The sequence below is a fragment of the Nocardia anaemiae NBRC 100462 genome (assembly GCF_001612725.1).
Classification (GTDB): domain Bacteria; phylum Actinomycetota; class Actinomycetes; order Mycobacteriales; family Mycobacteriaceae; genus Nocardia; species Nocardia anaemiae.
On the sequence record NZ_BDAZ01000018.1, the window covers coordinates 57,672 to 114,456 of the forward strand.

Here is a 56,785-nt window from a genome sequence, read left to right on the forward strand (position 1 = left end):
AGAAGCCGCTGAACATCCCGTAGGACGTGCCGCCGAGCAGGACGGTATCGGCATTGCGGATGTGCTCCAGATTGGTGCGGTCGAATGATTCGTCCATCGGCAGGGCCATGACATTGCCGCCCTCGCCTTCGAAGTAGCCGTCCAGCGACATGATGTTGACGACGATGAGCTTGCGCATTTCGATCCTTTCGAGTCAGCACGCCTCGGTGGCGTGTACCGGTGGGTCGGAACGGGGCTCGGTGATTCGACCCGAATCGGTCACGGTTCGATAACGCCGCACGGGGGCTCAGCGAGTCTGCGGGCGAATCCGCCGAACCGACCGGACCGTAGCTAGCGGGATATTCGCCAATGGGTTGCTATGGTCGTCGCGCGTCGATCGGGCGCTCTTGTCTACATGCTGCGTACCAGTCGAGAAGGGATCACGAGTTGTCGGGGCATGGAGTGGCACCTGCGCTTATGCGTTGGATTCGACTGGCGACCGTTGTCGTCGCCGTGGTGGCACTCGCTTCGAGTGGCGGTGGATCCGCGACCGCCGAGCAAAGCATCAACACCGCCCTCGGTGAGCGGTGGACGGCTATGCACGACGGTCCGCAGGAGTACCCCGATGTGCATATCGACTGGGATGTCCCGATTCGCATGAGCGACGGCGTCATACTCAAGGCGAATGTGTATCGGCCCGTCGATGCGACGAACACGGTGGTCAGCAAGCCGTTGCCGACGATCGTGAACCTCACGCCGTACACCAAACTCATGAGCAATCTGGTCGAGTCGGCATTCGCCGCGCCCGGACTGCGGCCGTTCACCATGGATATGGTCCGGCGCCTGAATCTGTCCGGCACGCCGATCAGCGGATTCGGCGAGCTGATGCACGCACTCGACGGCGGCATGATCCAGACCGTGCTCGGCATCGACCGGAATCTCATCCGCAGCGGCTACACGTTGGTGGTCGCGGACGTCCGCGGCACCGGCTTCTCGCAGGGCACCTGGAACACCCTCGGCAAGCGTGAACAATTGGACACCCGCGAGGTGATCGATTGGGCGGCCAAGCAGCCGTGGTCCAACGGCACTGTCGGTATGAGCGGCGGCTCCTATGCGGGCATCAATCAACTCCGTGCGGCCGAAAACGCCCCTGCCGCACTGAAAGCCATCTTCCCGGTGGAGGCGGGCAGTGATTTGATGCGTGATGTCGTCGCCCCCGGTGGCGGTATCGGCACGACCTTCCTGCCACTGTGGTTGAGCAATGTGAACCAGTCGAAGCTGATTCCCGACGTGCAGTCGATGCTCAACGGCACTTTCGACTGGAAATGGCTGCAGTCCAGGATGGCCGATCCGACAACCAATTCCGAACTGCTGGCCCAGGCGCTGCTCACTCCGTCGCTGGACCGGGTACCGACGGCACTGGCCGCCGCGCTCGACGACAGCAGTGAATTCCGGCAGGGGATTCTGGGGCATCCGGAGCGAATCACGGTGCCCACCTTCATGTATGGCGGCTGGCATGACATCTTCGCCAATAGCGCGTCCAAACTGTACAACGTCATCCCGCTGCCGCAGGCCGAGAAGCAGTTGCTGATCGGCGATACCTACCATGCGAATCCGGGTGCCGGTACCGGTGGGCCCGGTGCGCCGCCGCGGCTGGACGTGCTGCAGCGGGTGTGGTTCGACAAGTGGCTCAAAGGGATCGACAACGGCATCGGCGACTTCGGCCCGATCACGCTGTGGGAGCAGGGCTCGGGCTGGAAAACTCTGGGGCAGTTCCCGGAACGCGGTGTCACACATCGCCGGGTCTACCTGTCCTCGGCGTCGAGCGATACCGCCGAGCATGCGGTGCACGACGGATCACTGTCCTCGGCCAAGCCGAAGGAGCGCATCGCCCTGCAGGTGTCACCCGGGGTGACCATGGCGTGCTCACGTGATGCCGCACAGGGCTCCGCCGGTCTCGCCGCGCCATTAGATATCTGCGCCAAGGATTCTCGCGTCGCCGAAGGCAATGGGCTGACCTTCACCAGCGCCGAGATGAGTGCGCCGACGGTGCTGTCCGGGCCGATCAATGTGCACCTCAATGTGGTGCACGACGCGGCGGACGGCTATTGGGATGTCACCGTCAACGATGTCGCGCCCGACGGCACGTCCACCGTATTGACCACCGGCCAGCTCACCGCGTCGCTGCGCGCGGTGGACGAAGCACGCAGCATGCGTTCGGCGAGCGGCGATTACACCGCGCCGTACAACCCGATCACCGTGGAGAGCATGCTGCCCGTCGTGCCGGGAAAGCCCGTGACGCTGGATATCGCGGTCATCCCGACGCAGGCCCTCTTGCTGCCCGGCCACCGGCTGCGGGTGGATGTGTTCGCCGGAAATGTGCCGAAGGCGTTGGCTTTTCGGCCGATGCTCAACGCCACCGAACTCAAGCCGCAATACCTGCAGCTGGATCCGGGTGCGCCGAGCTTCGTCAATCTGCCGACGAACCGGCCGATCGCCTGAAATGTGCCGAAGAGCTTGACGTAGGCGGCATCCGCAAGTTATTCTATAAATGGGAAGCAATTCAGCGCGGGCTTGACGTGGCTCAAAAACATTGACTCCTATTCTGATTCCGCTCTCGACATTCCGCGAGTGCGCGTGTAATTTTGGACGTTGCGCTGGTTGCCTCCCGTCCACCTCACGAACCAATCGTTGTAAACATCATCCGCTGTGGTGATGTTTCCTTCGTGGTGCGCGAGTTTCGTTCGGGTGCGTTGCCGGGGCGGAATTCTCAGTAGACAAGCGATGTTCGTGCATTGCGTGAGGGGAAGGACGCACCTTGTCAGAATCGAGCCGGACGGTCGGTGCACCGAAGCGGATTTCTTTCGCAAGGATCCGGGAGCCACTGGAGGTCCCCGGCCTGCTCGACGTGCAGATCGATTCATTTGCCTGGTTGATCGGCGGCCCGGCATGGGAGGCCCGCGCCGCCGAGCTAGGCGTGGGTGATTCGACGGGCGGACTGCAGGAGGTACTCGAGGAGCTCTCGCCGATCGAGGACTTCTCCGGGTCGATGTCCCTTTCTTTCTCGGATCCTCGTTTCGAGGAGGTCAAGGCCTCCATCGACGAGTGCAAAGACAAGGACATGACCTACGCGGCGCCGTTGTTCGTGACCGCCGAGTTCATCAACAACAACACCGGTGAGATCAAGAGCCAGACGGTCTTCATGGGTGATTTCCCGATGATGACCGACAAGGGCACGTTCATCATCAACGGCACCGAGCGCGTGGTTGTTTCGCAGCTGGTGCGTTCGCCGGGTGTCTATTTCGATCACACGGTCGACAAGAGCACCGAGAAGGATCTGCACGGGGTGCGGGTCATCCCTTCGCGGGGTGCCTGGCTGGAGTTCGATATCGATAAGCGCGACACCGTCGGTGTGCGCATCGACCGCAAGCGCCGTCAACCCGTGACGGTCTTCCTCAAGGCGCTCGGCTGGAGTTCCGAGCAGATCACGCAGCGTTTCGGTTTCTCCGAGGTGATGATGTCGACCCTGGAGAAGGACCATACGGTCGGCGCCGACGACGCGTTGCTCGATATCTATCGCAAGCTGCGTCCGGGCGAGCCGCCGACCAAGGAGTCCGCGCAAGCGCTGCTGGAGAACCTGTTCTTCAAGGAGAAGCGCTATGACCTGGCGCGCGTCGGTCGCTACAAGGTGAACAAGAAGCTCGGCATCAGCACCACGACGGACCAGGTGCTGACCGAGGAGGATCTCATCGCGATCATCGAGTACCTGGTACGGCTGCACGCGGGCGAAAAGACCATGACGGCGCCCGGTGGTGTCGAAGTTCGGGTCGAGATCGATGACATCGACCATTTCGGTAACCGTCGCCTGCGCCGTGTCGGCGAGCTGATCCAGAACCAGATCCGGGTCGGCATGTCGCGGATGGAGCGGGTGGTCCGCGAGCGGATGACCACCCAGGACGTCGAGGCCATCACCCCGCAGACGCTGATCAATATCCGTCCGGTCACCGCGTCTATCAGGGAGTTCTTCGGCACTTCGCAGTTGTCGGTGTTCATGGACCAGAACAACCCGCTGTCGGGTCTGACCAACAAACGGCGGCTCTCTGCGCTGGGCCCGGGTGGTCTGTCCCGTGAACGCGCCAGCCTGGAATTGCGCGATGTGCACCACAGTCACTACGGCCGGATGTGTCCGATCGAGACCCCGGAGGGCCCGAATATCGGCCTGATCGGCTACATGTCGGTGTACGCGCGGGTCAATCCGTTCGGTTTCATCGAGACGCCGTACCGCAAGGTGGTCGACGGCCGGGTCACCGATGAGGTCGAGTACCTCACCGCGGACGAAGAGGAACGGTATGTGCGTGCCCAGGCCAATTCGCTGATCGACGCGGACGGATATCTGCTGGAGGACAAGGTCCTGGCCCGCCGCCTCGGCGAGGAGGTCGAATCGGTACCCGCCGATGCGGTCGACTACATGGATGTCTCACCGCGCCAGATGGTTTCGGTCGCGACCGCGATGATTCCGTTCCTCGAGCACGACGACGCCAACCGGGCCCTCATGGGTGCGAACATGCAGCGCCAGGCCGTGCCGCTGATCCGTTCCGAGGCGCCGATCGTCGGTACCGGTATGGAGTTTCGGGCCGCCGTCGATTCGGGCGATATGGTCGTCAATGCGAAAGCCGGTGTGGTCGAGGAGGTCTCGGGCGACTTCATCACCGTCATGGCCGACGACGGCACCCGCAAGAGCTACCGGTTACGCAAGTTCGCTCGCTCGAATCAAGGCAATTGCGTCAATCAACGTCCGATCGTCGACGAGGGGCAGCGCGTCGAGTCCGGTCAGGTGCTCGCCGATGGCCCGTGCACCGAGAACGGTGAGATGGCCCTCGGCAAGAACCTGCTCGTGGCGATCATGCCGTGGGAGGGCCACAACTACGAGGACGCGATCATCCTGTCGCAGCGCATCGTCGAACAGGATGTGCTCACCTCGATCCACATCGAGGAGCACGAGGTCGATGCTCGCGATACGAAACTCGGTGCCGAGGAGATCACCCGGGACATCCCGAATGTCTCCGACGAAGTGCTCGCCGATCTCGATGAGCGCGGCATCATCCGCGTCGGCGCGGAGGTGCGACACGGCGACATCCTGGTCGGCAAGGTCACGCCCAAGGGTGAGACCGAGTTGACGCCGGAGGAACGATTGCTGCGGGCGATCTTCGGTGAGAAGGCGCGCGAAGTGCGCGACACCTCGCTGAAGGTGCCCCATGGTCAATCGGGCAAAGTGATCGGTATTCGGGTGTTCTCGCGCGAGGACGACGACGATCTGCCGCCCGGCGTCAATGAACTGGTGCGCGTCTATGTTGCGCAGCAGCGCAAGATCCAGGACGGTGACAAGCTCGCCGGTCGTCACGGCAACAAGGGTGTCATCGGCAAGATCCTCCCGACCGAGGACATGCCGTTCCTGCCCGATGGCACTCCGGTGGACATCATCCTGAACAGTCACGGTGTGCCGCGTCGTATGAACATCGGCCAGATCCTGGAGACCCACCTCGGCTGGATCGGCAAGGCGGGCTGGCAGATTCAGGGCACACCCGACTGGGCGAGTTCGCTGCCGGAGGAGATGCGCGCCGCGCCCGCCGACAGCAATCTCGCCACCCCGGTGTTCGACGGAGCCCGTGAGGAAGAGCTCAGCGGGCTGCTCGGCTGCACACTGCCCAACCGCGACGGCGAGGTGATGGTCGGCGCGGACGGCAAGGCGACATTGTTCGACGGACGTTCCGGTGAGCCCTTCCCGTACCCGGTGGCCGTCGGCTACATGTACATCCTGAAGCTGCACCACTTGGTCGACGACAAGATCCACGCCCGTTCGACCGGTCCGTACTCGATGATCACCCAGCAGCCGCTCGGTGGTAAGGCGCAGTTCGGTGGTCAGCGCTTCGGTGAGATGGAGTGCTGGGCCATGCAGGCCTACGGCGCCGCATACACGCTGCAGGAACTGCTCACCATCAAATCCGACGATATCGCGGGCCGGGTCAAGGTGTACGAGGCGATCGTCAAGGGTGAGAACATTCCGGAGCCGGGCGTTCCGGAGTCGTTCAAGGTGCTCCTCAAGGAGCTCCAGTCGCTGTGCCTCAACGTCGAGGTGCTGTCCTCAGACGGCGCCGCCATCGAAATGGGCGGCACCGACGAGGACGATATCGACCGGGCGGCGGCGAATCTGGGCATCAACCTGTCCCGCAACGAATCCGCTACCGTAGACGATCTACAGCTGTGACATAACCTGGGCCGCAATGAGTTCCAGATGCGCCAGATCGTCGAGATCGAGGATCTGGAGATAGAGACGGGTAGCGCCGATTTCGGCGTAGCGGGCGATCTTGTCGACGACCTCGGCGGGGGACCCCGCGAGCCCGTTGGTCTTCAGTTCCTCGACCTCACGGCCGATCGCGGCGGCCCTGCGCGCCACCTCGGCATCGGAGGCACCGACACAGGCCACCAGGGCATTGGAGTAGATCAGATCGTCGGGGCGGCGGCCGCGAGCCTGCGCGGCGGCGCGCACACGATCGAATTGACGGGCACTGTCCTCGAGCGAGCCGAAGGGCATATTGAATTCGGTCGCGTAGGTGGCGGCCAGGCGCGGGGTGCGCGTCGCACCGTGCCCGCCGATCAGCACCGGCAGCGGATTCTGCACCGGCTTCGGCAGGGCGGGGGAGTCCGTGATCGCGTAATGTGCACCGTCGAAGCTGAACTTATCGCCGACCTTTGTCGCCCACAGGCCGGTGATGATGGCCAGCTGCTCCTCGAACCTGGTGAACTTGTCCTGCGGAAACGGGATGCCATAGGCGGCATGTTCCTCGGCGAACCAGCCACTGCCCAGTCCGAATTCGACCCGGCCGCCGGACATCTGATCCACCTGGGCGACCTGGATGGCCAGCGGTCCGGGCAGCCGGAAGGTGGCGGCCGTTACCAGGGTGCCGAGCCGAATGCGCTTGGTCTCCCTGGCCAGCCCGGCCAGGGTAATCCAGGCATCGGTCGGGCCGGGCAGGCCATCGAGGCCGCCCATCGCCAGATAGTGGTCAGAGCGGAAGAATGCGTCGAAACCCAGATCCTCGGTGGCTTTGGCGACGGTCAGCAGCGTGTCGAAGCTCGCACCCTGCTGCGGTTCGGTGAAGATGCGTAGATCCATGCCGACCATGGTGCCCGAAACTGATCTTGTGGGTCGGGTCTGATTCGCCGCCGCTTATCATTGGCCCGTGGTTGGCGCGGTCGAATCGGAATCCGATCTACGCAGGGGTGTTTCGCCGAGATCGGTATTCGCCCAACGTCTGATGAGCCTGTTCGATGCCGCGGGCAATCCGAAACTGCGGCAGGTGGCCAGCGCCGCCGAGGCACGGATGAAGGCCACCCGCGGACCGACCAAGGGCAGTACCGCATCGTTGCAGCGGATCAGCGACTGGCGCTCGGGTCGCAATGTCCCCGCGCAATTCGAGACGCTGCTGCCGATCGTGCTCACCTTGATCGATCTGGCCAAGAAGTCGGCCGCGCCGATGCAGCGCGAACTGGTCGATCTACAGGAATGGCGGCGGCTGTGGCAGGCGGCCGTCACTTGGAAACCCGAGAACGATCCGGCCACCGCCGTATGTCCCTATCGGGGGCTGACGTCATATCAATCCGCCGATGCCGCATGGTTTTTCGGGCGCAGCCGTGCCACCACCGAGTTCACCGAACTGGTGCTCGGCACCCTCGATGAGCCAGGGGGCGGCATGGTCGCTCTGGTCGGCGCATCGGGGGCGGGTAAATCCTCAATGCTGCACGCGGGGTTGATCCCGGCGGTTCGGAAGGTCGAAAGGGATTGGCGGATAACGACTGTCACCCCCGGTGCGCAACCACGGACCGCGCTGGCCGAAGCCGTTGATGACGACTGGGCGATCGGCAAATACGGATTGTTGATCGTGGATCAGTTCGAGGAATTGTTCACCGCCTGCCAGGACGAGCAGGAGCGCGAGGATTTCCTCACCGCGTTGGCGGATCTGGCCGCACCACACGAAAAGCGCTGGGTTACTGTGCTATTGGCGGTGCGCGCCGACTTCTACGCACCATGCCTCGACTTTCCGATCCTCGAAGAAGTACTGAACAATCGGGGTTATGTCCTCGGCCCGATGCGCTTGAGCGAACTGTCCGAGGCCATTGCCGGCCCGGCCGCGGCGGCGGGACTCGAACTCGAACCAGGCCTGGTCGAACTGGTGGTCACCGAACTCTGTGGCCTCGGCGACCACCAGCACCGGCGCAGCTATGATCCCGGCGCACTGCCGCTGCTATCCCATGTCATGGCGGCGACCTGGGAACATCGGGAACGATTACGCCTGACCGTCGCGGGTTATCGCAAGGCGGGCGGGGTTACGGGTTCGGTCGCGGCAACGGCCGAACAGGCCTGGGACGAACTCACCGTCACCCAGCGGATCGAGGCGAAACCGCTGCTGCTGAGCCTGGTCAGCGTCGGCCGCGACGGTCACGACACCAGACGTCGCGCCGTGCGCGCTGAATTGATCACCCGCGCAGTGGATTCCGAGGCTGCCGACGCGGTGCTGGAAACGCTGGTCCGGGCCAGACTGGTCACCTCCGATGCCGACAGCGCGTACTTCACCCACGAAATCGTGCTGCGCGCCTGGCCCCGACTCCGGGCCTGGATCGAGGAGGATCGCGTCGGCTATCTGTTGCGCCAACGGCTGGAAGCCGATGCGGCGGACTGGTCCTCCTCGGGAAATGATCCGGCCCTGCTCTACCGCGGCACTCGGTTGGCGACCGCGAAAGAAGCCACCGACCGGCATCCGGCCACCGAAACGGTGACCGAATTCCTCACCGCGGCAGAGACTTCCCGAACGAAGTCACGCCGCTGGGCCGCCGCCACGCGTGCGGTACTGGCTCTGCTCGGCGTCGGTGTGCTCGTCCTCGGCATCGCCGCCTACGGCCAGGTCAGGCTGAAGGACGAACAACGCGACAATGCCCTGCTTTCGGCGGTGCTCGCTGAGTCGGAGAGCCTGCGCTCGACCGATCCCACCCTGTCGGCCCAACTCGCCCTGGTCGCCCATCGCCTCGAGCCCGATGACCCGGACGTGAATTCGCGACTGCTGAGCACCCAGAATCTGCCGCTGGCCACCCCGCTGTCCGGCCATATCGGCGCGGTCGACCAGGTTGTGTATCAACCGGGCGGCGCCATGCTGGCCTCGGCGGGCGAGGACCATACGATCCGGCTGTGGGATCTCACCGATCGTGCGCGTCCACAGCCCATGGGCACGCCATTGAACTGTGACACCCCGGCGACCTCGGTTTCGTTCAGCCCCGACGGCAAGCTCCTTGCGGGGGCCTGTGGCAAGGCACTACGGCTGTGGAATGTCGAGGATCCGCGACATCCGGCCCCGGCGGCGGCCGCGATCGCCGGGGACGTATCGCGGGTGGTCTTCAGTCCGAACGGACGGGTGCTCGCCGCGGCCGACAACAATCGCACCGTCACGCTGTGGAATCTGCAGAACCCGGCGACGCCGACGAAAATCGGTGCCGCGCTGCCGATTCCGCAACCGACTCGATCGATATCGTTCCATCCCAAGGGATCCTGGCTCGCCGTCGCCTACGACGATGCGATCCAACTCTGGACCATCGGGGATGCCCCGACACCGCTGGGTGCGCCGATCCCGATTCCGGTGCGGCCGGTGCGGGCGGTGGCGGTCGGCCCGGACGGTGCGACCCTTGCGGTCGGCAGTGGCGGCGATTCGCCGTGGGCGGAGAATACCGGCGATGCCACCGTCGGACTGTGGGATATCGCCGATCCGGTCCGGCCGGTCTATCGGGGTTCGCTGCTCGCGGCCGCGAACTCGGCGGTGCGCTCGCTCGCGTTCAGCCCGGACGGCGACGCCCTTGCCGCAGGCAACCGCAATGGCGTCACGGTGTGGAATATCGCCGACCGCGCCAATCCGAGGCCGCTCGGCGAACCGCTGCTGGCATCGTCGTCACCGTGTCCCGAGGTCAGCACCATGCTGGTCTGTCAGGACGCGCAGAACTCGCTGGCCTTCGGTCCGGACGGCCATTCCGTCGCGGCCGCGGGCGCGCTCGGGGTGGTCCGGATCTGGTCGCTGGCGCCCGCCGTGCTGCCCGGGCGGCTCGGGTGGTTGCCGGTGCCGCCCGCATTCAGCACCGAGGGCACCATGGTGACCGGCGCGATCAACGGCCGGGTCGCGCTGTGGGATGTGCGTGATCGCGCCGAATTGCGCAAACTCGCCGACCTCGGCCCCGGTCCCACCGAGCTGTACGCGGCGGGAGCCGCGCTGAGCCGAGACGGACGCACGGCCGCCTCGACGGTCGGCTCGCCGCCGCGCGTGCTCCTGCACGACCTCAGCGATCCAGCGCATGCGCACACGATCGCGGAACTGCCCGTGATCTTCGCCGCCATGTTCAGTCCGGGCGGTCGCTATCTGTGGACCATCGCCGACGATGTGGCCTGGTCCTTCCAGGTATGGGATCTGGTCGACCGGGCCCATCCGGTGCCGCTCGGTCGCCGGATGCCGCTGGCCACCGGCGGCGGCGCATTCGCCATGTACAGCGTCGGGGACGAGCTGATGGCCACCATGTCCTTGGATCGGACCGAGACCGGCCAGGATCGATACGTCATCCGGCTCTGGGATCTGTCGAATCCGGCCGAACCCCATGTGCTGAGCGAGATTCCGAGCGAGCCGACCAAACCGTTCGGCTGGATCGGCGTCACACCGGACAATCGGACGCTGGTCAGTCTCGCGGCCGACACCCTGCAGACCTGGGATATCTCCGATCCCGCCGAGGTGCGCAAATTGGGCGAGCCGATAGCGACGCACGGATTGAATATCCTGTCCGTCGATTTCAGTCCCGACAGCGCGACCATGGCGACCTCGAGCGCGGATTCGACCGTGCGGATCTGGGATTTCCGTGACCGCGCGCATCCGAAACCGCTCGGACATTCGATCACCGTGCCGAGCACGACGAGCTGGCAGCTGGCCTTCGATCCGGCGGGCCGCTATCTGGTCGGCACCGGCAACGGCGTGATGAGCATGTGGGATCTGGATCCGCAGCACGCGATCGCGCGGATCTGCGATGTCGGTCGCGCGGTATTGACCCGCGAGGTGTGGCAGGCGCATGTGCCGCGAATGGCCTATCGCCCGCCCTGCTGATCAGAGCGGATGGCAGTCGGCGGAGCTTGCGGAGTCGGCGGGGTGGGTGAAGAAAAGGGGATGGCAGTCGGCGGAGCTTGCGGAGACGGCGGGGTGGGTGAAGACAGCGCGCAGAATGCTCGTGTGGCGGCATCGTCGAGAAACCTTGCGGCAGTGGCGTTGTCGGCGAGGTAGTGGAATTCGTTGGCGGTGAGCAGCACGATGCGGCTGCCGTCCGGGCTGGCGATGAGCCGATTGTCGTAGCCGAGCGTGCGGCCCAGGTAGGTCCAGACCGGACCGCAGGGTGCCTGCGCGTGCAGGACGCCGAGTCCGTAGCCGTTGCCCGCATCGGCTGTCGGCACGGTGGTGGTGAGCTCGGTCTGCTGCGCGGGTGGCAGCAGTCGTCCGGAGTAGAGCGCGTGGGTGAAGGTGGCGAAGTCGTCCAGGGTGGAGATCATCGCGCCCGCCGCGCCATAGATCTGTGGATCGGCCACCGAGATATCGCGTTGCCAGGTGTAACCGTGCAGCCAGTTGCCGTGCGGGTTCGGGTCGGTGACCGGAAAGCTGGTGTCGCGCAGCTGTAGTGGTTCGATGATGCGTTCGCGCACTTCGTCCGCCGTGTGTCGATCGGTCACGGCGGTGATCACCATGCTCGCGAGGACATAGTTGGTATTGGCATAGGAGAACCCCGCGCCCGGCGCCCCGGTCCGGCCCCGCTGCAGCGCGATATCGACCTCCGCCTGGGGCGACCACGCGGGCCATCTCTCGAGCCCGGCGATATAGGGCAGCGAGATCCTGGGATCGTCGGTGTATTCCGGCAGCCCGGAGGTGTGGTTGAGCAGCTGGCGAACTGTGATACCCGCACTGCCGGGCACCGCCTCGGGAATCCAGTGATCGATGGGGTCGTCGAGGGACAGTCGATGTTCGGCTTCCAGCTGCAGCAGGACCACGGCGACGAACGCCTTGGTGAAGCTGCCGATGCGTAACCGCGCCTTCGGATCGGCGGGGGTGCGGGTGGACAGCTCGCCGTAGCCCGCGTGCGCGTAGCGCGTTTCGGAACCGTTGCGGATCAGTCCGATGACGCCCGGATAGCCACTCGCGACACCGGCGTCGGCGCCCGCCTGCAAGATATCGATCGGTTCCTCGGCCCGCGCGATGCCGGGCATTGCCAAGACGACGAGCACAGCGGCGACCATCCCCCTGATGGCAGTCATTCCCCTCCTGCGGCATGCGCGGTGTTCCGAGGCACAAGCTACCGCAACCACTTTGACCTACCGGCATTCCGGTCCGGAATTCCGGTAGGTGCCCGTGAACTGCGCGGATGCGTCACTCGGCATGCCGATCGGTAGCTGCGTCCTTCCGCCGCCGCATACCGTCCGGTCGTCGAGCGGGAACAGGAATCACGTCGGCCGGGCCATGTGGAGGGGAGTTCGGCGGGTACGACTCCTGTTCCCGCCGCGGCCGCGAGCGCCATCAACCACGCACCGGAGGGAATACTTGAGCACGTCCAGTACCTACCTCACCATTGCCTCCGGTCGGTATCGGCTCGCGAGTATGCGGACCCGGCTGTGCGCGCGGCTGATCGATACCGTCATCATCGGCATACCGATCGGCATTGTGGCCGCGGTCGTGATCACGAGCACGGACTCGTCGCGCGAATTCCCCGCCGATACCGATTCCGAATTCGGCATGGGGGCCGCGCTGCTGGTTGTCGCACTCGGCTTGCTCGCCTGCATTGCCTACGAGGTCGGCTTGACCGCGACCCAGGGTGCGACCTTCGGGAAGAAGGCGCTCGGCATTCGAGTCGCGCGGATCGATACCGCCGACGCGCCCGGCGAAGGCATCGGCGGCGCGGCGGCCTTGATCCGCTGGGCGACGCTCGTCGTGCCGAGCCTGCTGTGCGGTATCTGGGGGGTGGTCTGTGCGGTGTCGCCGTATTTCGATCATGTCGCCCGGCAAGGTTGGCATGACAAGGTTGCCAAGACTTTCGTTCTCGCGGTTTGCTAGCGCGGGCTACCGATAGGGTCGGCGTCGTGAGTGGAGGTCGTATGGCACCGGCATCGCGCGGCGATTCGATGAGGGAGACGGCATGACAGATCGGCCGATCGTGGTTGTCATGGGCGTCTCCGGATGCGGAAAGTCCACGGTCGGCGCGCTACTTGCCGAGACGCTGCGGGTCGAATATGCCGAGGGTGACGTTTTCCATCCGGCTTCGAATATCGAGAAGATGGCGGCAGGTGTGCCACTGACGGATGCGGATCGCGCCCCGTGGCTCGATATCGTGGCGGCGTGGCTGGGCGAGCGGCGCGAGCGCGGCGGGGTGGTCAGTTGCTCGGCGCTCAAGCGAAGCTACCGCGATCGGCTGCGCGCGGCCGCACCCGAGGCGTACTTCGTCCATCTGTACGCATCACGCGCGGAACTGGCGCGCCGAATGCAGACTCGCCGTGGCCATTTCATGCCAGCGACGCTGCTCGATTCGCAGCTCGCCGCCTTGCAGCCCTTGGCTTCGGATGAATTCGGCATCACTGTGGATGCGACCAAGGATCCCGCCGAACTGGTTCGCGAGGCGGTAACCGCCTGGCAGTCGAGCTGACTCAGGTATTCGTGCGTCGCCGCACGACTCGGGTCGCCAGCCAGGCCACGCCGAGAATGAGCAGAGGGGTCAGCAGGAGCAGCGGTACGGTCGCCGCACCCGCGAATGGATGCAGCCAGCCCGCGACGGTGTCGCATATCGCGTCGATCACGGTGCGAGCCAACTCCGCCACCGGCGAGTGCTCGTCCGGTCCGGTGCTGGCGTGGTCCGGCCATCGATTCACGGCCAACACCCTACGACATGGCATCGGTATTTCCGGTAGATCCTCGGCCGGACACTCAGCAATCTCACAGCTGCGAATCTGGCATGGTGGAGACATGACAAGTCATCCGCTACCGGTCCGGAACATCGTGGTGCTGACCGCGATGGTCTTCGCCATTACCGGCAGCGTGCTCGAGCGCGACGGCGTCACCGCGATCGATCAGCCGGGGACCGATTGGGTGGTCCAGCAGCGGGACGGGCTGTTGACACCGATTGCGATCGGGATCAGCGACTTGGGCGGCACGCTGGCGATGACCGCGGTGGCGGTGGTGCTCTGTATCGCGCTGGCCATGCGTCGGCGGTGGCCGGAGGTGGTGCTGGTCGGTGTCGCCAGCGTGGGGGCGGGCGTGCTCGTCGTGGTCGGCAAACATCTGGTCGGGCGTACTCGCCCGCCCGAGGCGGATCGTCTCGTCACCGAGACCAATCAGGCTTTTCCATCCGGACACAGTCTCGGATCGATCGTGGTGATCGGACTCGTTGCCGCGGTGGTGCTTTCGCGATTACACCGCCCGGCCGCCCGCCGCATCGGCGTAACCGTCGCGGCCGTATTCGTTGTGGCCGTTGGCCTTTCCCGCTGGTATCTGGGCGTGCACTGGCCGACCGATGTGCTCGGCGGCTGGAGTATCGGAGCGCTGTGGCTCGTGCTGTGTCTGGCGGCGTACCGGACCTATCTGGTGGGCAGGGCCGGTGTGGTGCACTCCGCGCCGGAGACGTTGGGAATGCAGACACCCGCGGCCTCGGACAGCAGCAGCGCCCCGCCGACCAGCGCGGCCACCGCGATCGCACCGAAGACGAAGACCCACAGCAGCGCGGGGATGTGAGTGAGCCGGGCGAGCTGATCGGCATCGGAATCCGCGCCCTGCGGCATATTCCAGCGACGAACCCGCCCGCGCTGCAATTCGATCACCGGCCGGGTGCCCGCGAGCAGTAGGAACCACGCGCCGAGATAGGCGAAACCGGCCTGCACCGTATCGGTTCCGAACCAGGACACCGCGAAGACGATGGCGCCCAAACCGAATACCGTCAGCAGTCCGTAGACGTTGCGCACCTTGATCAGGACGGCGGCGAGCAGGGCGATCGCGGTCCAGAGCATGAGGGTGATCCGGTTGGCGCCGAGCAGCGCGGCGAAGCCGAGACCGAGCAGCGGTGGCGACGGATATCCCGCCATGGCGGTCAGGATCATGCCGAGGCCGTAGGGTTTTCCGCTCGATACGGTCAGGCCGGAGGTGTCGGAGTGCAGTGTGATGCTGTTGAGCCTGCGGCCGGTGAGCAGCGCGGTGAGCGCATGTCCGCCCTCGTGCGCGATGGTGACCACATTGCGGGTGATCCGCCACAGCGGGCTGTATCCGATCAGAATCAGGGCCGCGGCTGCGGTTGCGACGACCAACCACCATGGTGGCGCGGCCTGGGTTGTGGTGAGCCGGTCGGCGATGGAGGCGCCGCGCTCGACGAATTCCGCTGTTTGCACCGCCGCACCTTATCCGGCCGCGGCGAGCTTCGCCGAGTCGTCGCGAGCCGGTCAGATGGTGACGAGCTCGCCGAGATCCGCCGATTTGCGGGCCGCGTCGAGCAATCGCAAGGTCGTGACGGCGTCGCGTGGGTCGACCGGAACGGGTGCGCCGTCGAGGAGGGCGGCGGCCGTCGCGTCATAGAACGCGGGGTAGTCGCCCGCGATCGTGGGAACCGGTTCGAGGCCGGGTTCCGCGCCCAATACACCCCACCGTTCGGGTTCGACTGTGCCCCAAGGGCCATCACCCGGACGCCGACCCGACCGCAGTGCCTCCTCCTGCGGATCCAATCCGTAAGTGAGGTAAGCGGCTTCGGAACCGAGCACTCGGAAACGTGGTCCCAGCTGTGGCGTTACCGCGCTCATCCAGAGGTGTGATCGCACGCCGGAGGTGTGGGTGAGTGCGACGAAGGCGTCGTCATCGGTCTGGATATTCGACCGTCGCCGGTCCAGCTCGCCGTACACCGTGCGCACCGGGCCGAACAGCGTCACCGCCTGATCGATCAGGTGACTGCCCAGGTCGAACAGCAGTCCGGCACCCTCTTCGGCGGAACCGACCTCGCGCCAGCCACCCTTGGGCACCGGCCGCCACCGCTCGAACCGGGACTCGAAACGGCGCACCGCACCGAGCCGCCCCTGCGCGATCAGTTTCCGCACGGTCAGGAAATCACCGTCCCAGCGCCTATTCTGGAATACCGACAGCACCAGCCCGGCGCGCTCGGCTCGCGCGATCAAATCCTCGCCTTCGGCGACAGTCACCGCGAACGGCTTGTCGACGACTACCGACAGCCCGGCGTCCAGCGCCTGTCGCGCCAGCAGCGCATGTGTTTGGTTCGGCGTCGCGATGACCACCAGATCGAGGCCCGCGATATCGGCGAACAATTCCTCCGCACTCGCCAGCACCCGCACCCCGGGATGCTCGCGCCGCGCCTGCTCGGCCCGCTCCGATGACCGCGTGACCACCGTCGCCACCCGCATCCTCGGCTGCGCAGCGATCAGCGGCGCGTGGAATACCGATCCAGCTAATCCGTACCCGACAATGGCGACCTGCAAGCTGCTCATCGCTCCGACGCTACCGGTGAGCCGGGCGCGGGAGGTCTTTCTCGACCGGGATCCGATGACGCGAATCGTTTGCGGATGACGCCCCGCGGCCGACCGGGGGCAGCCACCTGTTGACTTGTTGTTGCGACAACAGATATCGTTGTCGCAACAACAACCCGTAGCAATCAGGGAGTGTTCCGATGTACGTGATTTACGAAGAAGCCGTTATCGCCGGTGAGATCGAGGAGATCTGGCAGGCCGCCACCGATGTGGCCAACTGGCCGTCGTGGGATCCGCACGAGGAGAAGGCTCGGATCGACGGACCGTTCGCGCCGGGAACCGCCGGATGGGTGAAACCCAAAGGCGCGCCGGCGGGTCCGTTCACCATCACCGCCGTCGAGTCGGGACGTTCGTGGACCAGTGAGGCCGGGATTCCGTTCGGCAAGATCCGTGGCCATTACACCTATGAACCGCTCGGCGACGGAACCGTGCGTGTCGCGAAGCGGATGGAGGTACACGGCCCGTTCCGGCCGATCTTCCGCCTGATCTGGGAGCGCGGCATTCGCACCGATATGCAGCTGACCATCGCGGCGCTGGAACTCGAAGCGCGACGGCTGGGAGCCGAACGTGGCTGAACCGCAAGGCCCGCTGATGAGTCCGGGCTTCTGGCTGCATCACGCGGCGTTGGAATGGCGCGCCACCGTCGAGCGCAACCTGCGCCCCCTCGGTCTCACCCTCACCCAATTCAATCTGCTCGCCTCGGCGGGCTGGCTCGGCAGGCAGGGTGAACCACCGACTCAACAACAGGTGGTCGATATGGCGGGCGCCGACCGCATGATGGGCTCCCGCGTAATCCGAGTCCTGGAAGACCGCGCCCTCCTCGCTCGCCGCCCGGACCCCCACGACGCCCGCATCCTCCGCATCGAAGTGAGCCCCGAGGGCCGCACCCTCGCCCGCCGCGCCATCCGCATCGTCGTGGACACCGACGAACAAATCTTCGGACCCGACAGCGAAGCCCTCCGCGATCGCCTCAAATCCATTGCAGCGCAACGTATTGGTAATTGACCGACCGGGTGCTGGAGGCTCAGCGAATCCGATGCCGATGCCGATGTGTGTTTCTCGGAGTTTGCTGATGTACCGCCGCGGCCAGCGCGTAGCATCTTGGATGCAACGAATCCCGGTTTGCTGGGCGGGTGCCCGGCGGAGAGGAGATTTCGTGAAAGTCTCGGTCATCGGCACCGGCCTCATCGGCTCTCAGGTGGTGCGCGAACTTACTGCGGCCGGACACGATGCCGCCGGGCATTCCCGCTCGACCGGCATCGACCTGATCACGGGCGACGGGCTCGACGAGGCACTGCGCGACGCCGAGGTCGTGGTGGACGTGGCCAACTCACCGACTTTCGACGAGGCCTCCGCCGATTTCTTCCGGACTTCGGTGCCAAACCTGTTGGCCGCGGCGCAGGCGGCGGGCGTCGGGCACATCGTGACACTGTCGATCGTCGGCGTCGATCAAGTGCCCGGACTCGTCTACTACCAGGCCAAGACGCTGCAGGAAGACCTGGTCAGGGCCGGGCCGATCCCGTACTCGATCGTGCACGCAACCCAGTTCATGGAGTTCGTCGTGGCAGCACTGGAGTGGACCACAGACGGTGATGCCGTGCGTTTGCCGAGCACCGCTATCCAGCCCGTCAGCTCCGCCGAGGTCGCCGCCACCGTGGCCGAGGTCGCCGTCGGCCCGCCACTGCACGGTATTCGCGCCATCGCGGGTCCGGAGATCTACGCCCTCGACGACCTGGGCCGCGTCGTTCTGGCGGCCAAAGGGGACCGCCGCCGCGTCGTAACCGACGAGACCGCCGGCCTCTTCGCCGCGGTCAAGGGCAATGCGCTCATCCCGCCCGAAGGCACCCGCCTGGGCACCACCCACTTTCGCGACTGGCTGCGGTCGCGCTGAGAACAGTGGGAGACAGCACGACGAACCGTCGCCCGGGACGGCAGGGTCGCCCTTATCACCGGCGCGAGCAGAGGCATCGGCGCGGCCGTTGCCCGGTTGCTGGATCGCGGGGCATGCGGGTGGTGGTCGACTGCCGCAGCAGCCGCGAACGCAGCCAGCAGCGCTCAGCGGTACCGACTGAGGATTACGCGTGGTTGGTGGTGTTCCAGAAGCCGATCCACAGCGCACCCCACCAGCAGGCCTGAGAGATGACGAGCGTGAGCGCACCACGGGCGATCAACGGTCGGTCGAGGATGCCGCCGCGGGCCGCGACTCGATCGGTGAAGGCGGATGCTTGTAGGCCGTTCAGGGTCAGGGCGAGGACCAGCGCCATTTTGGTCTGGGTGGTGTGGTTGGCGATATTCGGTTCGAGGAGTACGCCGCTGGCCACCAAGCCGATGACGCCCAGCCAGATGGGCAGTTGCAGGCGATCGGCGACGGTCAGCATTTCGCGCAGGGATGTGCGGCGTAGAACCCAGGCTATGGCGAAATAGTCCACCACCAGCACCGCGCCGAAACCCAGCACCAGCGAGGCCAAGTGGATAAGCAAGGCCGCGTGATGCAGCGCCGGTGCGCAGTGCAATCGGGTCGACAACCAGATCGCCGTGGCGAGCGCGGCGCAGGTGGCCACGGTCCGAATCGCGAAACCGCGCCGAGTTCGCGTCCCACCCATCAGCGCCGTCATCGGTCCCGCTCCACATCACGGCCCTGCATCGTCGATCCTCACTCACACAACTCACCGAACCTGGTTAAGGTTAGGCACGCCTAATGCTAGTGTCTCCGATTTCGGTCGAGATCGACAGGGCGATTCAGCGGCGCCGCGGTACGGCGGTGTACTCCTGTTCCGGGCGGCCGGTGGTGCCGTAGCGCAGACGCATCTGGACGGTGCCCGCGGCGACCAGGGTGGCGAGGTAGCGCTGGGCGGTCGCGCGGGAGATGCCGATGGCGGTGGCCACCTCGGCGGCGGACAGAGGTACGGTGGCCTCCAGGATCGTATGCAGGACAAGGTCTTTGGTGGGGGAGGCGATGACGGTGGCCGCGGCGGGCGTCGAGGTCGGGCGCAGCGCTTGGAGTGCGGCCTCGATGGCAGCGTTATCGATCTGGGGTGCGGCGAGAGTGCGGCGGTAGCGGGCATATCCGGCCAGGCGGGCTGCGAGCATGGTGTGTGGAAAGGGTTTCACCAAGTACGCGAGCGCTCCTGCCGCGAATGCGGATCGGACGGTGTCGCTTTCGGTGGCGGCGCTCAATACCATGGCGTCGCAGTGCAATTCGCGCACGAGATCGATGCCCGAACCGTCGGGCAGGTAGACATCGACCAGCGCAAGGTCGATCGCGTTGACGTCGTTGACTTCTCGCGCGCCAGCCAGGGTGTTCGCGGTACCCGCGACGGTGAAACCGGCGATGGATTCGACGATTCCGGCGTGCAGATTGGCCACTCGGAAGTCGTCGTCCACCACCAGCACGGTCAGATCTGTTGCGGCCATGGCATCTCGCTGTCTACCAGTACTCCGGGGATTCGGGCGATGAATTCGGCGCCGGTGAGCGGCGGCGCACCACCGCGCGCACTGGCGAGCCGGACATCGCCGCCGTGCGCACGGGCGATCTGGCGGATCAGCGCGAGGCCGACGCCGCGCCCGCCCGGTACGCCGTGATCCTCGCGGGTGGAGGTGCCCTCGGTGAACAGGGTGTCGATCATTTCGGGTGCGACACCGTCACCGCTGTCCGCGACAGTGATGTGCAGCGTCGAATCCTCCTGCACCAGTTCGACTTCCACCTGCTTGGTGGGATTGTCGGCGATCCGGGCGGCCTCGATCGCATTGTCGAGCAGATTGCCGAGCACAGTCGTGACGTCGACGGGTTCGGCGAGATTGCCGTCCACCCAGGTATTCGGGCCGAGTACGAGTTCGACGCCGCTCTCGCGCGAATGCGCGGCCTTGGCCGCGAGGAAGGCCTGCAGATACGCGTCGTGGATCGCATCGATGCCCGGTGTTGCCGCGCCGAGTGGACCCGCGCCGATCAGCTCATCGATGACATGTGACGCCTCCTCCGTGCGTCCACCGTGCAGCAGGCCGCTGAGCAGATGCATCTTGTTGGAGAACTCGTGGCGCTGGGCGCGCAGCACGGTGCTCATCGATTGCACGGCGTCGAGTTGGCGGGTCAGCGCCTCGACATCGGTGCGATCGCGCACGGTGAGCACGGCGCCGAGATCGCGTCCATCACGGGTGACCGGCCGGGCCGCGACCACCACGATATGCGAGCCGATGGTGGCCGGTGTCGGTTGTTCGTCGAGCGCACGGAAAACCTCCAGCACCCGCGGCGTCAAACCGATCTCGTCGACCGGCCTGCCGATCTCGGCGCTAATCCCGAGCAGCCGCCGCGCCTCGTCATTGACAAACGTTGTGCGCCAAGCCGAATCGACGGCGAGCACGCCACGGCCGATACCGTGCAGCACCGCCGCCTGACCTTGGACGAGTTCGGCCAGTTCGGCGGGCTCGAGTCCGAGCGTCAACCCGCGCCATCGCCATGCCAGCAATGCCGAACCGGCGATGCCGATCAGTAGCGCCGCGGCGATGAACAGTGCCGCGGTGCGCAGATCGGAGAGCAATTGCCCGCGAATCGCGGTGGTCGAGATGCCGACACTCACCGCTCCGACGATGCGATCCGAATCAAGCGCCACCACAGGTACTTTCGCACGTACCGATGGTCCGAGCGTGCCGCGCTCCTTGACGATCACCTCTCGGCCCGCCAGCGCCTCCGACGGATCCGTGCTCACATGTTCGGTCAGTCGTGCCTCGTCCGGATGCGCCAATCGGATTCCGGCATCGTCGGTGATCACCACGAACAGCGCGTCCGTGCGATCCGTCGTATCGATGGCGATCCGCTCCAGCGGCCCCACGGTGAGCTGTGCCCGCAGCTCGGGGGTCACCGTGCCCGGCGCGTAGCGGGCGACCTCTTCGCGCACCACCGGCTCGGCCGCGATACTGCGCGCGATGGCCAGCGCGCGCTGGCCGTACTGATCGTTGAGCCGTTGGCCGCTGACGTAGCCGAATACCGCGAAGGCCGCGCCGAGGGTCACCGAGACGATCACGATCTGCAGCAGCAGCACCTGGGTGCGCAACCGGAAGTGTCCGGTCGCGCGCCGTTGTGCTCTGCCGTCGCTGGCCATTTCCGCAGCATAAACCACGCAGACGGGCGTGAGCAGAATGCGCACAACCTTCGAATCGCCTCGTTTGCGCCGGTTGTGCGCATAAGCCTCGAAGTGTGACCCGGCACACGTAGGTTCGCTCTACCTGATCCGCTAGGAGCAAGAAAAATGACCGAACCACTCATCGAGCTGCGGAGCGCGACGAAGCGCTTCCCCGGCACCGGCGGCGGAATCCACACCGCCGTCCGCAATCTCGACCTCGCGGTGCAACCCGGCGAATTCGTCGCCGTGGTCGGCCCGACGGGTTGCGGAAAGTCGACGACGCTGTCGTTGGTCTCCGGGCTGGAACCGGCCTCGGCCGGGCGGACGCTGGTGCGCGGCAAGGATGTCAACGGCATCCCGGACGGCATCGGCTACATGTTCCAGCAGGACGCGGTGCTGCCGTGGAAGAGCGTGATCGATAACGTCGCCCTCGGCCCGCGCCTGCGTGGCAAGTCCAAGGCCGAAGCACGCGAACAGGCCCGCGGCTGGGTGCGCAAGGTCGGTCTCGCCGGATTCGAAAGCTACTACCCGCATCAGCTCTCCGGCGGTATGCGCAAGCGCGTCGCACTGGCGCAGACCCTGGTCAACGATCCCGAGATCCTGCTGATGGACGAGCCGTTCAGCGCGCTGGACGTGCAGACCAGGCAGCTCATGCAGGACGAACTGCTGCGCGTATGGGCGGGCACCGGCGCGGCCGTCATCTTCGTGACCCACGATCTGGAGGAGGCCATCGTGCTCGCCGACCGGGTCGTCGTCATGACCGCCAGCCCGGCCACGGTCTGCGGCAACTTCCCGGTCTCGCTGGATCGTCCGCGCGATGTCGAGGAGGTCCGGCTCACCAACGAGTTCCGGGATATCTACAAGGAAATTTGGGAAACGCTGCGCGATCAGGTCGAGGCAGCCCGAGGCAAGGGAGCCTCCCGTGTCGCATAACGTGCTCGAAGATGTGGCGAAGTCCGCGCCCGAGGTCGAAATCGAAACCGAGGAGCAGATTCTCGCGCGCGTGCGGACCAACCTCCGGCGCAACCGGCTGCGCACCTGGGGCCTTCGCATCGCGCTGATCGCGGTGTGGCTGGGCGCGTGGGAGCTCACCGCCACGCTGTGGATCGACCCGTTCTTCTATTCCAAGCCGTCGCTGATCTGGGACCGGCTGGTCGAATGGTTCACCGAGGGAACGCAATTCGGTTCGATCTGGCTGCAGATGTACACCACCGTGCAGGAAGCGGTGCTCGGCTTCGTGATCGGTGCGGTGGCCGGTGTCGTACTCGGCACGCTGCTCGGCCGCAGCCGGTACTGGGCCGAGGTGCTCGCGCCGTTCATCAAGGCGCTCAACGCCGTTCCGCGTATCGTGCTGGCGTCGCTGTTCATCATCTGGTTCGGTCTCGGGCTCAGTTCGAAGGTCGCCACGGTCGTGGTGCTGGTGTTCTTCGCGGTATTCTTCAATGCCTTCACCGGTGCGCGTGAGGTCGACGGCAATGTCATCAATAACGCCCGCATTCTCGGTGCGAGCAAGCGTCAAGTGCTGAGCTCGATCGTGCTGCCGAGCGCGACGACCTGGATCCTGTCCAGCCTGCACACCGCCTTCGGCTTCGCGCTGATCGGTGCGGTCGTCGGTGAATATGCCGGTGCCAGCAAGGGTTTGGGTCTGCTGATCAGCAATGCACAGGGCACCTTCGATTCGGCCGGTATCTACGCGGGCATGATCATCATCACCGTCATCGCGCTGCTGGCCGAATGGGCGATCAGTGCGGCGGAGGGCCGACTACTGAAATGGCGTCCGTCGCAGGCGACTTCGAGCCACGGGATCTGATCATGCGATACGTCAAACATCTGGCGATCATTGTCGGGGTCATCGCGGCACTGCTGCTGGCGACCGGTTGCCGGGACTCGCGAACCATTCCGATGGCCAACGGTCGACCCCAGATCACCATCATGGTCGGCGGTTTGGAGAAGGTGATCTACCTGCCCGCCATGCTCACCGAGAAGCTCGGCTTCTTCGCGAAGAACGATATCGACGTCAAACTGCTCGGCGAGCAGTCCGGCGCGAGCGCCGAAACCGCGCTGCTGACTGGCGATGTGCAGGCCGTGGTCGGCTTCTACGACCACACCATCGACCTGCAGGCCAAGGAGCAGTGCCTGAAATCGGTGGTCCAATTCGCCGATGTGCCAGGTGAAGTGGAGCTCGTCTCCAAAGCGGACGCGGCCGGTATCAATTCACTGGCGGATCTGCGCGGCAAGAACCTCGGCGTGACCTCGCTGGGCTCCTCGACCGACTTCCTCACCCAGGCGCTCACCGGGCAGGCCGGTATGACCACCGCAGACTACACGCGGGTGAAAGTCGGTGCGGGACAGACCTTCATCGCGGGTATGAACCACAACGGGATCGATGCGGGCATGACCACCGACCCGACGGTCGCCACCATGGTGAACTCCGGTGACGCGAAGATCCTGGTCGATATGCGTACCGAGGAGGGCACCCGGGCGGCATTGGGCGGGCTGTATCCGGCATCCTCGCTATACATGCGCTGCGACACCGTCGACGCGCATCCGGATATCGTGCAGAAGATCGCGACCGCCTTCGTGCAGACGCTGCAGTGGATCAAGACCCACACCGCCCAGGAGATCGCCGACAAGATGCCCTCGCAATACGCCAGCGCGGGCCGGGATCTCTACGTCCAGTCCATCCGCGACTCGATCGGCATGTTCAACGGCACCGGCCTGATGAAATCCGAAGGCGCCGAGAATGTGCTGAACGTGCTCGGCAAGTACTCGAAGAATGTGGCGCCCGTCAAGGACCGCATCGATCTGTCCAAGACCTACACGACCCAGTTCGTGCAGGAGGCGCTGCGCGCGAATCAGCAGTAGCGACACCACGAAATCCCATGGCGACCGGCGAACATCCGATCGCCATGGGATTTCGGCCGTTCACCTGGTCGGTGCGTCCTCGGTGTCCGTGGCCTTGAATTCGGCCTTCCATTCGCGGAAGCCCTCCTCGGTGCGCCCGCGCCGCCAATAGCCGGAGATCGAGTTCGCCCATTCAGCGGAGACGCCACGCTCGCGGCGGATGTAGCGGCGCAGGTCCTGCATGACGGCGCGGGCCTCGCCGTGGATGAAGACCTGCACTTGGCCCTCGCGCCAGGTCGCCGCGCGCACGGCTTCGGCCAGCACATCGCCCGGCTCGCGTACGCCGCGATGCAGCCAGGTCAGCTCGATGCCGGTCGGCTTGTCCAGCTTCAATTCGTCATCGGGTCCGGCGACCTCGACGAACGCCTGCCCGACCGCATCGGCGGGCATCGCCTCCAGCGCGGCCGCGACCGCGGGCAGCGCCGCCTCGTCACCGGCCAGCAGATGCCAGTCGGCATCGGTGCGTGGCGCATAGGCTCCGCCCGGTCCGAAGCAGTCGATGGTGTCACCAGGGCGCACCGAGGCGGCCCACGGACCGGCGATGCCCTCATCGCCGTGGTAGACGAAGTCCACGGCCAGCTCACCGGCATCCGGATCGACCGAGCGCACGGTATAGGTGCGCAGCACATCGATCCCGTCGCGCGGGTAAATGAACTTCACATACGAGTCGGTGAACTCGCTCGGCCGGAACGCGGCGAAGCCGGGTCCACCGAAATACACCCGGATCAGATGCGGGGTCAGCCGCTCGGTGCGCTGCACCGTCAGGGTGGTGCGGGGTCGTGCCAAGGTAACCTCCACTAATTGCTAATTAGGCTTGCCTTACCAACCGTACCTGGTTCGGTTCATGCTGAGGGTTACCGCAGACGCGCGCGCCGTACCTGTCACAGGATGATCGGCATGACACAGACCGTGCCGAGCGCCGCCCACGCCGTCCAGCAGCGCTATCGGGATCCGAATCCCACCGAGCCCGCCGAGTGGAATCCGGTGCTGCAGGTGCTGCACCAGCACCGCTCGGTGCGCCGCTACCTCCCCGATCCGGTCTCCGACGACACCCTGCGCCTGCTCATCTCCGCGGCCCAGTCCGCGCCGACCTCCTCGAATCTGCAGGTGTGGAGCGTCATCGCGGTACGTGATCCGGCGCGCAAGGCCCGCCTCGCCGCGCTGGCCGGTGGGCAGGCACATATCGAACAGGCGCCGGTGCTCCTGGTGTTCACCGCCGATTTCGCCCGGCTGCGCCAACTCGCCGATGACCGCGAAGCGCCGCTGGCGGGAGCCGACTACCTCGAATCGAGCTACGTCGGTTTCATCGACGCCGCACTCGCCGCGCAGAATGCCCTCGTCGCCGCGGAATCCCTCGGCCTCGGGACCGTCTACATCGGCGCGATCCGCAACAATCCGGAACAGGTTGCGGCGGAACTGAAACTGCCCGAGCAGGTATTCGCCGTCTTCGGTCTCGTTGTCGGACACCCGGATCCGACTGAGGACGCCCGCGTGAAACCACGCCTGCCGCAACCGGCCGTCCTGCACCACGAAACCTACGACCTGCCCACTCAACGCCCCCACATCTCGGCCTACGAAAACCGCATCGCCGAGTTCTACGCCGAACAGCAGCTCTCGCATTCCTGGACCGAGCGCGTCCTGACCCGCTTGGCCTCCGCCGCCAGCCTCAACGGCCGCCACCGGCTCCGCGAGTCCCTGACGAATCACGGCTTCCGCCTGCACTGAGCGGTGTGGTTCGGATCGCGCGGCGGAGAGGATCTCGAGCTCGCGGGGTGCAAATTGCCGCGCGTTGAGTGCGTTCAGGTGTGGATGCGTCGTGTGTCAGTGGTCTATGCCATGGTGGTGGCGTGACGGGGGATATGACGGTGTTGCAGGGGTATCGGTTCGCGTTGGATCCGTCCCCCGAGCAGGAGGCGATGCTGCGGTCGCATTGTGGGGCGCAGCGCAAGGCGTTCAATTGGCGTTTGGGATTGGTGAAGGCAAATCTCGACCAGCGCGCCGCAGAGCGCTCCTACGGTCTCGGCGAGGACGAGCTGACGCCGCTGGTGGGCTGGTCGGCGTACGGTTTGCGGCACGGGTGGAATCAGACCAAAGACATCGTTGCGCCGTGGTGGCGGGAGAATTCCAACGAGGCGTACTCCTCGGGTCTGGCGAATCTGGCTGCGGGGCTATCGAATTGGGCGAAGTCTCGATCCGGGAACCGCGGTGGGGCGCGAGTGCGTTTCCCGCGGTTCAAATCTAAGCGTTCAGCGATGTCGTGCCGGTTCACCACCGGTGCGTTCGGCCTGGTCGATACCGACCGCCGACATGTGCAGTTGCCCAGGATCGGCCAGATCCGCACACACGAGTCGACCCGGAAGCCGGCCCGGCACCTGGAGCGCGGGACGGGCCGGATCCGGTCGGCTACCGTGAGCTTTACGCGGGGTCGCTGGTTCGTGTCGTTCTCCGTCGAAGTCCAGCGCCACGAGGTCCGACCACCGGAACACTGCGAGGTGGTCGGTGTGGATCTGGGGATCACGCATCTGGCGGTGCTGTCGCAACCGGTCCCCGGCATCTCGGACTGCCATGGCATGGTTGCCAATCCACGCCATCTCGAACACGCGCAACGCGCGCTACGGCGACTGCAGCGCGAGGCTGCCCGTCGCCGTGGTCCGGACAGGCGTACCGGAACCAAGCCGTCGAAACGCTGGCAGCAATCCAACGCCAAGATCACCAAACTGCACGCGAAAGTTGCGAACTGCCGCGCGGACGGTTTGCACAAGCTCACTACCGCGCTGGCCGACCGTTTCGGCACTGTTGTGGTCGAGGACCTCAACGTCGCCGGTATGTTACGCAACCGGCGGCTGGCACGAGGCATCGCCGATGCCGGGTGGGCCGAACTGCGCCGCCAGCTGGAATACAAGATGGGGTGGCGCAGTGGGGTAGTCGCCGTTGCCGATCGTTGGTATCCGAGCTCGAAAACTTGTAATGCCTGTGGCGTAGTGAAAGCCAAACTACGCCTGAGCGATCGACTGTTCTGCTGTGATGCGTGTGGTTATCGCACGGATCGCGACCTGAATGCCGCCCGGAATCTGGCCGCGCTCGCGAGCCGGATCCCCCACAGCGCGTCCTCCCCGAGTTGCGGGGCGACGAAAAACGAGCCCGATGGAAGGCCAGGTAAGACCAGCTTCGTTGGCAACGGCCACCGCCACGGGAACACCCCCGAGGTGAACGTAGCATGAGCAATCACGCGACTACCGACGAACGTGCAACTCACGCACATACTCTGATAACGGAAGGACCGCAGGATCCATGACAGCCTCCGACCGTCAGCTACAAGCTGATTCGGCGCCCACTGACCTATCCGGTGAAGAGGGGTATTCCCGGGGGCTGAGCCCGCGGACCATTCAGATGATCGCGATCGGTGGGGCGATCGGCACGGGTCTTTTCTATGGTGCGGGCGGCGCGATCGAGCAGGCCGGGCCGGGACTGATCCTGGCCTATCTCGCGGCGGGTCTGGCGATCTTCGTGATCATGCGGGCGCTGGGGGAGCTGCTCACCTATCGGCCGATCTCGGGCAGCTTCGCCGAGTACGCGCACGAATTCCTCGGACGCTTCGCGGGATTCGTCACCGGATGGTCGTACTGGGCGGTGTGGGTGGCGACCTGTATGGCCGAGATCACCGTTGCCGGGAAGTATGTGCAGTACTGGTTCGATATCGCGCCGTGGCTGACCGCGCTGGTGGTGTTGGCGGTCATGTTCTGCGCCAACCTGATCTCGGTGCGGCTGTTCGGCGAGGGCGAATTCTGGTTCTCCGCGATCAAGGTCACCGCGATCATCGCGATGATCCTGATCGGCATCGGGGTGCTGACGATCGGCTTCGGCCAAGCCGCCAACCCGACGGTCACCAACCTGTGGGCCGACGGCGGTGTGTTCCCGAACGGTTTCGGACAGTCGTTGCTTGTGCTGCAGATCGTGCTGTTCGCCTACGTCGGCGTCGAGCTGGTCGGCGTGACCGCGGGCGAGGCGCGGGATCCGCGCCAGACGCTGCGCAAGGCGATCAACACCCTGCCGTTCCGCATCGGGCTGTTCTATGTCGGCGCGCTCGTGGTGATCATGTCGGTGGCCAGTTGGCGCAACTTCCACGCGGGCAAGAGTCCGTTCGTCGAGGTATTCCAGCAGATCGGCATTCCGGGCGCGGCGGGCATCATCAATTTCGTACTTCTCACCGCGGCGCTGTCGTCGTGCAATTCGGGGATCTACTCCACCGGCCGCATGCTGCGCACCCTGTCGCTGCACGGGGAGGCGCCCGCGGGATTGAACAAGCTCAGTTCGCGCGCGGTGCCATATGTCGGCATCACCGCTTCGGCGGCGGCGATGGTCATCGGTGTGATCGTCAATGTGGTCTCGCCGGATAAGGCGTTCAACTACATCACCTCGGTCAGCACCATCGGCATCATCTTCGTCTGGGGCGTAATCTTGGTGTGCCACTTGATCTATCGCGCCAAGGTCGGCCGTGGTGAACTGCCCGCCAGCGATTACCGCCTGCCGGGTGCTCCGATCACCACCTGGTTGGCGTTGGCTTTCCTGGGTTTGGTTGTCGTCCTGTTGTTCTGGACCGACAGTGGGCGCACCGCGATTATCGTCGGAGCGGTCTGGGGTGTGCTGGTCTGCGGCGGCTATCTGGCGATGACCAAGCTCGGCAAGGCAGCGCGGTAACCGAACCGGTGGCATAGGGGGATGGCACCGACGGGGTGGGTCCGCACAGCGGACCGCACCGGCCTGAGGAGGCACATGGTCACGATCATCGGCGGCGGTATCGCGGGCACGGTACTCGCCGGAGCCGTTGCGCGCGCGGGACTTCCGACCACGGTGTACGAGCGGCGGTCCACGGTCGACGCCGGTGCGTTTCTCACCCTCGACAGTCGGGCGCATGCGGCGCTGGCTGAACTCGGGATCGGCCGTGATGACCTATCCGCCGCCTCGTATGAGGTGCGCGCGCTCGGTTTGCACGGCCTCACCGGGTATCGCGCCCAACCGGGTGCCGGACGGCGGCTCTATTTCCGCCCGGATCTGCTACGAGTGCTCACCGATTTCGCCCACGCCACGGCCGCGGAGTTCCACTACGACCGTCCGGTGACCGATCTGGACATCGAGAGCCGAACCCTCAGGCTCGCAAGTGAATCGGTGACACCGGACGGCCCGGTGATCGCCGCGGACGGTATCGACTCGCTCGTGCGCGCCCGCCTGGAACCCGACCGGCCCGCGGTCTACGCGGGTCAGGTCGTCATCTACGGGGTCACCACGACCCCGATCACCCTGCCCACCGAAGAATCGGTGCTGCACTTCCATCGCACCGGCAACGCCCAGCCGACCGACGCCTTCGGGCACTTGTGGAACGACGAGACGGCGGTGTGGTTCGCCAGAATCCGTCGTCCGGCGATCCCGGTGGCGGACAATGGTTTCCATCCCGTCGAGGCCTGGGCGGCGCAGATCCACACCGCGCTGCCCGCCATTCCGGGACTGATCGACTCGCTGCTCTCGATCACCGATACGGTGCACGTCAGTAATGCCCGCAATGTGCCGCTGAGTCATCCGCGCCCGCCCCGAGACGATGTGATCCTTTGTGGCGATGCCGATCACGCCATCAGCCCCGCCGCGGGTGTGGGCGCTCGCGATGCGATCGAAGACGCCGTCGCCCTCTACCGGGCACTCGTCGCGCAGACCTCGATAGCCGAGACCATGGCGAACCGCCGCCGCCAGATCCGCACCGAGCGAGCGGCGGTCGCCGAGGCCTTCCGGCGGGGCCGCTTCTGATATCGGCTTCTGCGAGACTGTCCGGATGGCGTTGACCGCTCGGTTGACGACTCGGTCGTATGCTCCGACGTTGAGACCGGTACACGACCGGCGTCGATGACCCCGAACCGCACTGTGATCATGAAACCGATGTGCCCGACGGAGGCGACCATGACAGAGCACACGCTGGCGGAACTGATATCCGATGACCTACCGCCCGGCATTGCCGCGCTGAGCCCGGAGCATCAAGCCGAGCTCGCCCAAGCGGTCGTCGATGCCCGATGGCGGGAGGCCGAAGAACTCAAGGCCGCCGCCTTCGGCATGCTCGACTTCCTGCCGCGCTTCCTGCGCGGCCCGGTCAAGAAGGCGGCCGGACTGTGACGGCGCAATTGCTGAAACTCGCACGGACGCTGGGCGTTCCGGTCGAGCAGCTCGCCTATCTCGCCGATGTGCCGGATGCGGATCTGCGGGAATTCCGCCGTCAGGTCACGGATCTGTTCGTGGCCGGACAGGAGGCCGGATTGCGGCGGGTCGCCCAGGCGTCCAAGGTGATTCCGACGCCCATCACCGCGAAAATGGTGGCGCGCAGCCGTGGTGCGCTACTCGCGGCCCGGATGTCGGGCGTGCTCGATCCGTCGCACGCGGTGGATGTCGCCAAGCGCCTGCCGGTCGACTTCCTCGCCGATATCGCCGCCCGACTCGATCCGCGCCATTGCGCCGCAATTATCGGTGGTCTGCCCGAGCCGACCATTGTCGCGGTCGGCAAAGAGCTTGCGGCACGCGAAGATTGGATCACCCTCGGTGATCTGGTCGTCTCGATCTCCGATACTGCGGCCCGCGCCACCGAATCAGCACTCGATGGCATCGCACTCGTCCGCTCGGCCTACCTCGTCGACGATCCCGCGCATTTGGAACGCTTCGTCAACCTGGCTTCGCGCGACAAGCTCACCGAAATGCTGCGTGCCACCGCCGAAAACGACCTCTGGTCGGAATACCGCGGCACACTGAACGCGCTCTCCGAATCCGCGGTCGAATCCGTCCGCGCCGCCGCCGAACACCTACCCGCCGAGCAGCGTGACCGCGCCCTGGCCGAAATCGCCGCGCGGAGTGCCCCATAGCTTTTCGGTTGCGCTAGGCGGCGTTAGTGCCCCGGCGCGGCATCATCGCGGAGGCGGTCACCATGACCATGGCCATCGCGGCGACCGCGAGGAAGACCAGATGCACCGCCGAGGACAGCAGTGCCGGAGCCGGATGGTCGGTGTCGCCGACGCGCGAGTTCACGATCGCGCCGAATATCGCGACACCGACCGCACTGCCCAATGACCGGGCGAACATATTCGCCGAGGTGACCACGCCGCGCTCGGACCACTCCGCGGTCGTCTGCGCCGCGATGAGGGTGGGTGTGGCGACGAGGCCCATGCCGGTGCCGATCACGAAACACGATGCGGCGACCTGGATCAGCGTGGAATGCTCATCGATCAGCAGCGTGGTCGCGGCACCTAGCGTGGCCAGCGTGCTGCCGATCAGTGCGGTGGCGCGAAAACCGATGCGTAGGTACACCTTTCCGGCTTGGGATGCGGCCAGCGGCCAACCGAGGGTGAGCGCACCGACGGTGAGACCGGCGATGAGCGCCCCGGTACCGAGCACGCCCTGGGTGAAAGTGGGCACATACGAGGTCATCCCGAGCAGAATCGCGCCGACCAGCACCGAAACCAGGCTGCTTGCGATGATGACCCGTCGCGTGAAAACCCACAGCGGCAGAATCGGATTCGCGGCCCGCCGCTCTACCAGAGCGAACAACACCAGCACGAGTGCGCTGCCGACGAAGATGCCGATGCCGGTCGGCGACGACCAGGCCCAGGCCTGTCCACCTTCGAGCAATCCGAGAATCAGCGCCCCCGCGCCGACGGTGAGCAATGCCGCACCGAGATAGTCGACGCGTTGCTTGCGCCGTGGCGTGCTCTCCAGGAAGTTGCGGACCAGCATCCACCCCGCGAGTGCGGACAGCGGGATATTGATCAGGAAGATCCAACGCCAGCTGACGTATTCGGCGAACAGTCCGCCCAGCAGTGGCCCGACCACCGCCGAGATCGCCCACACGCTGGCCAGATAGCCCTGAACCTTGGCGCGCTCGGTCAGCGTGTAGAGATCGCCCGCGATGGTCATGGTCATCGGCATGATGGCACCCGCGCCGATACCCTGCACCGCGCGGAAAATGATGAGGCCCAACATACTCGTCGCCACACCGCACAGCAGTGAACCGAGCGCGAAAACCGCTATGCCGAACAGGATTACCGGCTTGCGCCCGAGCGTATCGGCGACCTTGCCGTACACCGGAACAGTAACCGCTTGTGTCAGTAAGTAAATCGAGAACAACCACGGGAATTGCGAGAATCCGCCGAGGCTGTCGGTGATGGTCAGCACCGCGGTCGCGATAATGGTGGAATCCAGCGCGACCAGGCCTGTCGCGAGCATCAGCGAAGCAAGGATCGCGCCTCGATCGGATCGCAGACCGACCGATGACTCCACTGCCTCGGTTGCCACCGACCGGCCCCTCTCGTTCGCTTCACCAACCACCCCGAAGCAACGTATCGCGGCCGCAGCTATTCCCGCACGGAATTATTTCGGCACCGGACCGGTCGGGATCTCCTGTGCTGTCACCTCGCGGGCCTCCTGGCCGGGTGCCCGTACCTGGGGTGCCGCCCGGGTGTCTGGTGCCTGGGCCGACGCAAATCTACTGAATAGGTACGTGGTAGCCGTCACAGTTGTGCTGAAAGCCACTGTTAGGCAAGGTGCAGAATTCTCCCAGGATTTTCATCTACTATTGAGGTCAGTAGTTGGAGCACCGAGGCAAAGGGGCCATGATGCATCGAACAACAACCACGACCAACCGCGGTGGCGCACGAGCGCTCGCACTGCTCGTCGGTGCCATCGCCTTGGGCACGGTGATCGGCGCGGGCGAGGCATCCGCGAGTCCAGACGCGCGCTCAGACCACTCGAACAATCGGGGCGGCACCAGCGGTCGCGATACCACCGGCTGGCATCACATCGATCCGTTCGGCTACCACCACACCCCGCAGAATTCGTTGCGGCGCAATGAACAACAGAACAACCTGCGCGAATACCGCGGCCAGAACGAGTCGAGCACGGATACTTCCGGCAACCGCACCAGCGGCACGACGACATGGACCCGGGTACCGCGCCCCGACGGCGACGGCTGGACCGTATGCCGCGCCGCGGCAAGGACGTGCTGAGGGTCACGGCCAGCTCCACCGCGCGAAAAGGCGACGGCACTCAGTCGACGAAAACTCACCTGCTTCCCGTCGAAATGCGGTGTGGCGCAATGTAAGCGTCACACCGTATTGCTAGGGCTGCCAGGTGATCCGACCGCCCTGGAAGTCCTGTGCCTTCCCGCCCTCGTAGTCGTATTCCTCGCCCGTCGGGAACCCGTACCGTCCGGATTCCTGGCCATTGGACACCCACAGATCGCGGATCGCACCCCAAACGACATGCGCACCCGAACGCGGGGACCAATAGATCGCGCCACCCGGGAACAAGTTGTAGCGCCCGTTGTCCGTGCGCGCGGCCGCCTCGTCGGTGAGCGGGAACCCGAGTGCGCCGCTTTCCCAGCCGTAGGCACCCCATTTATCGCGAATCGCACCGCCGATCTGGTGCGCGGCGGTGCCGAGGGAGCAATAGATGGAGCCGCCCTGGAAAACGTTGTAGGCGCCGGACCCGGACGGCGTGGACAGCTGACGGGTGACGGGGTAGCGCAGCACACCGGTCTCCCAGCCGAGGTCGCGCCACTTGTCGCGGATCGCGCCGCTGACCTCATTCGCGCCGGTATCGGGATGCCAATAGATCGAGGCATTGCGCTCGAACGTCTGATACCGGCCGCCGTTGGCGGCATCGAGTTCGGGCCCGGTCGGGTCGCCGAGCGCGCCGGGGCCGCCCACCTGGTCGTATTCGACCTCGATGGCTCCCCCGACGTCGAACGGACCGACCGGGCGTGCCGTTGCGGTGCCGAGGCCGACGCTCAGCAGCAGGGCCAGTGCGGCGGTGGTCGATGTGAGTGCCGCCCGCGCGTGCGATCCGGAAGCGGTGCGAATCAGCCGTGTCAATTGGACTCCTGAACAGGTCGTAGTCGAACTCGAACAGGTGTGAATTCTCGGACTGTCATCTGGCTGTCGACAGTCCCATCGGTGGCATACCGGTGACCGTTGGCGTGCCTAGCTTTCGCGGGACGTGCGATCGGTCGCGACCGGCTGGGGCACAAGCTGTTCCACCAGGTCCCTGGCCCGTGCGGCGGGGCCGTTCGCGCCGAACGCCTGGACAGTAGCGTAGACGCCTTCCATCACGAGCATCAGCTGGTCGGCGAGTATCGCCGGATCGGCGAGCTTGACCGTTTTGCCCAATTCATCCACCAGATCGGTGAACTGGCCCCGCACCCACACCTTCATGGCCACCGCACCCTGGTGACCGGCGAGATCTCGATCCGGCAGTTCACCGAGTGCGATGAGGAACGGACAGCCGCGGCACACATCGGGGCGCACCTGTTCCACAAGCGCGTCGAAGACCGCGAGAATGCGATCCCTCGGGTCGAGGCCGGGATCGGCGGCGGCGCTGAACCACTCCCGATAGTGCTGGTCCTCGCGGTCCAGGTATGCCGCGACGAGATCGTCCTTGGACGCGAACAGGCGATACAGAGTGGTCGGTGCCACGCCAGCCTCGGCCGCCACCTTGTCGACGCCGGTCGCGCGAATGCCGTTCTCATAGAAGAGATCACGCGCGACCTGCAGCACATGGGCGCGAGTATCGGCGGCGGCGCGACGTTTTCCTTCCACTGGAATAGCCTAACCCCGACACTAGTTGTTAGGGATCGTTCCCTAACAAGTTCGAAGGAGCTGGACATGGCCGATCTGACAGGTAAGACCGCACTGGTTACGGGCGCTTCACGCGGCATCGGACGTGCCATCGCCGAGCGACTGGCCGCCGATGGTGCGCTGGTCGCGGTGCACTACGCGAATAATGATGCGGCGGCGAAGGATACGGTGGCGGCGATCGAACGGGCGGGCGGATCGGCGTTCGCGGTGCGCGCGGAGCTGGCCGCCGCGACGGGTGTCGACGACCTGTTCGCCGGGCTCGAGGACGGTCTGGCTGGGCGGCCGCTGGACATCCTGGTGAACAATGCCGCGATCATCACCTACGAGTCCACCATCGACCAGACCACGCCCGAGCAGTTCGAACGCCAGTTCGCGATCAATGTCCGCGCGCCGTTCTTCATCATTCAGCGGGCGCTGTCGCTGATCCCCGATGGCGGCCGGATCATCAATATCTCCTCCGGTGTCACCTGGTTCGCGACGCCACAGATCGTCTACTCGATGACCAAAGGTGCGCTCAATGTGCTCGGCCGGTCCCTGGCCAATACGCTCGGATCCCGCGGCATCACGGTCAATACCGTATCGCCGGGCGTCACCGATACCGATATGAATTCCTGGCTGCACGAGACCGATGACGCCATCCCGGGCATTGCGGCGATCACCGCGCTGGATCGGGTCGGTCAGGGCGCTGATATCGCCGACGCGGTGGCGTTCTTCGCCGCCGATGACGGACGCTGGGTCACCGGGCAGACCCTCGAGGTAAACGGCGGACTCTATCTCGGGCCCAAGGCGCAAGCCTGGTGAATCGACGCCCCGGCCGGGCTAGGGTAAGGCACATGGTGGAGTCGACGAGGATTGTGCTGGCATCCCGGCCGGAGGGCGCACCGACCGCGGCGAATTTCCGGATCGAAACCGCGGCGCTTCCCGAGCCCGGCGAGGGCGAGGTGCTGCTGCGCACCCTGTATTTATCCCTCGATCCGTATATGCGTGGGCGGATGAGTGCCGCCAAGTCGTATGCGGCGCCGGTGGCGATCGGTGATGTGATGGTCGGCGGGACCGTCGCCGAGGTGCTCGAATCCCGGGATCCGTCGATCGCGAAAGGTGATGTGGTGCAGGCCTATTCGGGCTGGCAGACACATCAGGTCGCGGCCGCGTCGGGCCTGCGCAAGCTGGATCCGGACAAAGCGCCGATATCGACCGCGCTGGGTGTGCTCGGCATGCCGGGGTTCACGGCGTATTCCGGGCTGTTGCAGATCGGGCGGCCGAAGGCGGGCGAGACCCTGGTGGTCGCGGCTGCCAGTGGCCCGGTCGGTTCCGCCGTCGGCCAGATCGCCCGCATCAAGGGTGTCCGGGCGGTCGGTATCGCGGGTGGTCCTGAGAAATGCGCCTATGTGCGTGAGGAATTGGGCTTCGATGCCGCAATCGACCATCGCGCACCGGATTTCGCCGATCAACTGCGCGCCGCCGTACCCGATGGCATCGATATCTATTTCGAAAATGTCGGCGGAGCGGTGGCGGACGCGGTGTATCCGTTGCTGAATATCTATGGGCGCGTACCCGTTTGCGGGCTTATCGCTAATTACAACGTGACCGGCGCACCCGAAGGGCCGGATCGCCTGCCCGGCTTCTACGGTCGCATTCTGACCAAGAGTCTCACGGTGCGCGGATTCATCCAGTCCGAATTCGTCCGGGAGATGTACAAGGATTTCCTGCGTGAGATGTCCGGCTGGATCGCCGAGGACCGGGTCCGCTACCGCGAGGACATTGTCGAAGGCCTCGAGCATGCGCCGGAGGCGTTCATCGGCATGCTCGAGGGCCGTAACTTCGGCAAACTCGTAGTGCGGGTCGGGTAGCGGACCCGGATCGGATTACACCGGCTGCGGCGACAGCGCGATCTTGGCCGACCGTCCCGGTGTTTCGCTCGCTGCGGCGGCATCGGCGGCGGATTCCAGCGGATAGACTGCCTCGACGTCGAGGCGCAGTGCACCTGTCGCCGCCATCCCCACGAGTTCGCCGATGAGGCGCCGCATATCCTCACCGCTGGTCTGCTCGGCGCGCTTGGAACCCCAAAAGCCCTTGATCACAGCCTGTTTGAAGATCAGCGGACCGGGATTGACGGACAGCGGCTGACCGGACAACGCACCGAACGAGATCAGCTCACCGTTCTGGCCGAGCAGCGAAAGCAGCGCATCGGCCGCCCGCCCACCGACCTGGTCGACGGCTCGCACGATCGGCGCACCCGCCGTCGCCGCGACGGCCCGGTCGAGCCAGCCATCGGATTCGGTATCGACGACCGGTTCGAAACCCAACTCCCGCAACGCTTTGACCGAAGCCGGACCGCGAACCAGATTGAGCACATTGACACCACGTTGCCGCGCAAGCACATTCACCAGGCGACCGACCGCGCCATTGGCGGCATTGATCGTGATCCAGTCGCCCGGTTCGACCCGCAGATCCTCCAGCAGCATCAGGGAGCTGAGCGGCATCGCCAGCAACTGTGCCGCCGTCTCATCGGAAATGCTGTCCGGCAGCGGAACCACTTGCGTCGCCTTGGCCAGGAAATACTCGGCCCACACCTGGTGAATGCCGGAAACGCTGACGCGCTGACCGACTTCCAGTCCGGTCACATCCGATCCCAGTGCATCGATGCGGCCGACGGCCTCGGTGCCAGGAACGGCGGGCAGGGCGGGCTTGTAGCCGTAGACTCCGCGAATGGTCGCCAGATCGTGGTTGTGAATGGGCGCGAGGATCAGCTCGATCCGCACCTGTCCCGGCCCGGGCTCGGGCGTCGGCCGCTGCGCGGTGGTGAGCACATCCTTCGGCTCGCCGAAACTTTCGATGACTACAGCACGCATGGTGAATTCCTTTCGTCAGTCGTCGGCGAGGATGACCTGGACGTCGATATTGCCGCGGGTCGCGTTCGAGTACGGGCACACTTGGTGTGCCTTGTCGGCGATGGTCTGCGCCTCGGCGGGGGACAGATGCGGCAGCGAGATCTCGAGGGTGACGTTCAGCTCGAAGCCGCCCGCGTCGTTCGGGCCGATGCCGACCTTCGCGCCGACCGCGGAATCGTCGACATTCGCGCCTTCGCGCTTGCCGACCAGGCGCAGCGCACTGTGGAAGCAGGCCGCGTAGCCCGCCGCGAAGAGCTGCTCCGGGTTGGTGCCCACGCCGCTGCCCCCCATTTCCTTGGGGGTGTTCAGCGCGACGTCGATCTTGCCGTCGGAGGTGCGGGCGTGGCCGTTGCGTCCGTCGCCGGTCGCGAGGGCTTCGGCGGTGTACAGGGCGGTCATGGCTGACTCTCTTTCGATCGAGGGTGGGACATCAGCGCATCGGCTAGTCGCCGAAGGGTTTCGCGCAGGGTGATGAATTCGTCGGGGGACAGGCCACTGGCCTCGCCCATTTCCGTTGGCAGACAATGGGCTTCGGTCCGCAGTTCGCGGCCGCGTTCGGTGAGTTGAATATCGACGCGACGTTCGTCGGCCGCTGCCCGGCGCCGTTCGACCAGCCCCGCCGCCTCCAGCCGCTTGAGCAGCGGTGACAGCGTTCCGGAGTCGAGCAGCAGTGCCTCGCAGAGGTCGCCGACGCTGCGACCGTCGCGTTCCCACAGTGCCAGCATTACCAGGTACTGCGGGTAGGTGAGCCCGAGGCGTTCCAGCTTCGGGCGATAGACCGCCGTCATCGCCCGCGACGCGGCATAGAGCCGGAAGCACAGCTGCTCGTCGAGAGTGAGGTGATCGGTCATGTGCACTACGGTAGTGGACAATTAAATTGTGCACAACCAAATGGGCATGCTTCATGTCACACCCGGCCCGCACCTGTGCTCAGCCTGCGACGCTGCCGCCGCCGATGCCCAGGTAGACGATCATGATGGTGAACAGGAACCAGCCGGCGCCCTGCCAGATCGGCCAACTCCGGCCGCGCCGCCACACGCGAAAGGTCTGCACGAATGCGCAGATGCCGCCGAGCATCAGCACCACGGTCGGTCCGGTCAGGATCGCGGTTTTCGCGGGGGTGTCACACAGCATCGTCTCCGCGGCCGCGCATGCCCTGCGGTCGGCCGCCCATATCGCGGTGACCACGAAGACGAGCGCGGCCACCACGAGCACCGCCGCCACATAGATCGCCACCCGGCGAAAGGTCCGCTCGTCCGCCGTCCACCGCTTCTCCAGATCGTTGACCATGATCGATCACCTCATGGATGGAGTTGCCGACCGACGCCGACCCAAACGTCGGTCATGGCTTGCGGCCGATGCCCGCCCAGTACCACGCGGATTCCGGATCGGCCTGGATGGCTTGCGCTCGATCCGATAGGTCGCCGATCAACTCCGGATGCCAGGTGACGACCGGAACGACGCCCGGTTCGACGATTTCGGTTCCGGCGAACAGGGTTTCGGTTTCGGCCCGGCTGCGCGGATTGAAGTTGATTCCGGCGGATTCGGCCGAGGCCACCACCCTGGCCATGGCACGCGCGTCGAAATCGGCGGTGGGATGGGTGATCACGAGATAGCTGCCGGAGGGGACCGACTCCAGCAGGTTCTCGATAATGGCGTGCGGATCGTCGCTGTCGCGGAAATACATCATGATCGCGACCAGCATGATGGCGACCGGACGGTTGAGGTCCAGGGTCGCGGTCAGGGACGGATCGCGCAGTATCGAGGCCGGATCGCGCAGATCCGCATGGATGAAGGCCGTTTTGCCCTCACGGGTGCTGGACATGAGCGCCCGCGCATGCGCGAGCACAGCGGGATCGTTGTCCACATAGACCACGCGCGCGTCCGAGGCGAGGGTCTGGGCGATTTCGTGGGTATTGCCCGCGGTGGGGATACCGGTGCCGATATCGAGGAACTGGGTGACGCCCGCATCGACGACGTAGCGCACGGCGCGGCCGAGGAACGCCCGATTGGCGCGGGCCATACTGCGAATTGCCGGAATATGGGTGGCTATCGCATCGCCGAGTGCCCGGTCGGCCGGGTAATTGTCCTTTCCGCCGAGCCAATAATCGTAAACGCGAGCTTCATGAGCCACGCTGGTGTCGATTTTGGTCGGCAACCCAGTGGCGGTTTCGGCCCAGTTATCCGGCATGACGATTCCCTCCTGTGGCGGGGCGGGCCGTCGGGTGCCCGCCGCCGCCGGGCCGCCGCACGGTCGGCGGCCCTCTTCGGCGAATTTTGCTCGCTCAGGATAGGTGCGGCGCCGGTCCGGCATGCTGGGATTCGGACGGCGTTAGGGGATCGATTCCGGTGTGTCGGCCCAAATACGTGATCTTGATGAGGTTGAATCTATGAGGTCAAGGCGCTGCAGTGGTCCATTGCGAAGTCTCTTCTTATCTGTGGAGTCTCTTCTTCCCCCAGCACCGGCATGCGACAAGGAGCATGAAGTGAGCATGATTCTCGCCGCGTTACACGACACCGTGCTAGCCGAGGTCAGTAATCCGACACCGGAGGCGCCGCCGCTGGCGGACAAACTGATGCAAATGGGTCGGTATTTCACCTGGCTGATTCAGTTGTCGGGAGTCACCGCCATTACCTACGGCGGCGGTCGGTTCGCCTGGGAGAAATGGTCCGGGGGCGGGTTGCAGTCGCCGAAGATGATCGCCAGTGCGATGGCCGGTGGCGCGGTCGCCACCAGTGCGGGCACGATCATGAATGCCGTGCTCTAGCGACCGCATACCATCCGTTCGAATCGAGCGCCCGTACGAAAAGTCGTGCGGGCGTTCATCGACGCTGAGCGAGGGATTCGATATGTCGCCGACCTCGGAATTGGAGCATAGGCTCGCGCTGGACGAAAGTCCCTATGGCCCTTTGCCATCCGTGCGTGCCGCGTTACGGGGCGCACGAATAGTGCCGAATCGGTATCCGGAGTACCTGCCGCGCAGGCTGCCCGGGATGATCGCCGAACGGCTCGGCATACCGCCCGAGCAGGTGGTGGTCGGCGCGGGTGCCACCGGAGTCATCACGAAGATCCTGCGAGAGTTCCTCGCGCCCGGCAACGGCGTCGTGATGGCGACGCCGACCTTCGACGGATATCCGCTGCTGACCGAGACCATCGGCGGTCGGGCGGTGCAGATTCCACTCACCGCGGACGGTCGGCAGGATCTCGACGCCATGAGCGATGCCATCGATGCTTGCACGCGAGTGGTTGTGCTGTGCAGTCCGCACAATCCGACCGGCACCCGCATCGGACAGGTCGAACTGGAGGGTTTCCTCGATCGGACCGATCCGTCGGTGACGGTCCTGCTCGACGAGGCGTATATCGACTTCGTCGCGGTGACGGATCGGTTGGGCGCGACCGATTTGGTTGCGCGGTATCCGAATCTGGTTGTGACGCGGACCTTCTCGAAGGCGTACGGATTGGCGGCGCTGCGAGTCGGGTACGCGATCGGCGCGGTCCCGGTAATCGCGCGAATTCGACGGTGGCAGTTGCCGTTCCGGGTGACCGCGCTGGCCGAGACCGGTGTGCGGGCCTGTTATGACGCCGAAGCGGAATTGGCGGTACGCACCGCGGCGATCACCCACGAATGCGGTCGGCTCACCGAAGGGTTGCGCGAGCTGGGGTTCGCGGTGCCGACGAGCGCGGCGAATTTCGTGTACCTGGATACCTGCCGTCCCGCCGAAATCGACCGGCTCGGTGCGGCTTTCGTGCGCGACGGAATCCAGGTCAAGCATTGCGGCACAGGTATCAGGATTACCGTCGGCAATGCCGCGGCGACGGATAGGGTGCTTGCCGCGGCACGCTGAACTCCGGTTGTGGTCGGTCAGCGGGCGCGGTCGTAGACCAGCGCGATCTCGCCGAGTTCGCCGGTTTCCTGGTGTGCGAGAGTCCATTTCGAAGCTGGCAGGCCGTCGTCGAACAGTCGTGGTCCGCCTCCGGCGATTTCGGGGCAGATGATGAGATAGAGCCGGTCGAGCAGGTCTGCCGCGAGGAGCGGTTTGATGACGCTCGGGCTGCTATTGACCAGGATATCGCCCGCGCCGGTGGTCTTCAGTTCGGTGACGATGTCGGCAGCGGGGGCGTTCACGATGCGGGTTCGTTCCCACGGCGCGTCGGTCAAGGTGGTCGAGAAGACCACCTTTTCGGTATCGACCAGCCATTTCGCGTATCCGCGGTCACGTGGATCGGCATTCTCGTCCTGGGCGACCGTCGGCCAGAACCCGAGGAAGCCTTCGGCATTGAGTCGGCCGAGCAAGGCCGTTGTGGCGTTGTCCCAGATGCGGTTCATGTGGTTTCGTGCGACTTCGGTGGTCGCGTAGGGGATGATCGCGCCCATATCAGCGGGCCCACCTGGGCCGTGGTAGCGCCCGTCGAGGGTGAGGCTGATGTTCGCGGTCACCTTGCGTCTGGTCATGCTGTGCTTCCTGTTCGATTCGAGGGTTACAGTCTGCAGATCATCTCGTCATAGGTAGTCGCGGCACATCGGTATCAGCTGCGCGAATCCTCGACGACGGCACTCGAGGACCGTGGTAGTCGATCAGCTCTGTCGCAGCGCCGACAGAAGTGTCCTCTCCATCTTTCTCGAACTGCTCGGCGTCCGGCCGCCGAGGTCAGAGGCATATGCGTCGGAGTGATTGTCGGACTCGGTGTGTCAGCGTTTGTAGCGTTGGCCGTCGGCGAGCTGTTCGGTGACTTTGTCGCTGCCGCTACGGCGTTGGATCGCGGCGGACAGACCGGGGGCGATACCGCCGAGCCGGGCGATCAGTCGCAGACTCAGCGGTGCCACGTCGAGTTCGGCGAGGTTGTGCTCGATTGCTCGGATGGTCGTGCGGGCGACGTCGTGCGGCGAGCGGGTGCGGACTCCACGTGGCAGGGTGGCGCCGGAGTCGGCGAACATTCCCGCCTCGCTGATGTAGCCGGGGAATATCGTCGAGACGCCGACATCGTGGGGACGCATGTCTTCGCGCAGGGCGAGGGCGAAGCCGCGCAACCCGAATTTAGTGGCGTTGTAGAGCGACGCTTGCGCGGAGGCGGTTTTGCCGGACAGCGAGGAGATGAAGACCAGGTGCCCGCGACGTCGGGCAACCATCTGTTGGGAAGCGAGTTTGGCCATCACGATGGGTGCACGGAGGTTGACGCCGAGAGCGCGGTCGATCTGGTCGAGTGTGTAGTCGGCCAGCAGACCCGTCGCGGGCAGCGCGGCGTTGGCCACGAGCACGTCGATCTCGCCCATCTCGACCAAGAGTTCGAAGATCGAGTCCAGATCGGTCAGGTCGGCGGGGATCGCCCGGCCACCCACTTTCTCGGCCAGTGGCTCGAGCAGGTCGGTGCGGCGGCCGGTGAGGATCATCTCGCTGCCGCGCTCGGCCAAGGCCTGCGCCAGGATTTGTCCGATCCCGCCGGTGGCCCCGGTCAACAGCACCTTCGCGCCCTGTAGGTCCATGTCACCTGCTCCGATCGCGCGCCATGCCGTTGAGCGGCGCGAGTTCGGGCACGAACTCGAATGACGAGCGATTTCGGGCAACGGCGATTGGATCGTAAACGCGCATGGCCCGATCCTGGCCCACGTCAGGGGCGCAGGTCTTGTACTAATGTTCCTTCCTTCGCGAACGCGAGATGATCTGCGGCGAACTCTTTGTTACCGGCCAACATCATCGGCGTCGTACCGCTGAACGCCACAACGTCGCGATGCAGATGGGACTGGTCGACGTACCCGCAGTCGGCCGCGACCCGCGCCGCGGTGTGGCCAGCGGCCAACCGGTGCACAGCGTGATCGAACCGCACCAGACTCGCGGCGCGTTTCGGGGGCAGACCCACCTGCGAGGCGAATCGGGTCCACAGCCGCTTGCGACTCCACCCGAGCTCCACCGCCAGGTCTTCGACCCGAACCCCGCCCCGGCTCACGACGATGCTGTCCCACGCCCAGATCACCTCCGGGTCCATCGGCCGCCCCTCGGTGCCTCGACAGGCCAGCGACGCATTCACCAACGCGAAACGGTCCTCCCAGGACGCGGCATCACCCAACTGTTCACGAAGCCGGGACCCGTCCCGACCCCATAAGTCGTCGAGGGCGACCACGGCACGGTCCAGTTCCCCTGGACAGACTCCCAGCACCATGTGGGCGGCCGGTGGGGACAGCCGTACTTCGACGCACTCGATGCGCCGCCCTCGCAAACGAACAGCGTGGGGCGCGAGCCCGGCGACCAGGCCGCCCAACCCGCGACGACCGGTGGCGTCGTCCACGACCATGGGGCCGTCACCGAACGCAACGACCAGCGTGACGGCGGGATGCGGGACAACCGGCAGCTCGACCGGAGCCGTGTTCCGACCGCGGAACCCGGCCATGGCAACCCCAGCTGGCCCGGCCTGCCGCACCGGCCGCGCGATATCCCAGGCTTCGGCCTCCCCGACTCCTGCGCCACGTCCATGTCTGCCCGATCGCATCGCCCCATGCTACGAGTCGGTGCGCCGCCCCAGCCACCGAAACCTCATGCGGGGCTTGTGGACTCAGTAGTTCAGTGGGTCATCGGGAGACGGTCTCCATAGTGGTGGGGGTGTGTACCCCAGCGGGTTGCGGGTCGGCGTAGAGCAGGTCGATGTCGGCGGCGTACGTCTCGTTGATGGGTTTGCGCCGAAGTTTCATGGTGAGGGTGAGTTCGATGCCGCCGGGTTCCCAGAAGGTCGGGAGCAGGCGGAAGCGTTTGATCTGTTCGACGCGAGACAAGACTTGATTTGCGGAATCTATAGCGGCGCAGACTCGTTCGATGATTTCTGGATGCTCGACGAGTCCGGTGGCAATGAACGGCAGGCCATGGTCGGCGGCGAAACTCGCGGCGGTGTCGGGATCCAGTGTCACCAGGGCGGTGACATAGGGGCGGGCGTCGCCGATGGCGACGACGGTGCCGATCAGACCGGAGGCCGCGCGCACCGCGTTCTCGATATTGGCGGGTGACATGTTCTTTCCCGACGCATTGATGATGAGTTCTTTCTTGCGGTCCACGACGCGCAGACAGCCGTTGTCGTCGCGGGTCATCACATCGCCGGTGGCCAGCCAGCCGTCGGTGTCGATGGCCTCGGCCGTCTTCGCCGGTTCGCCACGATAGCCCTTCATGACCAGGGGGCCGCGCACGAACAGCTCACCGTCGTCCGCGAGCCGCATCTCCATACCCGGAACCAGACGCCCGACGGTGCCGAGTTCGGTTGGGTCGTACGGAGATACGCTGGCGATGCACGTAAGTTCGGACATGCCCCAGATTTCGGAGATGGGCAGTCCGAGCGCCGCGAAGAAGGCAAGGGTGTCGGCGGGGATCGGGGCGGCGCCGGAGATGGCCCATTTCAGTTCGGAGAAGCCGAGTTTCGCGCGCAACGCCGACAGTACGGCGGCATCGGCTTTCTCGAATTCGGCGGCCAGGTCGGCCGGAACGGGGGTTCCGGCGCGGAGTAGATCCATGCGTGCGTGTGCGGTGTCGAGCGCCCAGCGCAGGGCTGCGGCGCGCGCCGCATCGGGTTCATTGGCGACACCGAGTTCTATCGCGGCCTTCAGCTTCTCCCACACCCGCGGTACCGCGCCCCAGATGGTCGGGCGGCAGTCCGGCAGCGCGGCCGCGATGAGCGCGGGTTCGGCTACCACCGTCACCTGGGTGCCGAAGACTATTTGCAGATAGAGCGCGGTCAATCGGTCGGCGATATGGGCCGAGGGCATGAACGAAGTGATCCGGTCACCGAATTCGATCGGCAGCACCTGGGCCAGTGCATAGGCCTCGAACAGCAAGTTGTCGTGGGTGGTTTCGACGCCCTTGGGGTTCCCGGTGGTACCGGAGGTGTAGATGAGCGTGGCGACATCATCGGGTTTTGCGTCTTTCCAGGACTTCTCGAAATCGAAGTCGGTGGTGCCGAGCGTCTGCAACTGCCGCAGGGTCAGCGTGCCTTCGATCGGATCGCCGTCCAATACGACGATGTGTGCGGGGGCCGCGCCGGAGCGTCGGATGCGGTCGAGGTATCGGGCCTCACAGACCACCACCGACGCCCCCGCATTGCCCAGCACATGGGCGATTCCCTCCGGCGGCAATGTGTTGTAGACGGAGAACGACGTAGCTCCGGTGTGCAGTGCGCCGACGTCGATCGGGTAGAACTCCATCCGGTTGCCCATCATCAGGGCCACGGTGTCACCGCGGCCGATGCCGAGCGCGGCGAAACCGGCGGCGATACGACGCACCTGCGCGGCGTATTCACTCCAAGTGAGCTCCTGGGTACCGCCGACCGTGCGCACCGCGACGGCGTCGGGATCGAGGGCCGCGTTGTGTTGGAAGGCGGCGCAGAGTGTGTCGAAACGGAGAGCGCTCATGACTATTCTTTCTTCAGATGGCCTGTGCGGCAGTCGATTCGAGGGCGTCGATGTTCATGGCCGCACCCGAGCTTCCACCGCACGCACCAGCTCGTGCACGCGCGGGTCGCGCGCGAGACGGGTATCGAGCACTACATTCATCGCACCACGCAGCAGCGCGTATGGTCCCCAGCCGGTCGCGGGTGCGATGGTGCGCGGGGCGCGTTGTTCGATGCCGTCGGCGACTGCCCGCGCGGCCTGTGCCGCGGTGATCCGGCGGCTCAGCGGCCACGGGAGCAGTTCGTCGAGGGCGCGACCGAGGTGGTCATCATCGAGGGTGGCATGGGTCATGGCGGTGTCGACGATGCCGAAATAGGCGACCCCGGCGGTCGCGCCGAACGGTGAAAGCTCCACGCGCAGTGCCCGTCCCAGCTGCTCTACACCAGCCTTGCTGATCATGTACGGCGCACCCGCCATCCCCGGCGCGAAGGCCGCGCACGAGGACACAACCACGACATGGCCGCGGGCCGTCACAACATGATCGAGCGCCGGGCGCACGGTGTTGAACACGCCGGTCAGGTTGATATCGATGACGCGGTCGAAGTCCCGGCCGTCGATGGTGCGCAGCGTGGCCGGACGCGGCACCACACCCGCATTGGCCACCACCACGTTCAGACAGCCGAAGTGATCGACCGTGTCCGTGATCGCCCGATTCATGGCCGCTCGATCCGCTACGTCGGCGGCGAACGGCAGAGCGCGCGGGCCGAGGGCGGTCGCGGCCGCGGTGAGGCCCGCACCGTCGATATCGACCAGCGCGACCGATGCGCCCCGCGCGTGCAGAATATCCGCCAGTTCACGACCGATACCCTGCGCGGCCCCGGTGATCAACACGACCTTACCGTCCACGTCGTAGCGGCGGCTTCCGATCATGTGGTCACCTCATAAGCGTCGGCGTCGAAAGTGCGTGTGCGACGGCGGTATTCGAAACTCCAGTTCGGATACAGTCCGGCATTGAGCCCGTCGGGTGTGGTGTAGTAGCTCGTGCAGCCACCCGTGAGCCAGACGCTGGTAGAACTACGACGCGCCATTTCGGCGAGGAACTTCTCCTGGGCTTCTGGCTGCACCTCTATACGGCGAACTCCATTGCGGCGCACCGATTTCAGCGCATCGACAATGTAGGTGATCTGCGATTCGATCATATAGATGGCCGATTGGTTTCCGGCCGCGCCGAAGGGGCCCAGCGTGCAGAAGAAGTTGGGAAATCCGGCGACCGCCGCACCGAGGTAGCTCTGCGGTTGCTTGTGGTAGAGCTCGGCGAGTGAGACCCCGTCGCGGCCGATGAGCCGTTCGTAGGCGGTGGGAATCGGGGTGAACCCGGTGCCGTGGATTATGGTGTCGACTTCGTGTTCGGTGCCGTCGCGCAGCACGATCGAATGCGGCCGCACCTCGGCGATGCCCTGGGTGACGACCTCGACATTGGGCTGGTCCAGCGCGGGCAGATAGGCGTCGGAGAAGATGGCGCGCTTGCAGCCGATTACATAGTCGGGTGTCAAGTTCTTGCGTAACAACGGGTTTCGCACCTGACGCAACAGCTGCAACCGGGCCAGGCCTTCATAGGGATGCCGAAAGCGCTGGTCAACCAGCGAGATCAACCCGAACGCCTCGATGGCCGAGTACCACAGACCGCGAACGGCCTTCTGCGCCAGTGGAATATTGCGCAGCAGATACCGTTCGGCTGGCAGCGTCCTGCGGTCCATGCGCGGCACGATCCACGGCGCGGAGCGTTGGAACAGCAGCAGTTTGCCGACCCGGGGCTGGATCTCGGGCACGAACTGCACGGCGGAGGCACCGGTGCCGATGACCGCGACGCGCTCGCCGGTGAGATCGTGGTCGTGATCCCAGTGCAGTGAATGAAAGCTCTTGCCCGCGAATGTGTCCAGTCCTGGTAGGTCAGGATACTTCGCCTCCGCGAAGATGCCCGTCGCCGACACGAGAAAGTCCGCTGTGCGGGAACCCCGGGTGGTCTCGATGCGCCACAACGATGCGGCCTCGTCCCAACGGGCGTCGAGCACCTCCGCGCCGAAGCGAATGGAGCGGACCACATCGTGGTCGACGGCCACCGAACGGAGGTATGCGAGGATCTCGGTTTGCTTGCCGTAGGTGCGTGACCAGTCCGGGTTCGGCGCGAACGAGTAGCTGTACAGCTGCGAAGGGACGTCGCACGCGCAACCGGGATAGGTATTGGCGCGCCAGGTTCCGCCCAGATCGTCGGCACGTTCCAGGACCACGAAGTCCTCGAATCCGGCCTCCCGCAGTTTCACCGCCAGCCCGATACCACCGAATCCCGCACCGATGACGGCTATATGGGTGTGTTCTACGTTCATGGTCTCCGGCCGTTCAGAGGTCGAGTACGAGTTCGTCGCCAGTGGCGCGCGATACGCACGCCAGCATGTGATCGGCACGTTCGGATTCGGTGAGCAGCAGGTCGCGGTGATCGACGGATCCGGCGGCGACGCCGACCTTGCAGGTGCCGCAGAAGCCCTGCTGGCAGGAGTAGGCGATATCCGGGAGCCGACGGCGCAGCGCGGTCAGCGCGGTCTCGTTCGCGGCGACGTGCACGGTGCCGCCGGTGCGGGCGAGGGTGATATCGAAGGCGCGGCCATCGGCGACCGGCAGCGCCGAGAAGCGCTCGGTGTGCAGCGACCCGGTCGGATTCAGCTCGAACATGCAACGCTGCGCCGCCAACAGCATCGGCGGCGGTCCGCAGACATACACGGCCGCACCGGGTTTCGCGCGAGCGATGAGTTCGGCGATATCCGGGACACCGAATTCGTCGTCGGGCCGGATATCCGCGCCGGGCAGCTCGTGCAGGAACGGCATAGTGTCGCGCGATCGACCGACATACACCAGCCGACCACGCGAGCCCGCCGCTCGCGCCATCGGCAGGATCGGTGTGATGCCGATGCCACCGGCGAGGAAAAGATATGACGGGGCGTCGACGAAGGTGAATGCATTGCGCGGGCCCCGAATTCGCAGGCCATCGCCGGTGCGCAGCGCCTCGTGCACCTCCCGTGAGCCCCCGCCACCGTCCGGGATGAGGCGCACCGCGATCCGGTAGCGGAACCGATCCGACGGGTCCCCGCACAGCGAATACTGTCGCTGCCGTCCCGAGGGCAGAAATACATCCACGTGCGAGCCCGGTCGCCATTTCGGCAGCGGGCCACCCGCCGCCGCGCGTAGCGTCAGACTCACCACATCAGCGGTCTGGCGTTCGACCCTCTCGATGCGCACATCGAGCTCGAACCCGGTGCGCCGCACCGGCTTCGGCCGCGACAGCAATGGCGCGGCGCCGCCTTTCACGAAGACGCTCTTATAGACGTCCATAATCGCGCCGAGCGCCCGCAGACTCACCGGCGTGCTATCGGTCGGCTCGCCCATCAGTGACCCGCCGCCCGTGCGGCGGGGGAGTGCCCGAGATACCGCAGTGCCTTATCCATCGGACCCAGCTGTGAGGGATGGAAGCCCGGCCGCAGATAGCGGGGGATTTCGGTGAGGAACACCGTCCAACTGGGGATCACGCCGCGGCGGGTGGCACTTGCGAACTGCCGCAACCAGAATCGGCCTTTGTCGGCATCCGGGTCCTTCCGGTACATGTACGCCGTCGACACGATGAACAGCGGCAGCAGTGACAGGCTCGCCAGGATCGCGGTCCGTGCCTTGCGTGCGTAGCTGCCGTCGACATACATGTAGGCGTCGTAGACCACGCTGCGGTGCTCGACTTCCTCCGCGCCGTGCCAGCGGACCAGGTCCAGCATGGCCGGGTGCATGCCCTTTTCCTCGAGAATGTCCGCGTTGAGCAGCCATTCGCCGAGCACGGCGGTGTAGTGCTCCATACCGGCGAACAGGCCGAGGCGTTCTTTGAGCCACTGCTCCTTCGCCCGTCCGGTCAGACCGTGATCACCGAGGATGCGGTCGACCAGCCACGCCACCTTGCGGACGTAGGAGTCCACGTCCAGGCCGATCGACTGCAGATGCCTGCGCGCGGCCTCGTGGCTGTTGGCGTGCATGGTCTCCTGTCCGACGAATCCGATCACTTCCTCCCGCAGCCGCTCGTCGTGGATATGCGGCAGGGCCTCGGACAAGGCCTGCGCCATGGCCCGCTCACCTTCGGGCAGGACCAGATGCATGACGTTGACGATGTGCGTGGCCAGCACCTCACCGGGGATGTAGTGCATGGGCACGGAATCGAACTCGAAATGGACATCGCGCGCATTGATCGCATGCGCGTCGTCGCCGTAGGTGCGCTTCGTCGCGCCAACCGTGTCAGCCATACGGCGACCGTACAGTGCCACAAATTGCATTGCAATGTTGCAGGCAACATTTTCACTGGAATTGTTGCACCATGTGGGTTGTCTGCTAGCGTCGAACGCGTGAAGACGGCGTCGAAAGCCTCCCTGAGCCGCGAGGATGCGGACGATCCCGAGACGAGGATCCTCGACGCCGCCCTCGTGCAGTTCGCGAAGGTCGGAGTCAAGAAGACGACGATCGAGGACGTCGCCCGGCAGGCCGGGGTGGATCGTGTCACCGTCTACCGGCGGGTGGGTTCACGCGACGATCTCGTGCAGGCCGTGATCAGCCGCGAGGTCGCGACCCTGCTGGCCGAACTCGCCGCAATGCCCGAACGACACAACAGCATCGACGATCTCGTCGCCGATATATTCGCCACGGTCGTTACGCGCTGGCGCACCCATCCCATGGTCGAACGAATGCTGGCGATCGAACCGGAGCGGGTGATCATGAAACTCACCGTCGACGGCGCCACCACCTTCACCATGTGCGTCACCGCGACCGCCACCACGCTCGACCGCGCGGTGGCGTGCGGACTCCTCGCCGAATCCGACGATTTGGTGATTCGTGCCGAAATCGTCTGCCGCGTAGTCCATTCGCTCATCCTCGCCCCCCATGGCATGGCCCAGCTCCGGTCCGATGCGGAGCTCGCCGAGTTCGCGCGCAGGTATCTGCTGCCTATCGTCATCGGTGCCCGCGGCTAACTGGCGGCCACGGTCGTCAGCCGCGCGGTGTTGCTGACCATGGCGATGCAGCCATCGGAGGCCCGGCGGGGCAGCGTGCGACGGCATGCTGGTCTGCGCGACTATGTGGTCGGTCAATCGGCTGTGCCGCAATGGGTCTCGAACATCTGAGCAGGTCAATCGTCCAATTCGCCATTGGATATCGGTTCGGTAACTACGGCAATTTGCGCGCCTGTCCAATTCCGTCAACCGGGCGGCTATTTTTCGAGTTCAGGGCCATATCTGCGGCAGGTCACGATTCGGTCTCGGGCGAAAGCCTGGAGTCGTCTGAGCAATCGGTCCTTTTCGAGGTTCAATTACCGCCACGCGAGCGCCAGCTAATAGTTAGCCTTCATAAACGTCGGGGAGCGGCAGTTGTGCCGCATGACAGGACGGATCGGTCGTCGATCACGGCGATCACCCGTGTTGCGCCATCTTCCATATCGAATCGCTACCTTGGTCGATCGGAGTGTCGGCCCGGAGAACGCTATGGCTAACCCAGCGTCCATACCCAACCCCTTCGATACAGGCAGTGCCGGTATTCCTGCCGCCGCCCAGCCGAACTCGCGGTCCGCGCCGGATTCGAGGCGGTCCGCCCGTCTTCTCCTTGATGAGCAGCTCGCGCCGCTGAGGATCCCGGCACTGGTGCTGGGGGCATTGCTGATCGGCCTCGGTGTGGCGGCGCTGCTGCCATTACGGGGATGGCTGCGCGACTACGGCGCCGAGCTCGTCATCGCCGCCTACCTGCAATACATGGCGATCGCGACAACCCTTGAAGTGTGGGGCCTGCGGCTGACCAGAAAAGGCCCGCGCCACAGGTGAAACGCGCACCGGCGCTACTTCTGCGGCGAGGCGGTCGCGGTTGCGTCGGCGATGCCGGGCATGGTTGGTGCTGCGCCGGGTATCCGACCGCACAGCCAACAGAGGAGGTTGTGATGACAAGTTCGGTTATCCGTTTCGCCGCATCCGTGGCTATGGCCGGGGCAGCGGTGGTCGCGACGGCCGGGCAGGCGGCGGCCGAGCCCGCCAGTGTGTCCATCAACGGCAATATGCAGGTGATGGGCATGAGCGTCCTGCACGTGGAAGCGCAGGGACAGGGCGATGGTCCCGCGACCGGCACCTATGTCGCTACCGGCCGATTCGGCAATATGCAGCTGCCGATCAGGGTCACCGGTCCTGTCACCTGCCTGCGGGTCGACGGCAACACTGTGTCGCTGGTCTATCCGATCACTACCGCCGAACCGGTGATGGTTTTCGCACCTGACGCGATGGCGATCCAGATCACCGTCACCAAGGGTCAGGACGGTGCGCCCAACATGATCGGCTACGGCGTCCCGATGCCGACGAGCTCCTTCCAAGACTGCAAACCGGGCCCGACCCCCTTGGTGTTCGACGGGACGATCGATATCAGCTAGCCGGAGTTGTCCGGTCGGCGAGGGATAGTGATATCAGGCGCACACATGTGCGTACAGTCAGATCCATGTCCGAACAAGCGCATCCCACACCAGTGGTGCCTGTCGGAGCGGCCGCGGGGGCCGATGGTGTCGCCGCGGCCGCCGGGGTGTCCGATGCCGACCTGCTCTCGCTCACATCACAGCTGTGTTTTGCCCTCTATTCCACATCCCGGTCGATGACCGCGGCGTACCGGCCGTTTCTCGAGGGGATGGGGGTGACCTATCCGCAGTATCTGGCACTTCTGGTGTTGTGGGAGCGGCCCGCGATGACCATGAAGGAACTCGGTGAGCAGCTGCGGCTGGACTATGGCACGGTCTCACCGCTCGTGCAGCGACTGCAGGCACACGGTCTGGTCGAGAGCGTCCGCAGCACCAACGACCGCCGCGCCGTCGAGTTGCGCGCCACCGAGGCCGGACGCGCATTGCAGCCGCAGGCCCGACAGATGATCGAGGCCGTGATGGCCGAGGTCGGTTATCCGATCGAGCACCTAATCCGACTGCGTGACGAGGTCAACGCGCTCGGCGCCCGGCTCGAGTCCGCCACGGCCCAGCGCTCGAGCAGGTAGCCACCGTCGACGCGGCGGTACGCCGGGTACCAGCCCGGACTGGCCCGCCCACCGCGTACTCGATCCGCAGACCCGGCCCGAGCGTGCGGCGTGACGAGTCGTGTGGCTCAGGCGTCCAACACTCGGGTCTGCCGATCGATCACCGGCGGTTCGGTGGACCACGGGAAGTTGATCCAGCGGTCGGTGCGTCGCCAGACGTATTCGCAATCGACCTCGGAATGCGGTTTCTGATAGACGACCGCGCAGCGCACCTCGGCGACATGGTCGATGCAGAAGTCGCGCACCAGTTTGAGGGTGGCGCCGGTATCGGCCACATCGTCGGCGATCAGGACCGTCGCACCGGCCAGATCGACCGCCTGCGGAACCGGCGGCAGCATGACGGGGAGATCGAGGCGTTGGTTGATACCGGTGTAGAACTCGACATTCATCACATGCAGGTTCTTGACGTCGAGTGCGTATCCGAGTGCCCCCGCGACGAATAGCCCGCCGCGTGCGATCGAGAGGATCAGATCCGGTTCGAACCCGTCCTTGGCGATTTCGGTGGCGAGCTCGCGGCTCGCGGTACCGAATAGTTCCCAGGTCAACACTTCCCGATCCGCCATGGATTCTCCATCTCCCTCGATACCGCTGGGCCTAGAGCATACGACCAGCTACGCGGGCCGATCGGGGAATTAAAGTGGGTCGGTGCGGATCTATCTGGCCGGTGCGACCGGCGTCATAGGAATACGGTTGTTGCCCTTGCTGATCGAGGCCGGACACGAGGTCGCGGGGATGACTCGGTCCGCGGCCAAGGCCGACCAGGTCAGGGCGGCCGGTGCGGAACCGGTGGTCTGCGATGTGTACGACCTCGACGCGCTCACCGCGGCGGTCCGCGCCTTCCGCCCCGATCTGGTGATGCATCAGCTCACCGATCTCCCCGACGATGTCGTGCTGCTCCCGGAACTCGCCGGTGCGAATGCGCGCATCCGTTCCGAGGGCACCAGCAATCTGATCGCCGCCGCGCAGTCCGCGGGCGCGAAACGCTTTCTCGCCCAGAGCATTGCGTGGCAGCCACCCGCCGGTCGCGGTGCGGTCATCCAGGAACATGAGGCAGCGGTACTCGAGATCGGCGGCGTGGTCGTGAAGTATGGGCAATTCTATGGTCCAGGTACCTATTACGAATCCGAGCTGCCCGATCATCCGCGCGTGCACGTGGATGATGCTGCCGCGCGTACGGTTTCGCTGGTCGATGCGCCCAGCGGCGTGGTTGTCATCGCGGACCAGGCCTGATCCGCGGCGCGACTATGGATCGCCATCGCGCGTAAGGTGCGAAACCCTCACCGGTTCGGCGATAGCGAACGGATAGACCGGCGACACGGTGTTGCCGCCGACCCGCAGACAGGCGCCTCTGATCGGCAGGTGACTGCGGGTCATAGCCGTGCCCGTCGGTTTGGAATACGGTGGCAGGGGCGATCACCCGGATCCGCTCACATCGGCCGAAGGAGACCCGCTTGCGCAACACGCTGCTCGTCACGTCCGTACTCGGTGCCACGCTGGTGGCGATGCTGCCTGCTGGCGCGGCGGGTGCTCAGGCACCGGGCGACGGTCCGCTGAAGGTGCGGGCGACCACCGGCACCGATCAACTGCCGGTCACCGGTGTCGGGGTCGGCATCACCACGTGCGCCGCCGGTCCGGTGCTTGCCACCTTGACCACCGGCGGCGATGGAACCGTGACGCAGGCCTTCCCGAGCGGCTGCTATCAGGCGCAGGTCACCTCCGTCCCGTCCGGCTGCGAGCTGGCGAGCATCGCCTACGTCCAGGTCGATGTGGCACCCGGCACCACACCGGTCGCCGGTTTCCAATTCCGCTGCGCGTAAATCGATTCGACTCAACCCAGTGGGTGCGGTCGATGGCCGCGGCAGCCCGCAATCCGCGGCGATGCGGCCTTGGTAGGGCGCTGTTGAGAAGTTCCCTCGGCCAGCGGCGCAGTGCCGTACCCCGATTGCGACGACGCATCCCGCATAAGCGGTTTGCGACTACGACAGCGGGTGCGCACTGTCCAACGCGCGGCGGGCATAGGCGCGTACATCCGCATCGGTGTCATCGATCGCCAGCTTCAGTGCGTCATGCGCCGACCCACTGTGTGGCCAGCTGGCCAGCGACAATACCGCTGCCTTGCGCACATCGAGGTGGGGATCGTGCAATGCCTCGGACAGTGGGGTTACGCCGATGTCGGGGTCCGCGCCCGCGAGACCTCGTGCGGCGCCCACTCGAACCTGCCAGGCGGAGTGGGTCAGAGCATCGACCAGCAGGGCCGTGTCATCTTGTGCGACACCGAGTTTCGCGAATGCCGCCAAGGCGGCCGCGCGCACGAGTGGATCCGGATCCTCGGCCAGAGCGCGCGCGGTTTCGGTGCCATGTCCGCCGATCGCCGACAACCCGTGCGCGACGGCAATGCGCACCTCGCGGTTGTCATCGGTCGCCGCGGTCGAGACGGTCTGCCAGTCGTCGAGTGATACCAGAGCTCGGACGGCCTCGATGCGCACCCGATGATCCGAATCGGTCAGCGCCGCACCGAATTGCGTGGCCGATCCGGCTCGCAGTGCGCGCAGCAGATCCACCACGGTCGCCCGGACGACCGGGTCGGTGGAGTCGAGTCGATCGGCGAGACCGGTCGAGTCGGGAAGCACCTCCACGAGTTCGCGCAGACTCGCCGCGGCCGTCGCGCGAACGGATGCCGCGTCATCGTCGAGCGCGCCGATCAGTACCGAGGTGAATCCCTCGGGCGTGTTCTCGGTCAATACCGACAGTGCCGCCACCCGAACACCGGCATCGGCGTCGGACAGATAGGTCGAAAGATCCTGTACCGTAGGCGAATCCAGAGCGAGCAGGTTGACCAGCCGCGGTGACGGCGGTGTGGTCGAGGTGCGGACGGTGCGCGGTGCGTCGGCCGGTGCGCGGCCGCCGATGAGTTCCGGCTGCGCGACCGGGACCACCGCGGTGTCGGTCGACGGTAGGTCGTCGAGACCCGGCACCCGGACCAGATACGGCGCCACCGGCCGCTTCAGGAATTCCATCGCGCCATCGGAGTTCTTGCGCAGATTCAGGTGATAGCGCCACTCATTATCGTCGCGCTGCGGTAGATCGGCACGTTCGTGGTAGAGCCCCCACCGTGACTCGG

General features: G+C 65.4%; 56 protein-coding genes and 1 pseudogene (2 of these 57 only partly in view). 29 read left to right on the forward strand and 28 right to left on the reverse strand.

Annotated features, from left to right (window positions below):
• A protein-coding gene (locus NA5_RS12835; RefSeq protein ID WP_062985349.1) for a dihydrofolate reductase family protein crosses the window boundary here: on the reverse strand, positions 1-178 show its 5' end (the start). 416 nt of this gene lie to the left of the window's left edge; only the first 178 of its 594 coding nucleotides appear in the window; the start codon lies at positions 176-178; its stop codon lies beyond the left edge, outside the window.
• Between the two features lie 278 nt (positions 179-456).
• Here NA5_RS12835 and NA5_RS12840 point away from each other — a divergent pair, with 278 nt between their 5' ends.
• Complete coding sequence (locus NA5_RS12840) at positions 457-2,481, forward strand: CocE/NonD family hydrolase (protein ID WP_062985351.1); 2,025 nt, start codon at positions 457-459, stop codon at positions 2,479-2,481.
• A gap of 316 nt (positions 2,482-2,797) precedes the next feature.
• On the forward strand, positions 2,798-6,244 hold the full coding sequence (gene rpoB, locus NA5_RS12845; RefSeq protein WP_062985353.1) for a DNA-directed RNA polymerase subunit beta: 3,447 nt from the start codon (positions 2,798-2,800) through the stop codon (positions 6,242-6,244).
• Here rpoB and NA5_RS12850 read toward each other — a convergent pair.
• Positions 6,233-7,153, reverse strand: coding sequence for an LLM class F420-dependent oxidoreductase (locus tag NA5_RS12850; RefSeq protein WP_062985486.1), 921 nt, complete (start codon positions 7,151-7,153; stop codon positions 6,233-6,235). The two genes, rpoB and NA5_RS12850, sit on opposite strands and share 12 nt — an antisense overlap.
• Before the next feature lie 67 nt (positions 7,154-7,220).
• On the opposite strand from NA5_RS12850, the gene NA5_RS12855 reads away from it, so the two are divergent.
• Positions 7,221-11,162: an nSTAND1 domain-containing NTPase gene (locus NA5_RS12855; protein ID WP_062985355.1), complete on the forward strand. Its 3,942-nt coding sequence runs from the start codon at positions 7,221-7,223 to the stop codon at positions 11,160-11,162.
• Here NA5_RS12855 and NA5_RS12860 read toward each other — a convergent pair.
• Positions 11,144-12,355: a serine hydrolase domain-containing protein gene (locus NA5_RS12860; RefSeq protein WP_084484083.1), complete on the reverse strand. Its 1,212-nt coding sequence runs from the start codon at positions 12,353-12,355 to the stop codon at positions 11,144-11,146. The two genes, NA5_RS12855 and NA5_RS12860, sit on opposite strands and share 19 nt — an antisense overlap.
• A gap of 283 nt (positions 12,356-12,638) precedes the next feature.
• On the opposite strand from NA5_RS12860, the gene NA5_RS39240 reads away from it, so the two are divergent.
• Together NA5_RS39240 and NA5_RS12870 are read left to right on the forward strand one after the other, a co-directional pair.
• Complete coding sequence (locus NA5_RS39240; RefSeq protein WP_169811290.1) at positions 12,639-13,148, forward strand: RDD family protein; 510 nt, start codon at positions 12,639-12,641, stop codon at positions 13,146-13,148.
• 82 nt (positions 13,149-13,230) lie between these two features.
• Positions 13,231-13,734 carry a gluconokinase gene (locus tag NA5_RS12870; protein ID WP_062985360.1) on the forward strand — a complete coding sequence of 168 codons (504 nt, stop codon included), beginning with the start codon at positions 13,231-13,233 and terminating at the stop codon, positions 13,732-13,734.
• Between the two features lies 1 nt (position 13,735).
• Here NA5_RS12870 and NA5_RS41290 read toward each other — a convergent pair whose 3' ends face one another.
• On the reverse strand, positions 13,736-13,957 hold the full coding sequence (locus NA5_RS41290) for a hypothetical protein (RefSeq protein WP_169811291.1): 222 nt from the start codon (positions 13,955-13,957) through the stop codon (positions 13,736-13,738).
• Between the two features lie 328 nt (positions 13,958-14,285).
• Here NA5_RS41290 and NA5_RS42175 point away from each other — a divergent pair.
• A pseudogene (locus NA5_RS42175) lies at positions 14,286-14,648 on the forward strand (phosphatase PAP2 family protein); the annotation flags it as partial.
• A 14-nt stretch (positions 14,649-14,662) separates the two neighbouring features.
• On the opposite strand, the gene NA5_RS12880 reads toward NA5_RS42175, so the two are convergent.
• Positions 14,663-15,463 (reverse strand): M50 family metallopeptidase, encoded by an 801-nt coding sequence (locus NA5_RS12880; RefSeq protein ID WP_062985364.1) that lies wholly within the window; start codon positions 15,461-15,463, stop codon positions 14,663-14,665.
• 51 nt (positions 15,464-15,514) lie between these two features.
• The gene (locus NA5_RS12885) at positions 15,515-16,564 is read right to left on the reverse strand and encodes a Gfo/Idh/MocA family oxidoreductase (RefSeq protein ID WP_062985366.1); all 1,050 of its coding nucleotides are present in this window, start codon (positions 16,562-16,564) and stop codon (positions 15,515-15,517) included.
• Between the two features lie 179 nt (positions 16,565-16,743).
• Between NA5_RS12885 and NA5_RS12890 the strand changes: the two genes are divergently transcribed.
• The 3 genes from NA5_RS12890 to NA5_RS12900 all read left to right on the forward strand — a co-directional run bounded on the left by NA5_RS12890 (position 16,744) and on the right by NA5_RS12900 (position 18,494).
• Positions 16,744-17,178, forward strand: a complete 435-nt coding sequence (locus NA5_RS12890; protein WP_062985374.1) for an SRPBCC family protein — start codon at positions 16,744-16,746, stop codon at positions 17,176-17,178.
• Positions 17,171-17,608 (forward strand): MarR family winged helix-turn-helix transcriptional regulator, encoded by a 438-nt coding sequence (locus NA5_RS12895; RefSeq protein ID WP_062985376.1) that lies wholly within the window; start codon positions 17,171-17,173, stop codon positions 17,606-17,608. The genes NA5_RS12890 and NA5_RS12895 overlap by 8 nt, the downstream gene beginning before the upstream one ends.
• 151 nt (positions 17,609-17,759) lie before the next feature.
• Entirely contained in the window at positions 17,760-18,494 is a 735-nt protein-coding gene (locus NA5_RS12900; protein ID WP_062985377.1) for an SDR family oxidoreductase, read from the forward strand.
• A gap of 184 nt (positions 18,495-18,678) precedes the next feature.
• Here NA5_RS12900 and NA5_RS12905 read toward each other — a convergent pair whose 3' ends face one another.
• From NA5_RS12905 to NA5_RS12915, 3 genes are all read right to left on the reverse strand, one after another.
• Positions 18,679-19,218 carry a hypothetical protein gene (locus NA5_RS12905; protein WP_245672209.1) on the reverse strand — a complete coding sequence of 180 codons (540 nt, stop codon included), beginning with the start codon at positions 19,216-19,218 and terminating at the stop codon, positions 18,679-18,681.
• A gap of 124 nt (positions 19,219-19,342) precedes the next feature.
• The gene (locus tag NA5_RS12910) at positions 19,343-20,017 is read right to left on the reverse strand and encodes a response regulator (RefSeq protein WP_062985378.1); all 675 of its coding nucleotides are present in this window, start codon (positions 20,015-20,017) and stop codon (positions 19,343-19,345) included.
• On the reverse strand, positions 19,999-21,699 hold the full coding sequence (locus NA5_RS12915) for a sensor histidine kinase (RefSeq protein ID WP_062985490.1): 1,701 nt from the start codon (positions 21,697-21,699) through the stop codon (positions 19,999-20,001). Before NA5_RS12915 ends, NA5_RS12910 begins: the two co-directional genes overlap by 19 nt.
• A gap of 147 nt (positions 21,700-21,846) precedes the next feature.
• Between NA5_RS12915 and NA5_RS12920 the strand changes: the two genes are divergently transcribed.
• Genes NA5_RS12920 through NA5_RS12930 form a run of 3 tightly spaced genes read left to right on the forward strand, consistent with a single transcriptional unit; the run spans position 21,847 to position 24,585 of the window.
• On the forward strand, positions 21,847-22,653 hold the full coding sequence (locus tag NA5_RS12920; RefSeq protein WP_062985379.1) for an ABC transporter ATP-binding protein: 807 nt from the start codon (positions 21,847-21,849) through the stop codon (positions 22,651-22,653).
• Positions 22,643-23,530 carry an ABC transporter permease gene (locus NA5_RS12925; protein ID WP_157110373.1) on the forward strand — a complete coding sequence of 296 codons (888 nt, stop codon included), beginning with the start codon at positions 22,643-22,645 and terminating at the stop codon, positions 23,528-23,530. Before NA5_RS12920 ends, NA5_RS12925 begins: the two co-directional genes overlap by 11 nt.
• A complete protein-coding gene (locus tag NA5_RS12930; protein WP_245672210.1) occupies positions 23,491-24,585 on the forward strand; it encodes an ABC transporter substrate-binding protein in 1,095 nt (364 codons plus the stop codon). Before NA5_RS12925 ends, NA5_RS12930 begins: the two co-directional genes overlap by 40 nt.
• A 60-nt stretch (positions 24,586-24,645) precedes the next feature.
• On the opposite strand, the gene NA5_RS12935 is transcribed toward NA5_RS12930, so the two are convergent.
• Positions 24,646-25,410 carry a siderophore-interacting protein gene (locus NA5_RS12935; protein ID WP_062985497.1) on the reverse strand — a complete coding sequence of 255 codons (765 nt, stop codon included), beginning with the start codon at positions 25,408-25,410 and terminating at the stop codon, positions 24,646-24,648.
• A 111-nt stretch (positions 25,411-25,521) separates the two neighbouring features.
• Between NA5_RS12935 and NA5_RS12940 the strand changes: the two genes are divergently transcribed.
• From NA5_RS12940 to NA5_RS12965, 6 genes are all read left to right on the forward strand, one after another.
• Positions 25,522-26,349: an NADPH-dependent oxidoreductase gene (locus NA5_RS12940; RefSeq protein WP_062985499.1), complete on the forward strand. Its 828-nt coding sequence runs from the start codon at positions 25,522-25,524 to the stop codon at positions 26,347-26,349.
• A 122-nt stretch (positions 26,350-26,471) separates the two neighbouring features.
• The gene (tnpB, locus tag NA5_RS12945) at positions 26,472-27,845 is read left to right on the forward strand and encodes an IS607 family element RNA-guided endonuclease TnpB (protein ID WP_157110374.1); all 1,374 of its coding nucleotides are present in this window, start codon (positions 26,472-26,474) and stop codon (positions 27,843-27,845) included.
• A 70-nt stretch (positions 27,846-27,915) separates the two neighbouring features.
• Positions 27,916-29,322 carry an amino acid permease gene (locus NA5_RS12950; RefSeq protein ID WP_062985381.1) on the forward strand — a complete coding sequence of 469 codons (1,407 nt, stop codon included), beginning with the start codon at positions 27,916-27,918 and terminating at the stop codon, positions 29,320-29,322.
• 75 nt (positions 29,323-29,397) lie between these two features.
• Positions 29,398-30,420: an FAD-dependent oxidoreductase gene (locus NA5_RS12955; RefSeq protein WP_062985382.1), complete on the forward strand. Its 1,023-nt coding sequence runs from the start codon at positions 29,398-29,400 to the stop codon at positions 30,418-30,420.
• A 150-nt stretch (positions 30,421-30,570) separates the two neighbouring features.
• Positions 30,571-30,780, forward strand: coding sequence for a hypothetical protein (locus tag NA5_RS12960; protein ID WP_063813343.1), 210 nt, complete (start codon positions 30,571-30,573; stop codon positions 30,778-30,780).
• Complete coding sequence (locus tag NA5_RS12965) at positions 30,777-31,517, forward strand: hypothetical protein (protein ID WP_062985385.1); 741 nt, start codon at positions 30,777-30,779, stop codon at positions 31,515-31,517. Before NA5_RS12960 ends, NA5_RS12965 begins: the two co-directional genes overlap by 4 nt.
• A gap of 13 nt (positions 31,518-31,530) precedes the next feature.
• Here NA5_RS12965 and NA5_RS12970 read toward each other — a convergent pair whose 3' ends face one another.
• Positions 31,531-32,943 carry an MDR family MFS transporter gene (locus tag NA5_RS12970; RefSeq protein WP_062985386.1) on the reverse strand — a complete coding sequence of 471 codons (1,413 nt, stop codon included), beginning with the start codon at positions 32,941-32,943 and terminating at the stop codon, positions 31,531-31,533.
• A 320-nt stretch (positions 32,944-33,263) separates the two neighbouring features.
• On the opposite strand from NA5_RS12970, the gene NA5_RS12975 reads away from it, so the two are divergent.
• The gene (locus NA5_RS12975; RefSeq protein ID WP_157110375.1) at positions 33,264-33,653 is read left to right on the forward strand and encodes a hypothetical protein; all 390 of its coding nucleotides are present in this window, start codon (positions 33,264-33,266) and stop codon (positions 33,651-33,653) included.
• A 111-nt stretch (positions 33,654-33,764) separates the two neighbouring features.
• On the opposite strand, the gene NA5_RS12980 is transcribed toward NA5_RS12975, so the two are convergent.
• Both NA5_RS12980 and NA5_RS12985 read right to left on the reverse strand, forming a co-directional pair.
• Positions 33,765-34,520 (reverse strand): LGFP repeat-containing protein, encoded by a 756-nt coding sequence (locus NA5_RS12980; RefSeq protein ID WP_062985388.1) that lies wholly within the window; start codon positions 34,518-34,520, stop codon positions 33,765-33,767.
• A 108-nt stretch (positions 34,521-34,628) separates the two neighbouring features.
• Entirely contained in the window at positions 34,629-35,243 is a 615-nt protein-coding gene (locus NA5_RS12985; protein ID WP_062985389.1) for a TetR/AcrR family transcriptional regulator, read from the reverse strand.
• 66 nt (positions 35,244-35,309) lie between these two features.
• On the opposite strand from NA5_RS12985, the gene NA5_RS12990 reads away from it, so the two are divergent.
• Together NA5_RS12990 and curA are read left to right on the forward strand one after the other, a co-directional pair.
• A complete protein-coding gene (locus NA5_RS12990; protein WP_062985390.1) occupies positions 35,310-36,083 on the forward strand; it encodes an SDR family oxidoreductase in 774 nt (257 codons plus the stop codon).
• A gap of 32 nt (positions 36,084-36,115) precedes the next feature.
• The gene (gene curA / locus NA5_RS12995; protein WP_062985391.1) at positions 36,116-37,132 is read left to right on the forward strand and encodes an NADPH-dependent curcumin/dihydrocurcumin reductase; all 1,017 of its coding nucleotides are present in this window, start codon (positions 36,116-36,118) and stop codon (positions 37,130-37,132) included.
• Between the two features lie 15 nt (positions 37,133-37,147).
• On the opposite strand, the gene NA5_RS13000 is transcribed toward curA, so the two are convergent.
• The 5 genes from NA5_RS13000 to NA5_RS13020 form a co-directional block, all read right to left on the reverse strand.
• Entirely contained in the window at positions 37,148-38,134 is a 987-nt protein-coding gene (locus tag NA5_RS13000; protein ID WP_062985393.1) for a zinc-binding dehydrogenase, read from the reverse strand.
• Between the two features lie 15 nt (positions 38,135-38,149).
• Positions 38,150-38,572: an organic hydroperoxide resistance protein gene (locus NA5_RS13005; RefSeq protein ID WP_062985395.1), complete on the reverse strand. Its 423-nt coding sequence runs from the start codon at positions 38,570-38,572 to the stop codon at positions 38,150-38,152.
• Complete coding sequence (locus tag NA5_RS13010) at positions 38,569-39,024, reverse strand: MarR family winged helix-turn-helix transcriptional regulator (RefSeq protein WP_062985396.1); 456 nt, start codon at positions 39,022-39,024, stop codon at positions 38,569-38,571. Before NA5_RS13010 ends, NA5_RS13005 begins: the two co-directional genes overlap by 4 nt.
• Positions 39,025-39,103: 79 nt before the next feature.
• Positions 39,104-39,463, reverse strand: a complete 360-nt coding sequence (locus tag NA5_RS13015) for a hypothetical protein (RefSeq protein WP_062985399.1) — start codon at positions 39,461-39,463, stop codon at positions 39,104-39,106.
• A gap of 52 nt (positions 39,464-39,515) precedes the next feature.
• Positions 39,516-40,364, reverse strand: a complete 849-nt coding sequence (locus tag NA5_RS13020) for an SAM-dependent methyltransferase (RefSeq protein ID WP_062985501.1) — start codon at positions 40,362-40,364, stop codon at positions 39,516-39,518.
• Positions 40,365-40,665: 301 nt separating this feature from the next.
• Between NA5_RS13020 and NA5_RS13025 the strand changes: the two genes are divergently transcribed.
• Together NA5_RS13025 and NA5_RS13030 are read left to right on the forward strand one after the other, a co-directional pair.
• Positions 40,666-40,941 carry a hypothetical protein gene (locus tag NA5_RS13025; protein ID WP_062985401.1) on the forward strand — a complete coding sequence of 92 codons (276 nt, stop codon included), beginning with the start codon at positions 40,666-40,668 and terminating at the stop codon, positions 40,939-40,941.
• Between the two features lie 82 nt (positions 40,942-41,023).
• Positions 41,024-42,019, forward strand: coding sequence for a pyridoxal phosphate-dependent aminotransferase (locus NA5_RS13030; RefSeq protein WP_062985403.1), 996 nt, complete (start codon positions 41,024-41,026; stop codon positions 42,017-42,019).
• A 17-nt stretch (positions 42,020-42,036) separates the two neighbouring features.
• Here NA5_RS13030 and NA5_RS13035 read toward each other — a convergent pair whose 3' ends face one another.
• The 8 genes from NA5_RS13035 to NA5_RS13070 form a co-directional block, all read right to left on the reverse strand.
• Complete coding sequence (locus tag NA5_RS13035) at positions 42,037-42,627, reverse strand: dihydrofolate reductase family protein (protein WP_062985405.1); 591 nt, start codon at positions 42,625-42,627, stop codon at positions 42,037-42,039.
• A 237-nt stretch (positions 42,628-42,864) separates the two neighbouring features.
• Positions 42,865-43,656: an SDR family NAD(P)-dependent oxidoreductase gene (locus NA5_RS13040; RefSeq protein WP_062985407.1), complete on the reverse strand. Its 792-nt coding sequence runs from the start codon at positions 43,654-43,656 to the stop codon at positions 42,865-42,867.
• A gap of 125 nt (positions 43,657-43,781) precedes the next feature.
• Entirely contained in the window at positions 43,782-44,657 is an 876-nt protein-coding gene (locus tag NA5_RS13045; protein ID WP_062985409.1) for a helix-turn-helix domain-containing protein, read from the reverse strand.
• A 79-nt stretch (positions 44,658-44,736) separates the two neighbouring features.
• Positions 44,737-46,557 (reverse strand): fatty acid--CoA ligase FadD11, encoded by a 1,821-nt coding sequence (gene fadD11 / locus NA5_RS13050; protein WP_062985411.1) that lies wholly within the window; start codon positions 46,555-46,557, stop codon positions 44,737-44,739.
• A 54-nt stretch (positions 46,558-46,611) separates the two neighbouring features.
• On the reverse strand, positions 46,612-47,466 hold the full coding sequence (locus NA5_RS13055; RefSeq protein WP_062985413.1) for a short-chain dehydrogenase/reductase: 855 nt from the start codon (positions 47,464-47,466) through the stop codon (positions 46,612-46,614).
• Entirely contained in the window at positions 47,463-48,920 is a 1,458-nt protein-coding gene (locus tag NA5_RS13060; RefSeq protein ID WP_062985414.1) for a flavin-containing monooxygenase, read from the reverse strand. Before NA5_RS13060 ends, NA5_RS13055 begins: the two co-directional genes overlap by 4 nt.
• Before the next feature lie 13 nt (positions 48,921-48,933).
• A complete protein-coding gene (locus NA5_RS13065; protein WP_062985416.1) occupies positions 48,934-49,974 on the reverse strand; it encodes a PDR/VanB family oxidoreductase in 1,041 nt (346 codons plus the stop codon).
• A complete protein-coding gene (locus NA5_RS13070; protein WP_062985418.1) occupies positions 49,974-50,867 on the reverse strand; it encodes a metal-dependent hydrolase in 894 nt (297 codons plus the stop codon). Before NA5_RS13070 ends, NA5_RS13065 begins: the two co-directional genes overlap by 1 nt.
• 99 nt (positions 50,868-50,966) lie before the next feature.
• Here NA5_RS13070 and NA5_RS13075 point away from each other — a divergent pair, with 99 nt between their 5' ends.
• The 4 genes from NA5_RS13075 (at position 50,967) to NA5_RS13090 (ending at position 53,625) form a co-directional block, all read left to right on the forward strand.
• Complete coding sequence (locus tag NA5_RS13075) at positions 50,967-51,587, forward strand: TetR/AcrR family transcriptional regulator (RefSeq protein ID WP_062985420.1); 621 nt, start codon at positions 50,967-50,969, stop codon at positions 51,585-51,587.
• 507 nt (positions 51,588-52,094) lie between these two features.
• Complete coding sequence (locus NA5_RS13080) at positions 52,095-52,427, forward strand: hypothetical protein (protein WP_062985422.1); 333 nt, start codon at positions 52,095-52,097, stop codon at positions 52,425-52,427.
• A gap of 113 nt (positions 52,428-52,540) precedes the next feature.
• Positions 52,541-53,020, forward strand: a complete 480-nt coding sequence (locus NA5_RS13085) for a hypothetical protein (RefSeq protein WP_245672211.1) — start codon at positions 52,541-52,543, stop codon at positions 53,018-53,020.
• A gap of 65 nt (positions 53,021-53,085) precedes the next feature.
• Positions 53,086-53,625 carry a MarR family winged helix-turn-helix transcriptional regulator gene (locus tag NA5_RS13090; protein ID WP_062985424.1) on the forward strand — a complete coding sequence of 180 codons (540 nt, stop codon included), beginning with the start codon at positions 53,086-53,088 and terminating at the stop codon, positions 53,623-53,625.
• 107 nt (positions 53,626-53,732) lie between these two features.
• Here NA5_RS13090 and NA5_RS13095 read toward each other — a convergent pair whose 3' ends face one another.
• Positions 53,733-54,227 carry a phosphoribosyltransferase gene (locus tag NA5_RS13095; RefSeq protein ID WP_062985426.1) on the reverse strand — a complete coding sequence of 165 codons (495 nt, stop codon included), beginning with the start codon at positions 54,225-54,227 and terminating at the stop codon, positions 53,733-53,735.
• 82 nt (positions 54,228-54,309) lie between these two features.
• On the opposite strand from NA5_RS13095, the gene NA5_RS13100 reads away from it, so the two are divergent.
• Positions 54,310-54,894: an NAD(P)H-binding protein gene (locus tag NA5_RS13100; protein ID WP_062985428.1), complete on the forward strand. Its 585-nt coding sequence runs from the start codon at positions 54,310-54,312 to the stop codon at positions 54,892-54,894.
• Positions 54,895-55,115: 221 nt separating this feature from the next.
• The gene (locus tag NA5_RS13105; protein ID WP_157110376.1) at positions 55,116-55,481 is read left to right on the forward strand and encodes a hypothetical protein; all 366 of its coding nucleotides are present in this window, start codon (positions 55,116-55,118) and stop codon (positions 55,479-55,481) included.
• 159 nt (positions 55,482-55,640) lie between these two features.
• Here NA5_RS13105 and NA5_RS13110 read toward each other — a convergent pair whose 3' ends face one another.
• Positions 55,641-56,785, reverse strand: partial view of a fumarate reductase/succinate dehydrogenase flavoprotein subunit gene (locus NA5_RS13110; protein ID WP_062985432.1) — the 3' portion only. 1,543 nt of this gene lie beyond the right edge of the window; only the last 1,145 of its 2,688 coding nucleotides appear in the window; the start codon falls outside the window, past its right edge; the stop codon is at positions 55,641-55,643.

What these genes read in the sequence shown, in the direction of transcription:
- NA5_RS12840 (WP_062985351.1), top strand. Translation starts at nt 457, where the DNA reads ATGCGTTGGATTCGACTGGCGACCGTTGTCGTCGCCGTGGTGGCACTC.
- NA5_RS13090 (WP_062985424.1), top strand. Translation starts at nt 53,086, where the DNA reads ATGTCCGAACAAGCGCATCCCACACCAGTGGTGCCTGTCGGAGCGGCC.
- NA5_RS12955 (WP_062985382.1), top strand. Translation starts at nt 29,398, where the DNA reads ATGGTCACGATCATCGGCGGCGGTATCGCGGGCACGGTACTCGCCGGA.
- NA5_RS12920 (WP_062985379.1), top strand. Translation starts at nt 21,847, where the DNA reads ATGACCGAACCACTCATCGAGCTGCGGAGCGCGACGAAGCGCTTCCCC.
- NA5_RS13085 (WP_245672211.1), top strand. Translation starts at nt 52,541, where the DNA reads ATGACAAGTTCGGTTATCCGTTTCGCCGCATCCGTGGCTATGGCCGGG.
- NA5_RS12960 (WP_063813343.1), top strand. Translation starts at nt 30,571, where the DNA reads ATGACAGAGCACACGCTGGCGGAACTGATATCCGATGACCTACCGCCC.
- NA5_RS12950 (WP_062985381.1), top strand. Translation starts at nt 27,916, where the DNA reads ATGACAGCCTCCGACCGTCAGCTACAAGCTGATTCGGCGCCCACTGAC.
- NA5_RS12890 (WP_062985374.1), top strand. Translation starts at nt 16,744, where the DNA reads ATGTACGTGATTTACGAAGAAGCCGTTATCGCCGGTGAGATCGAGGAG.
- curA (WP_062985391.1), top strand. Translation starts at nt 36,116, where the DNA reads ATGGTGGAGTCGACGAGGATTGTGCTGGCATCCCGGCCGGAGGGCGCA.
- NA5_RS12860 (WP_084484083.1), bottom strand. Translation starts at nt 12,355, where the DNA reads ATGACTGCCATCAGGGGGATGGTCGCCGCTGTGCTCGTCGTCTTGGCA.
- NA5_RS13065 (WP_062985416.1), bottom strand. Translation starts at nt 49,974, where the DNA reads ATGGGCGAGCCGACCGATAGCACGCCGGTGAGTCTGCGGGCGCTCGGC.
- NA5_RS12915 (WP_062985490.1), bottom strand. Translation starts at nt 21,699, where the DNA reads ATGGCCAGCGACGGCAGAGCACAACGGCGCGCGACCGGACACTTCCGG.
- NA5_RS12940 (WP_062985499.1), top strand. Translation starts at nt 25,522, where the DNA reads ATGACACAGACCGTGCCGAGCGCCGCCCACGCCGTCCAGCAGCGCTAT.
- NA5_RS13000 (WP_062985393.1), bottom strand. Translation starts at nt 38,134, where the DNA reads ATGCGTGCTGTAGTCATCGAAAGTTTCGGCGAGCCGAAGGATGTGCTC.
- fadD11 (WP_062985411.1), bottom strand. Translation starts at nt 46,557, where the DNA reads ATGAGCGCTCTCCGTTTCGACACACTCTGCGCCGCCTTCCAACACAAC.
- NA5_RS12870 (WP_062985360.1), top strand. Translation starts at nt 13,231, where the DNA reads ATGACAGATCGGCCGATCGTGGTTGTCATGGGCGTCTCCGGATGCGGA.
- NA5_RS13005 (WP_062985395.1), bottom strand. Translation starts at nt 38,572, where the DNA reads ATGACCGCCCTGTACACCGCCGAAGCCCTCGCGACCGGCGACGGACGC.
- NA5_RS12905 (WP_245672209.1), bottom strand. Translation starts at nt 19,218, where the DNA reads ATGACGGCGCTGATGGGTGGGACGCGAACTCGGCGCGGTTTCGCGATT.
- NA5_RS13070 (WP_062985418.1), bottom strand. Translation starts at nt 50,867, where the DNA reads ATGGCTGACACGGTTGGCGCGACGAAGCGCACCTACGGCGACGACGCG.
- NA5_RS13015 (WP_062985399.1), bottom strand. Translation starts at nt 39,463, where the DNA reads ATGGTCAACGATCTGGAGAAGCGGTGGACGGCGGACGAGCGGACCTTT.
- NA5_RS12910 (WP_062985378.1), bottom strand. Translation starts at nt 20,017, where the DNA reads ATGGCCGCAACAGATCTGACCGTGCTGGTGGTGGACGACGACTTCCGA.
- NA5_RS13040 (WP_062985407.1), bottom strand. Translation starts at nt 43,656, where the DNA reads ATGGACCTACAGGGCGCGAAGGTGCTGTTGACCGGGGCCACCGGCGGG.
- NA5_RS13010 (WP_062985396.1), bottom strand. Translation starts at nt 39,024, where the DNA reads ATGACCGATCACCTCACTCTCGACGAGCAGCTGTGCTTCCGGCTCTAT.
- NA5_RS13080 (WP_062985422.1), top strand. Translation starts at nt 52,095, where the DNA reads ATGGCTAACCCAGCGTCCATACCCAACCCCTTCGATACAGGCAGTGCC.
- NA5_RS13095 (WP_062985426.1), bottom strand. Translation starts at nt 54,227, where the DNA reads ATGGCGGATCGGGAAGTGTTGACCTGGGAACTATTCGGTACCGCGAGC.
- NA5_RS12885 (WP_062985366.1), bottom strand. Translation starts at nt 16,564, where the DNA reads ATGAGCAGCTTGCAGGTCGCCATTGTCGGGTACGGATTAGCTGGATCG.
- NA5_RS13030 (WP_062985403.1), top strand. Translation starts at nt 41,024, where the DNA reads ATGTCGCCGACCTCGGAATTGGAGCATAGGCTCGCGCTGGACGAAAGT.
- NA5_RS13055 (WP_062985413.1), bottom strand. Translation starts at nt 47,466, where the DNA reads ATGATCGGAAGCCGCCGCTACGACGTGGACGGTAAGGTCGTGTTGATC.
- NA5_RS12850 (WP_062985486.1), bottom strand. Translation starts at nt 7,153, where the DNA reads ATGGATCTACGCATCTTCACCGAACCGCAGCAGGGTGCGAGCTTCGAC.
- NA5_RS13045 (WP_062985409.1), bottom strand. Translation starts at nt 44,657, where the DNA reads ATGCGATCGGGCAGACATGGACGTGGCGCAGGAGTCGGGGAGGCCGAA.
- NA5_RS13025 (WP_062985401.1), top strand. Translation starts at nt 40,666, where the DNA reads ATGATTCTCGCCGCGTTACACGACACCGTGCTAGCCGAGGTCAGTAAT.
- NA5_RS12990 (WP_062985390.1), top strand. Translation starts at nt 35,310, where the DNA reads ATGGCCGATCTGACAGGTAAGACCGCACTGGTTACGGGCGCTTCACGC.
- NA5_RS13020 (WP_062985501.1), bottom strand. Translation starts at nt 40,364, where the DNA reads ATGCCGGATAACTGGGCCGAAACCGCCACTGGGTTGCCGACCAAAATC.
- NA5_RS12930 (WP_245672210.1), top strand. Translation starts at nt 23,491, where the DNA reads ATGGCGTCCGTCGCAGGCGACTTCGAGCCACGGGATCTGATCATGCGA.
- NA5_RS13060 (WP_062985414.1), bottom strand. Translation starts at nt 48,920, where the DNA reads ATGAACGTAGAACACACCCATATAGCCGTCATCGGTGCGGGATTCGGT.
- NA5_RS13035 (WP_062985405.1), bottom strand. Translation starts at nt 42,627, where the DNA reads ATGACCAGACGCAAGGTGACCGCGAACATCAGCCTCACCCTCGACGGG.
- NA5_RS12975 (WP_157110375.1), top strand. Translation starts at nt 33,264, where the DNA reads ATGCATCGAACAACAACCACGACCAACCGCGGTGGCGCACGAGCGCTC.